Origin of the sequence: Streptomyces sp. NRRL S-646 (assembly GCF_000720765.1) — a bacterium.
GTDB lineage: Bacteria > Actinomycetota > Actinomycetes > Streptomycetales > Streptomycetaceae > Streptomyces.
On sequence record NZ_JODC01000001.1, the window covers coordinates 448,772 to 505,885 of the forward strand.

51 protein-coding genes (2 of these 51 only partly in view) are annotated in these 57,114 nt (G+C 71.5%); 22 read left to right on the forward strand and 29 right to left on the reverse strand.

Annotation, left to right across the window (positions count from 1 at the left end; all coding sequences use genetic code 11):
- The 3 genes from IH68_RS0102175 to IH68_RS0102185 all read right to left on the reverse strand — a co-directional run.
- Positions 1–743: the 5' portion of a family 2 encapsulin nanocompartment cargo protein terpene cyclase gene (locus IH68_RS0102175; protein WP_030927349.1), read on the reverse strand. 307 nt of this gene lie to the left of the window's left edge; 743 of the gene's 1,050 nt are visible here — the first part of the coding sequence; its start codon is at positions 741–743; its stop codon lies beyond the left edge, outside the window.
- 14 nt (positions 744–757) lie between these two features.
- Positions 758–2,200 (reverse strand): family 2B encapsulin nanocompartment shell protein, encoded by a 1,443-nt coding sequence (locus IH68_RS0102180; protein WP_030927351.1) that lies wholly within the window; start codon positions 2,198–2,200, stop codon positions 758–760.
- 252 nt (positions 2,201–2,452) lie between these two features.
- Complete coding sequence (locus tag IH68_RS0102185; RefSeq protein WP_030927353.1) at positions 2,453–3,457, reverse strand: zinc-binding alcohol dehydrogenase family protein; 1,005 nt, start codon at positions 3,455–3,457, stop codon at positions 2,453–2,455.
- Positions 3,458–3,619: 162 nt separating this feature from the next.
- Here IH68_RS0102185 and IH68_RS0102190 point away from each other — a divergent pair, with 162 nt between their 5' ends.
- Both IH68_RS0102190 and IH68_RS0102195 read left to right on the forward strand, forming a co-directional pair.
- A complete protein-coding gene (locus tag IH68_RS0102190) occupies positions 3,620–4,414 on the forward strand; it encodes a VOC family protein (RefSeq protein WP_037884441.1) in 795 nt (264 codons plus the stop codon).
- A 52-nt stretch (positions 4,415–4,466) separates the two neighbouring features.
- Positions 4,467–5,165 (forward strand): ribonuclease H family protein, encoded by a 699-nt coding sequence (locus tag IH68_RS0102195; protein ID WP_030927357.1) that lies wholly within the window; start codon positions 4,467–4,469, stop codon positions 5,163–5,165.
- A gap of 41 nt (positions 5,166–5,206) precedes the next feature.
- Here the strand turns inward: IH68_RS0102195 and IH68_RS0102200 are convergent, their stop codons facing one another.
- The 3 genes from IH68_RS0102200 to melC1 all read right to left on the reverse strand — a co-directional run bounded on the left by IH68_RS0102200 (position 5,207) and on the right by melC1 (position 6,975).
- Complete coding sequence (locus IH68_RS0102200) at positions 5,207–5,659, reverse strand: SRPBCC family protein (protein ID WP_030927359.1); 453 nt, start codon at positions 5,657–5,659, stop codon at positions 5,207–5,209.
- An 85-nt stretch (positions 5,660–5,744) separates the two neighbouring features.
- Positions 5,745–6,569, reverse strand: coding sequence for a tyrosinase MelC2 (gene melC2, locus IH68_RS0102205; protein WP_030927361.1), 825 nt, complete (start codon positions 6,567–6,569; stop codon positions 5,745–5,747).
- Positions 6,570–6,603: 34 nt separating this feature from the next.
- Positions 6,604–6,975: an apotyrosinase chaperone MelC1 gene (gene melC1 / locus IH68_RS0102210; RefSeq protein WP_030927363.1), complete on the reverse strand. Its 372-nt coding sequence runs from the start codon at positions 6,973–6,975 to the stop codon at positions 6,604–6,606.
- 406 nt (positions 6,976–7,381) lie between these two features.
- Between melC1 and IH68_RS0102215 the strand changes: the two genes are divergently transcribed.
- Together IH68_RS0102215 and IH68_RS0102220 are read left to right on the forward strand one after the other, a co-directional pair.
- Positions 7,382–8,863: an MFS transporter gene (locus tag IH68_RS0102215; RefSeq protein WP_030927366.1), complete on the forward strand. Its 1,482-nt coding sequence runs from the start codon at positions 7,382–7,384 to the stop codon at positions 8,861–8,863.
- A gap of 4 nt (positions 8,864–8,867) precedes the next feature.
- The gene (locus IH68_RS0102220) at positions 8,868–9,464 is read left to right on the forward strand and encodes a TetR family transcriptional regulator (protein WP_030927368.1); all 597 of its coding nucleotides are present in this window, start codon (positions 8,868–8,870) and stop codon (positions 9,462–9,464) included.
- Between the two features lie 210 nt (positions 9,465–9,674).
- Here IH68_RS0102220 and IH68_RS0102225 read toward each other — a convergent pair whose 3' ends face one another.
- Positions 9,675–11,408, reverse strand: coding sequence for a cholesterol oxidase substrate-binding domain-containing protein (locus IH68_RS0102225; RefSeq protein ID WP_078912271.1), 1,734 nt, complete (start codon positions 11,406–11,408; stop codon positions 9,675–9,677).
- Between the two features lie 136 nt (positions 11,409–11,544).
- On the opposite strand from IH68_RS0102225, the gene IH68_RS0102230 reads away from it, so the two are divergent.
- A complete protein-coding gene (locus IH68_RS0102230; protein ID WP_030927387.1) occupies positions 11,545–12,528 on the forward strand; it encodes an aldo/keto reductase in 984 nt (327 codons plus the stop codon).
- Between the two features lie 15 nt (positions 12,529–12,543).
- Here IH68_RS0102230 and IH68_RS0102235 read toward each other — a convergent pair whose 3' ends face one another.
- Positions 12,544–12,888 carry a hypothetical protein gene (locus IH68_RS0102235; protein ID WP_030927398.1) on the reverse strand — a complete coding sequence of 115 codons (345 nt, stop codon included), beginning with the start codon at positions 12,886–12,888 and terminating at the stop codon, positions 12,544–12,546.
- Positions 12,889–13,047: 159 nt separating this feature from the next.
- Between IH68_RS0102235 and IH68_RS0102240 the strand changes: the two genes are divergently transcribed.
- Positions 13,048–13,545, forward strand: coding sequence for a DUF6328 family protein (locus IH68_RS0102240; RefSeq protein WP_107057383.1), 498 nt, complete (start codon positions 13,048–13,050; stop codon positions 13,543–13,545).
- On the opposite strand, the gene IH68_RS0102245 is transcribed toward IH68_RS0102240, so the two are convergent.
- The 3 genes from IH68_RS0102245 to IH68_RS0102255 form a co-directional block, all read right to left on the reverse strand.
- The gene (locus tag IH68_RS0102245) at positions 13,469–14,176 is read right to left on the reverse strand and encodes a DUF2238 domain-containing protein (protein WP_030927405.1); all 708 of its coding nucleotides are present in this window, start codon (positions 14,174–14,176) and stop codon (positions 13,469–13,471) included. The genes IH68_RS0102240 and IH68_RS0102245 overlap by 77 nt on opposite strands.
- A 90-nt stretch (positions 14,177–14,266) precedes the next feature.
- On the reverse strand, positions 14,267–15,283 hold the full coding sequence (locus IH68_RS0102250) for a hypothetical protein (protein ID WP_030927407.1): 1,017 nt from the start codon (positions 15,281–15,283) through the stop codon (positions 14,267–14,269).
- A gap of 110 nt (positions 15,284–15,393) precedes the next feature.
- A complete protein-coding gene (locus tag IH68_RS0102255; protein WP_030927410.1) occupies positions 15,394–16,365 on the reverse strand; it encodes an LLM class F420-dependent oxidoreductase in 972 nt (323 codons plus the stop codon).
- Positions 16,366–16,440: 75 nt separating this feature from the next.
- On the opposite strand from IH68_RS0102255, the gene IH68_RS0102260 reads away from it, so the two are divergent.
- Positions 16,441–17,886, forward strand: coding sequence for a serine hydrolase domain-containing protein (locus tag IH68_RS0102260; protein ID WP_030927415.1), 1,446 nt, complete (start codon positions 16,441–16,443; stop codon positions 17,884–17,886).
- On the opposite strand, the gene IH68_RS0102265 is transcribed toward IH68_RS0102260, so the two are convergent.
- The 7 genes from IH68_RS0102265 to IH68_RS0102295 form a co-directional block, all read right to left on the reverse strand.
- Positions 17,878–19,503, reverse strand: a complete 1,626-nt coding sequence (locus IH68_RS0102265; RefSeq protein ID WP_078912280.1) for a serine/threonine protein kinase — start codon at positions 19,501–19,503, stop codon at positions 17,878–17,880. The genes IH68_RS0102260 and IH68_RS0102265 overlap by 9 nt on opposite strands.
- 180 nt (positions 19,504–19,683) lie before the next feature.
- Positions 19,684–20,643 (reverse strand): threonine/serine dehydratase, encoded by a 960-nt coding sequence (locus IH68_RS0102270; protein WP_030927419.1) that lies wholly within the window; start codon positions 20,641–20,643, stop codon positions 19,684–19,686.
- A gap of 153 nt (positions 20,644–20,796) precedes the next feature.
- The gene (locus IH68_RS0102275; protein ID WP_030927421.1) at positions 20,797–21,834 is read right to left on the reverse strand and encodes a polyprenyl synthetase family protein; all 1,038 of its coding nucleotides are present in this window, start codon (positions 21,832–21,834) and stop codon (positions 20,797–20,799) included.
- On the reverse strand, positions 21,831–22,871 hold the full coding sequence (locus IH68_RS0102280) for a tetratricopeptide repeat protein (protein WP_030927423.1): 1,041 nt from the start codon (positions 22,869–22,871) through the stop codon (positions 21,831–21,833). The genes IH68_RS0102275 and IH68_RS0102280 overlap by 4 nt, the downstream gene beginning before the upstream one ends.
- A gap of 173 nt (positions 22,872–23,044) precedes the next feature.
- The gene (locus tag IH68_RS0102285) at positions 23,045–23,722 is read right to left on the reverse strand and encodes an AIM24 family protein (RefSeq protein WP_030927425.1); all 678 of its coding nucleotides are present in this window, start codon (positions 23,720–23,722) and stop codon (positions 23,045–23,047) included.
- A gap of 64 nt (positions 23,723–23,786) precedes the next feature.
- On the reverse strand, positions 23,787–25,352 hold the full coding sequence (locus IH68_RS0102290; protein WP_030927427.1) for a CAP domain-containing protein: 1,566 nt from the start codon (positions 25,350–25,352) through the stop codon (positions 23,787–23,789).
- An 82-nt stretch (positions 25,353–25,434) separates the two neighbouring features.
- Positions 25,435–26,643: a serine hydrolase domain-containing protein gene (locus IH68_RS0102295; protein ID WP_234341149.1), complete on the reverse strand. Its 1,209-nt coding sequence runs from the start codon at positions 26,641–26,643 to the stop codon at positions 25,435–25,437.
- A 246-nt stretch (positions 26,644–26,889) separates the two neighbouring features.
- Here IH68_RS0102295 and IH68_RS0102300 point away from each other — a divergent pair, with 246 nt between their 5' ends.
- Both IH68_RS0102300 and IH68_RS0102305 read left to right on the forward strand, forming a co-directional pair.
- Positions 26,890–28,695, forward strand: a complete 1,806-nt coding sequence (locus IH68_RS0102300) for a M4 family metallopeptidase (protein WP_030927432.1) — start codon at positions 26,890–26,892, stop codon at positions 28,693–28,695.
- 294 nt (positions 28,696–28,989) lie between these two features.
- Positions 28,990–30,237: an SGNH/GDSL hydrolase family protein gene (locus IH68_RS0102305; RefSeq protein WP_030927434.1), complete on the forward strand. Its 1,248-nt coding sequence runs from the start codon at positions 28,990–28,992 to the stop codon at positions 30,235–30,237.
- A gap of 2 nt (positions 30,238–30,239) precedes the next feature.
- Here the strand turns inward: IH68_RS0102305 and IH68_RS0102310 are convergent, their stop codons facing one another.
- The 5 genes from IH68_RS0102310 to IH68_RS0102330 form a co-directional block, all read right to left on the reverse strand.
- The gene (locus IH68_RS0102310; protein WP_420718966.1) at positions 30,240–33,212 is read right to left on the reverse strand and encodes a helix-turn-helix transcriptional regulator; all 2,973 of its coding nucleotides are present in this window, start codon (positions 33,210–33,212) and stop codon (positions 30,240–30,242) included.
- A 210-nt stretch (positions 33,213–33,422) separates the two neighbouring features.
- A complete protein-coding gene (locus IH68_RS0102315) occupies positions 33,423–33,773 on the reverse strand; it encodes a UBP-type zinc finger domain-containing protein (RefSeq protein WP_030927438.1) in 351 nt (116 codons plus the stop codon).
- Entirely contained in the window at positions 33,770–35,227 is a 1,458-nt protein-coding gene (locus tag IH68_RS0102320; protein WP_030927440.1) for an ATP-binding protein, read from the reverse strand. Before IH68_RS0102320 ends, IH68_RS0102315 begins: the two co-directional genes overlap by 4 nt.
- Positions 35,224–36,900: an FAD-dependent oxidoreductase gene (locus IH68_RS0102325; protein WP_030927442.1), complete on the reverse strand. Its 1,677-nt coding sequence runs from the start codon at positions 36,898–36,900 to the stop codon at positions 35,224–35,226. The genes IH68_RS0102320 and IH68_RS0102325 overlap by 4 nt, the downstream gene beginning before the upstream one ends.
- A gap of 129 nt (positions 36,901–37,029) precedes the next feature.
- On the reverse strand, positions 37,030–37,383 hold the full coding sequence (locus IH68_RS0102330; RefSeq protein WP_030927444.1) for a VOC family protein: 354 nt from the start codon (positions 37,381–37,383) through the stop codon (positions 37,030–37,032).
- A 61-nt stretch (positions 37,384–37,444) separates the two neighbouring features.
- On the opposite strand from IH68_RS0102330, the gene IH68_RS0102335 reads away from it, so the two are divergent.
- On the forward strand, positions 37,445–38,317 hold the full coding sequence (locus IH68_RS0102335) for a universal stress protein (RefSeq protein WP_030927446.1): 873 nt from the start codon (positions 37,445–37,447) through the stop codon (positions 38,315–38,317).
- 1 nt (position 38,318) lies between these two features.
- On the opposite strand, the gene IH68_RS0102340 is transcribed toward IH68_RS0102335, so the two are convergent.
- The 3 genes from IH68_RS0102340 to IH68_RS0102355 all read right to left on the reverse strand — a co-directional run bounded on the left by IH68_RS0102340 (position 38,319) and on the right by IH68_RS0102355 (position 41,141).
- A complete protein-coding gene (locus IH68_RS0102340; RefSeq protein WP_030927450.1) occupies positions 38,319–39,554 on the reverse strand; it encodes a DUF4032 domain-containing protein in 1,236 nt (411 codons plus the stop codon).
- 41 nt (positions 39,555–39,595) lie between these two features.
- Entirely contained in the window at positions 39,596–40,342 is a 747-nt protein-coding gene (locus tag IH68_RS0102345; protein ID WP_030927452.1) for an MBL fold metallo-hydrolase, read from the reverse strand.
- Positions 40,343–40,514: 172 nt separating this feature from the next.
- Positions 40,515–41,141: an alpha-ketoglutarate-dependent dioxygenase AlkB gene (locus IH68_RS0102355; protein WP_030927454.1), complete on the reverse strand. Its 627-nt coding sequence runs from the start codon at positions 41,139–41,141 to the stop codon at positions 40,515–40,517.
- Positions 41,142–41,264: 123 nt separating this feature from the next.
- On the opposite strand from IH68_RS0102355, the gene IH68_RS0102360 reads away from it, so the two are divergent.
- The 5 genes from IH68_RS0102360 (at position 41,265) to IH68_RS0102380 (ending at position 47,697) form a co-directional block, all read left to right on the forward strand.
- A complete protein-coding gene (locus IH68_RS0102360; RefSeq protein WP_030927540.1) occupies positions 41,265–41,891 on the forward strand; it encodes a TetR/AcrR family transcriptional regulator in 627 nt (208 codons plus the stop codon).
- Between the two features lie 56 nt (positions 41,892–41,947).
- Positions 41,948–43,618, forward strand: a complete 1,671-nt coding sequence (locus tag IH68_RS0102365) for an FAD-binding dehydrogenase (protein ID WP_030927456.1) — start codon at positions 41,948–41,950, stop codon at positions 43,616–43,618.
- 160 nt (positions 43,619–43,778) lie between these two features.
- Positions 43,779–44,465, forward strand: a complete 687-nt coding sequence (locus IH68_RS0102370) for a FadR/GntR family transcriptional regulator (RefSeq protein WP_030927457.1) — start codon at positions 43,779–43,781, stop codon at positions 44,463–44,465.
- Positions 44,462–45,844, forward strand: coding sequence for a hypothetical protein (locus tag IH68_RS0102375; RefSeq protein WP_030927459.1), 1,383 nt, complete (start codon positions 44,462–44,464; stop codon positions 45,842–45,844). Before IH68_RS0102370 ends, IH68_RS0102375 begins: the two co-directional genes overlap by 4 nt.
- A complete protein-coding gene (locus IH68_RS0102380; protein ID WP_030927461.1) occupies positions 45,841–47,697 on the forward strand; it encodes a GMC family oxidoreductase in 1,857 nt (618 codons plus the stop codon). The genes IH68_RS0102375 and IH68_RS0102380 overlap by 4 nt, the downstream gene beginning before the upstream one ends.
- Here IH68_RS0102380 and IH68_RS0102385 read toward each other — a convergent pair.
- A complete protein-coding gene (locus IH68_RS0102385) occupies positions 47,652–48,011 on the reverse strand; it encodes a DUF488 domain-containing protein (RefSeq protein WP_030927463.1) in 360 nt (119 codons plus the stop codon). The two genes, IH68_RS0102380 and IH68_RS0102385, sit on opposite strands and share 46 nt — an antisense overlap.
- 149 nt (positions 48,012–48,160) lie before the next feature.
- Between IH68_RS0102385 and IH68_RS0102390 the strand changes: the two genes are divergently transcribed.
- The 4 genes from IH68_RS0102390 to IH68_RS0102405 are packed head-to-tail and all read left to right on the forward strand — an operon-like array spanning position 48,161 to position 52,929.
- Positions 48,161–49,585: a M1 family metallopeptidase gene (locus IH68_RS0102390; protein ID WP_030927465.1), complete on the forward strand. Its 1,425-nt coding sequence runs from the start codon at positions 48,161–48,163 to the stop codon at positions 49,583–49,585.
- A gap of 47 nt (positions 49,586–49,632) precedes the next feature.
- Positions 49,633–50,388: a L,D-transpeptidase family protein gene (locus tag IH68_RS0102395; protein ID WP_107057391.1), complete on the forward strand. Its 756-nt coding sequence runs from the start codon at positions 49,633–49,635 to the stop codon at positions 50,386–50,388.
- Positions 50,389–50,407: 19 nt separating this feature from the next.
- Complete coding sequence (locus tag IH68_RS0102400) at positions 50,408–51,106, forward strand: response regulator transcription factor (protein ID WP_051833083.1); 699 nt, start codon at positions 50,408–50,410, stop codon at positions 51,104–51,106.
- On the forward strand, positions 51,103–52,929 hold the full coding sequence (locus IH68_RS0102405; protein ID WP_030927471.1) for a sensor histidine kinase: 1,827 nt from the start codon (positions 51,103–51,105) through the stop codon (positions 52,927–52,929). Before IH68_RS0102400 ends, IH68_RS0102405 begins: the two co-directional genes overlap by 4 nt.
- A 12-nt stretch (positions 52,930–52,941) precedes the next feature.
- Here IH68_RS0102405 and IH68_RS0102410 read toward each other — a convergent pair whose 3' ends face one another.
- The gene (locus tag IH68_RS0102410; RefSeq protein ID WP_030927473.1) at positions 52,942–53,202 is read right to left on the reverse strand and encodes a WhiB family transcriptional regulator; all 261 of its coding nucleotides are present in this window, start codon (positions 53,200–53,202) and stop codon (positions 52,942–52,944) included.
- 110 nt (positions 53,203–53,312) lie between these two features.
- Entirely contained in the window at positions 53,313–54,527 is a 1,215-nt protein-coding gene (locus IH68_RS0102415; protein WP_030927475.1) for a saccharopine dehydrogenase family protein, read from the reverse strand.
- A 109-nt stretch (positions 54,528–54,636) separates the two neighbouring features.
- Here IH68_RS0102415 and IH68_RS0102420 point away from each other — a divergent pair, with 109 nt between their 5' ends.
- The 3 genes from IH68_RS0102420 to IH68_RS0102430 form a co-directional block, all read left to right on the forward strand.
- Positions 54,637–55,344: a TetR/AcrR family transcriptional regulator gene (locus IH68_RS0102420; RefSeq protein WP_030927477.1), complete on the forward strand. Its 708-nt coding sequence runs from the start codon at positions 54,637–54,639 to the stop codon at positions 55,342–55,344.
- 98 nt (positions 55,345–55,442) lie between these two features.
- Positions 55,443–56,858: a DHA2 family efflux MFS transporter permease subunit gene (locus tag IH68_RS0102425; protein WP_030927479.1), complete on the forward strand. Its 1,416-nt coding sequence runs from the start codon at positions 55,443–55,445 to the stop codon at positions 56,856–56,858.
- Positions 56,859–56,874: 16 nt separating this feature from the next.
- Positions 56,875–57,114, forward strand: partial view of an MBL fold metallo-hydrolase gene (locus IH68_RS0102430; RefSeq protein ID WP_030927480.1) — the 5' portion only. 1,440 nt of this gene lie beyond the right edge of the window; 240 of the gene's 1,680 nt are visible here — the first part of the coding sequence; the start codon lies at positions 56,875–56,877; the stop codon falls past the right edge of the window.

A 57,114-nucleotide genomic window follows, 5' to 3' on the forward strand; every position in this document is an offset into this window, starting at 1 on the left:
GCGAGTGCGGTGATGCGCTGGATCTCCGGACGGGCGTAGACCGCCTCGGGCAGCTCGTAGCCGTCCACGGCGTCGACGATCGAAAGGCAGGGGCGGAAGTTGTTGAACTGCCGCATCACCAGGTACTCCCACACCTGCGGCACATACCGGACCTCCGCCCACGCGGCCTCGCCGAGATAGCCGAGGTGCAGCCGCGCCATGTCGTGCAGGAGCCGGTCGGTCTGGCTGGGGGTGGCGACGGCGGCGTAGTGCTTCATCGCCCAGTGGTACGAGCGCAGCGGTCCGTCGGCCTGCACTCCGTGCGCCCACTGGTCCTGCAGCGCGGGTGTGGTGTGGAAGGGGTCGAGCGCCGACTGGGCCAGGACCAGGCGGCCGCCGAGGCCGCGGCGGGCGCCGCCCCTGCCCTCGTCCTCCTCGCAGTAGCAGTTGTCGAGGAGGTTCTCCGCCAGGAGGAACTTGCCGGCTGCGGTGAGGCGTTCGAAGTCGGCCGCCGCCGGATGCTGGAGCACCACGGCCCGGCCGAACTGGAACCCCGAGAAGTCGCCCGACCACGCCTTCGGGAACAGGTCGAGGCGGTGGGCCCAGGCCTCCAGCCTGCGGTCGACCTCCTCGACCTTCGCCGGGTCGGCGGGGGCGACCTGCCGGTACCTGAGCCCGGGGATCGCGCCGCCGCGCCGGGTGCGCACGGTGCGGACCAGGTTGGGCGGCCCGGGCAGTGAGGACGAGGAAGCGGGCGTGCTCATTCCGTGTTCCACCCTCATTCGGCCGTCCGGCCGATCTGGACGTTCTCCAGGATCCCGGCCGCGTCCGGCACCAGGATGGCCAGCGAGTAGTAGGCCGTCACCAGGTAGCGGATGATCGCGGCCGTGTCGATGCCCATGAACCGCACGTTCAGGCCCGGCTGGAACTCGTCGGGGATGCCGGTCTGGTAGAGCCCGATCACCCCCTGGTCGGACTCTCCGGTGCGCAGCGCGATGATGCTGCTGGTGTGGTCGTTGCTGACCGGGATCTTGTTGCAGGGGAAGATCGGGACCCCGCGCCAGGCAGGAATCTCGTGTCCCTCGACGGTCGCCGTGCCCGGCACCAGGCCGCGCCGGTTGCACTGCCGGAAGAAGGCCGCGATCGCCTTCGGATGGGCGAGGAACACCTTGGTCCTGCGGCGCATGGCCAGCAGTTCGTCCATGTCGTCCGGGGTCGGCGGGCCGGTGAAGGTGCTGACGCGCTGGCCGTAGTCGACGTTGTGCAGCAGTCCGAACTCCCGGTTGTTGACCAGCTCCCACTCCTGGCGCTCGCGGATCTCCTCGACCGTCAGGCGCAGTTGCTGCTCGGTCTGGTCCATCGGGTGGTTGTAGAGGTCGGCGACCCGGGTATGGACCCGCAGCACGGTCTGGGTGAGCGACAACTCGTACTCGCGCGGGGCGAGGTCGTAGTTCACGAAGCCGCCGCTCAGCGTCGGCTCGCCGACATGGCCGGCGTGTACAGGGACGTCCGCCTCGCCCTTGCGGTTCATGGGCAGTTTCTGCCGGGCTGCGAACGCCTCCAGGTGTGCGGCGAGGGACGGCACCCGGCCGGTGAACTCCGTGACGACGTCCCAGGGCAGCACCAGCAGCACGCCGGCCGTCTCCGCCCGCACCGAGCTCAGCCAGATCGGGCTGGACTGCCCGATGGCCTCGTCGCCCATCTGGTCGCCGTCGGCGACGACCCCGGTTATCTCCTCCTCGCCGTACTTGCCCGCGGTGTACCGGGTGAACTTGCCGTGCACCACGAGATAGGCCTCCGTGACCGGCTGCCCGGCCTCGAACAGCACCTGTCCCGCCCGCACCTCCCGGACCCGGAAACGGGTGGCGACCTCCTTGAGGACACCGATGTCGGGGTAGCCACGCAGCACGGGCAGTTCGGTCAGCGTCTCGGGGATGACCTTGATGTCGTCGGCGCCGTTCTGCTCGAACTGCACCCGTCCGCGCCCGATCCTCAGTTGCAGACGCCGGTTGACCCGGTAGGTGCCGCCCTTGATGTCCACCCACGGCAGCGTCCGCAGCAGCCAGCGCGAGCTGATGGCCTGCATCTGCGGTTCGGACTTGGTGGTCGTGGCGAGCTGGCGAGCCGCCTTGGTGCTGAGACTGGTCAGCCGGCCCTCGCTGTCGGGATCGATGGCGGGTTCGTCGGTGGCGGGTGAGGAGGTGCTTTCGGGGGCGGACACATTCCCTCCCTGGGGACGTACACGGCGATGTACAGGAGTGAGCGGAGTGGTCGCGGATGAAGGCGACGTCGAGGCGGACGGCAGCCGCGCGCCGCCTGTACAAGGCAAACAGTCCCGCAGATGCCCCGGTACGGCGCGAAGGGGGCGGTTTCACCTCCTGGTAACGGAAACCTCGCGGACGAGACAGTGCGCCTGCACCTTCGCGCTCCCACGCCGGTCGCCCGACCCCGTACCCCGCCGTCGCACGCCTCGCTACAGGTCGTTCACCAGCACTGCCGCCCCGTCGAAGCGTCCGGCCTTGAGGTCCCGCAGTGCCTCGTCGGCCCGCGTCAGGGGATAGGTGTGGGTGGTGGCGTGGACGCCGTGCCGGGCGGCCAGAGCCAGGAACTCGCGGGCGTCCTCGTGGGTGTTGGAGGTGACGCTGCGTATCTGTTTCTCGTAGAACAGGTCGGTCTCGTAGTGCAGGGGCGGTGTGTCGCTGAGGTGGATGCCGGCGATCGAAAGGGTGCCGCCGCGGTCGAGGGCGCGCAGCGCGACCGGGACCAGATCGCCGACCGGGGCGAACAGGATCGCGCTGTCCAGGGGCTCGGGCGGCAAGGCGTACGCGTCCTGCGCGGAGGCGGCGCCCAGGCCGAGCGCGAGCTGCCGCGCCGCCGCCCCGCGGGTGAGCACGTGCACGGTGGCGCCCTCGGCCAGCGCCAGCTGCGCACACAGGTGGGCGCTGCCCCCGAACCCGTACAGACCCAGCCGCCCGCCCGGCGGCAGCGCCGCACGCCGCAGCGCCCGGTAGCCGATGATCCCGGCGCACAGCAGCGGCGCAAGCGCCACGTCGTCGACGGCATCCGGCAGGCGGTGGGCGAACGCGGCAGGCACGGTCGTGTACTCGGCGTAACCGCCGTCCGCGTCCCAGCCGGTGTACCGCGAGGACGGGCACAGGTTCTCGGCCCCGCGCGAGCAGTAGCCGCAGGTGCCGTCCGTGCGCCGCAGCCATGCCACCCCCACCCGGTCCCCGGTCGCGAAGCCTGCGACCCCCGCCCCGGACCCGGCCACCACGCCCACGACCTCGTGCCCTGGCGTCACCCCCGCCCGGTGCACCGGCAGATCCCCCTCGCTGACATGCAGATCGGTGCGGCACACCCCGCAGGCGCGCACCTGCACGAGGAGCTCGTCGTCGCCGGGCACCGGTACCGGTTTCTCCACGAGCTGCAGACCGTTCTCCTCGACCGGTCCCGGTGTCACCACCGACCACGCCCGCATCGTCCCGTCCGCCATTCCGCACCCCGTCCGCAGCGTCGAAAGTGTGCCGAGGCCCTTCCCGTCCAGTCTGAAACGGACCCGGGCGTTCGGCGCGCGCTTCGCCCGACGCATGACTAGCGTGAGGAAACGGACCATCCGCCGATTCGGGAGAGGGCCGCAGCCATGGCCGTACAACCTGAGGGAACCCCCTGTTGGGCCGACGCGATGTTCGGCGACGTCGAGGGAGCGAAGAGCTTCTACGGTGACGTCCTCGGCTGGACTTTCGGCGAGGCGTCGTCGGAGTACGGCAACTACACCCAGGCCTACTCGGACGGCAAGGCGGTCGCCGCCGTCGTACCGCCGATGCCGGGCCAGGAGGCCCCGTCGCAGTGGTGCCTCTACTTCGCCTCACCGGACGCCGCCGCCACCGCCGCCAGGATCCGTGAGAACGGCGGAGAGGTGCTGATGGAGCCCATGCAGGTCGGCGAGTTCGGCACCATGTGCATCGCCCGCGAGCCCAGCGGCGCCGTCTTCGGCGTGTGGCAGGGTGGCACCCACGAGGGCTTCGAGGCGACCGCCGAGCCGGGCGCCTACGGCTGGGCCGAGGTCTTCACCCGCGAACCCGAGAAGGCCGACGCGTTCTTCAGTGCCGTCTTCCCGTACACGGCCCAGCAGATCGTCGACGACAATGTCGACTTCCGCATGTTCAACCTCGGCGACACCACGGTCCTCGGCCGGATGAAGATGGGCGAGGAGTTCCCGCCCGAGGTGCCGTCCTACATCAATCTCTACTTCGTCGTCCCCGACTGCGACGACGCGGTCGCCAAGGCCACCAAGCTCGGCGGCGTCCTGCGCTTCGGGCCGATGGACAGCCCCTACGGCCGCTTCGCGGCGATCAGCGACCCGCAGGGCGCGAGCTTCTCGGTGATCGACATCACGAGGACCGAGGGAGAGCTGCCCAAGACGAAGGACGTCTAGGACCTGCGAGGCGTCTCCCGGACGATGGTCGAGGTCCCCGCCCGCCCGTGGCATGATCGAGGCCATGCGTGAACGTGTGGTGGCCGCGTGCGACGGGGCTTCGAAGGGAAATCCGGGACCGGCGGGCTGGGCATGGGTCGTCTCCGACGACTCCGCGACCCCGGCCCGCTGGGAGGCGGGGCCGCTCGGCACGGCAACCAACAACGTCGCCGAACTCACCGCTCTGGAACGCCTGTTGGCAGCGACCGACCCGGACGTCCCGCTCGAGGTCCGCATGGACTCCCAGTACGCCATGAAGGCCGTCACCACCTGGCTGCCCGGCTGGAAGCGCAACGGCTGGAAGACCTCCGGCGGCAAGCCGGTCGCCAACCAGGAGCTGGTCGTACGCATCGACGAACTGCTCGACGGCCGCTCCGTCGACTTCCGCTACGTGCCCGCCCACCAGGTCGACGGCGACCCGCTCAACGACTTCGCCGACCGCGCCGCAAGCCAGGCCGCCAAGGTCCAGGAGCCCGCAGGCAGCGACCTCGGTTCACCGGTGCCGCCGCCCTCCCCGGACACCCCGGCCTCGGGCGCCCCGCGCCGCAAGCAGGCCGCGTCCCGGCAGCGTGCGGGCTCGTCGTCCCGCACCATCAAGGCGAAGTTCCCGGGCCGCTGCCTGTGCGGCCGTTCCTACGGGGCCGGCGAGCCCATCGCCAAGAACGGACAGGGCTGGGGGCACCCGGAGTGCCGTACGGCGGAGGTCGGTTAGGGCCGCGGCCGTACGGCACACCGTTCAGGACCGGGTGCAGGTCAGGTGACCACGCCGCGCCACTCCCCGGTCTCCTGGCCGCGCGCCTCGATGAACTTCTTGAAGCGCTCCAGGTCGCCCTTGGTCTGCCGCTTCACAAAGCCGAGCTTGTCGCCGACCTGTTCGGTGACGCTGTCGGGATGGAAGTCCATCTGCAGCATGACCTTGGTGTGGTTGTCGTCGAGGCGGTGGAAGGTCACCGCCCCGGCCTGCCGGGCCTGACCCGCGACGGTCGTCCAGGCGACCCGCTCGTCCGGGATCTGCTCGGTGATCTCCGCATCGAACTCCCGGTGCACGCCGTTGACGCTGGTCACCCAGTGCGTGAGCGTGTCGGTGCGCTGTTCGATGCGGTCCACGCCGTTCATGAACTCGGGGAACGTCTCGAACTGAGTCCACTGGTTGTAGGCGGTGTGCACCGGGACGCCGACCTCGATGGATTCCTCGACCTGCGACACGGGTGAACCCCTCCTTCGCTCTCACATCGGTTGCGTCCGGCGCGGGTACCCCTGACCTGCGGAGCAAACCGCCTCGTCCCGGCCGTCAGTCGGTGTCGAAGGTGTAGTGGGCGGTGTGGTCCAGGAGATCGGCGGGCCGTACGTCGTTCCACGGCTTCATCGTCTCGTCGAGGTCGACCACGTCCGGTGTGCCGGCGGTCGGCAGATAGCCGGAGCCGGGGTGGCGCCGCTGCCACTGGGCCCACAGCTTGTCGATGTAGGCGTGGTGGAGCCAGAACACGGGGTCGTTGGGGGAGACGCCGGTGGCCATCTGTCCGCCGACCCACACATGGACCCGGTTGTGCAGGTTCACGCCGCGCCAGCCCTCCAGATGGTTGCGGAAGCCGTCCGAGGCGCTGTTCCACGGTGGCATGTCATATATCACTGTGGAAAGCACCGACTCGACCTCGGCCCGCGTCGGCAACTCCCGTACGTTCGCGCCCAGTTGGCGCCGCAGGAACGTACGCCCGTCCACCCGCACGTTGATCGGCCAGTTGCCCGCGGACGCGGCGAACGGGCCGTCCATCACCTGGCCGTCACGGCTGCGCCCGGTGCCGCCGAGGAAGTCCGGGGCCCACAGCGAGGAACGGGGTGAGCGGTCGGTGCTCCAGTCCCAGTAGGGCAGCGCGACCGATGCGTCCACCGACTGCAGGGCGCTCTCGAACTCCAGCAGGAATCTTCGGTGCCAGGGCAGGAAGGACGGTGAACGGTGGCCGGTGCGTTCGCCGTTGTCGGTGTCGCCGAGGATGAAGGCGTTGTGGGTGGTGACGAAGGCGTCGTAGCGGCCGCTGCGCTTGAGTTCGACGACGGCGGCGACGAAGCGCCGCTTCTCGTCGGCGGTCAGGCTCGCCTGGTTCTTGCGGACGGTCATGGTGCGGTTGCTCCCAAGGTGCTTTCGCGAAAGGTCAGTTGGCGGGGAAAGGGACGAGCCGGGCGCCCTGCAGCTCGTCGACGGCGGCGCGTGCGGCCGCGTGCGGCGTGGGCACCGGGGCGTAGTGGCTGACGACGCTGATCCAGGTGCCGTCGGCGTTCTGCATGACGTGCAGCTCGACCCCGTCGACGAGGACGGCATAACCGGAGCCGTGGTGGTGGCCGCCCCCGGAGGCCATCCGGCCCTGTATCCGGCGGCCCTTGTAGACCTCGTCGAACGGCTCGGGGGAGCCGGGATGCTGATGGTCGGCGGCGGTCGCGGCAGGGGCGGCGGCGGTGTGGGCGGCGGCGGCCGCGGTGAGGGCGGCCGCCGCGGTGAGCGCGCGGCGTCGGGTCAAGGTCGGCACGGGTGATCTCCAGGGTTCGTTCGGTTGACGACCCGGAATGCCTATCGGCCCCGCCGAGACCAGGAGAAATCCGTCGGGAGCGGTTGGCTGCGATCAGGACAATTGCCGACATGTTGTACAAGGCTGAACGAAGGTGATCTTGCCGTGCCGGGTGCCCCGCGACACCCGGAAGGGGAAATTCCTTCTCGCCGCCCCTGCGTTCCGGGTGGTCCTTGGCGGGTGACTGCGCCTTCCGTGGCCTGCCTCACCTCGGGAAACTGACGTGATCCCGCTGCTCGACGTCCGCACCCGCATCAAGGGCACATCCGGCGTCGCGGCAGCCCGCCCTCTTTAGTGAATGGCAATTCACCGGCTAAGGTGAATGAGTATTCACCCGTACTTTCGCCGCACCGTCGCTGGAGTGCCGATGGACCAGCCAGGCCCGATATCCCGCACCTCCGGAACAGGAGCCCTGCGTGACCGGCTCACGATTCCGGTGCTGGCGTTCGGCGGCATTCTCATGGCCGTCATGCAGACCGTCGTCGTACCGCTCCTGCCCGATCTGCCGCGGCTGACGGGCGCCTCTGCCGGCACGGTCTCCTGGATGGTCACGGCGACGCTGCTGTCCGGCGCCGTGCTCACCCCGGTGCTCGGCCGGGCCGGCGACATGTACGGCAAACGCAGGGTGCTGACGTCGGCCCTCGTCCTGATGACCGTCGGCTCGGTGATGTGCGCCCTGTCGTCCGACATCGCCGTCCTCATCGCGGCCCGCGCCCTGCAGGGCGCCGCCGCCTCCGTGGTGCCGTTGTCGATCAGCATCCTGCGCGACGAGCTGCCGCCCGAGCGCCGGGGCTCCGCGGTGGCGCTGATGAGCTCCACTGTCGGCATCGGCGCCGCCCTGGGCCTGCCGCTGGCCGCGCTGGTCGTGCAGTACGCCGACTGGCACACCATGTTCTGGCTGACCAGTGCCCTCGGCGCGCTCGGCGTGACGGCGGTGTGGTGGGCGGTGAAGGAGTCGCCCGTGCGGCAGCCCGGTCGCTTCGACGTGCCGGGCGCGCTGGGTCTGGCCGCAGGGCTGGTGTGCCTGCTGCTGGGCGTCTCGCAGGGCGGGCAGTGGGGGTGGGGGAGCACGCGTGTCCTCGGCCTCTTCCTCGGCGCCGTCGTCGTACTGGCACTGTGGTGGTGGCAGCAGCTGCGCACCGAACTCCCGCTGGTCGACCTGCGGCTGGTGTCCAGGCCGCGCGTGGGCCTGTCGCACGTGGCGGCCCTGCTCACCGGATTCGCCTTCTACGCCAACTCCCTGGTGACCGCCCAGCTCGTGCAGGCGCCCAAGGCCACCGGGTACGGGCTCGGGCTGTCGATCGTGCAGACAGGCCTGTGTCTGCTGCCCGGCGGCGTCACCATGCTGCTCTTCTCACCCGTCTCGGCCCGCATCTCCGCGGCCCGCGGCCCGCGCATCACCCTCGCCCTCGGGGCCGCGGTCATCGCCTGCGGTTACGCGGTGCGCATCGCCGACAGCCGCGACCTCTGGATGATCATCCTGGGGGCGACGGTGGTGTCCACCGGCACGACACTCGCCTACTCGGCCCTGCCCACGCTGATCCTGCGCGCCGTCCCCGCCGAGCAGACCGCCTCCGCCAACGGCGTCAACGTCCTGATGCGCACCATCGGCCAGGCCGTCTCCAGCGCCGCCGTCGCCGCCGTGCTGGTCCACCACACCAGCCTGGTCGGCGGGGCCCCCGTGCCCACCCTGCACGGCTATCTGCTCGCCTTCGGCCTCGCCGGCGCGGTCGCCCTGGCGGCCAGTGCCGCGGCCCTGACCATCCCCGGCGACGCGGCGACGGGCAGGACACCCCGAACCCGCGGGCGGACCCGGGATCCCCGCGACGAGGCGCTGGAGGGAGCATGAGTCCGTGAGCACTCCCCCCACCACGTCCGCGCCCGCCCGCCGGGACGCCGAGGCGACCAAGGCGGCCATCCTCAAGGCTGCCCGCCACCTCCTGGCCCGCCACGCCCACGCCGACATCACACTCAAGGCCGTCGCCGAACGAGCGGGTGTCAGCCCCCCGTTGATCCTGAAGTACTTCGGCAACAAGGACACCCTCTTCGCCCGCGTCATGTCCTTCGAGACCGACGCCGACGCCCTGCTCGACGCACCGCTGGACGAGCTCGGCCGGCACATGGTCCGACATGTGCTGGTCAGCCAGTCGCAGCAGGGCGCCGACCCGCTCCTGCGGATCGTGTTCGCGCCCCTGCACGGCGCACAGGGCGACATCCTGCGCGCCAACTTCCGCACCCAGGTCACCGAACGCCTCACCGAACGCCTCGACGGCCCCGAAGCGGGCCTGCGCGCCGAGCTGGCCGTCGCGAACCTGCTGGGCCTCGGGGTGATGTACGGCATCGCACGCGGCGCCCATGTGCGGGGCGCCGCACTGGAGGAGACGGTGGCCCGCTACGCGCCCGCGGTGCAGACACACCTCACACCGGGCGAAGGAATGCCGCGGCCGTAGCCACGAACGGGCGGCGGCCACGGCAGCGGTCTCCTGGTTCCTCTGCCGGGCACCGCCGGAGTGGTGAGATCGATCCGCCTCGTCCCGACGGCCATACAGGAAAGGCGCGACGGCGTCACAGCTCCGATGCGGGGCCTTGCCGGTGGCGAGGGCTCGCAGGGCCTGCTTTGGCACCCGAGCTCGCCCAGACCCTTGCGGCAACGGCAGCGCTCAATGCAGCAACCGGTCGAGGAAGCCGTTGCCGAAGACGCGGTGCGGGTCGAGTCGGTCCAGGGTTCCGGCCGCCTGCCCCCACGCCGCCTCGCCCAGCGACGCAGGCACCGCCGTGCCCAGCACCTCCTCGTCACTCCAGGCCGCCTCTTCCGTGTAGGCCCAGCCCTTGGACCACTCGACCCGCGTGAGCGCGTGCTCCCCGTCGAACGTGCGCAGCAGGAACTGTTCGAGCTCGCGCAGAAAGGCCTCCGCATACGGTGTGCCCGGCAGCGTCAGGACGTCCAGCCACACCGCCGTGTCCCACTCCGGATGCGTGTCGCTCTGCCGCAGCGCCGACAGCAACGGGGCGCGCGCACCGTCCAGCTCGGCATCGGCCGGGTCGTCGAGCCCGGTCACCCGGATCTCCACCGAACCGTTCACCGGGAAGCGGCCCAGCGCCGCGTAAGCGGCGAGCCGCTCCCGGTAGAAGGACGTGAACTCGGCGACCACCTGCTGCACTTGGGCCCGCGTGGTGAGCACGGCGTAGCCGTTCGCGGCCACCCGCAGGGTCGTCGGCTTGATATAGAGCAGGGTGTTCTTCGACGGTCCCCAGATGTCGGCGGACAGCGTCGCCACCAGCCCGAGTGCCGCCACGTCGTACTGCGCGTTGCCCAGCACCGGAGCCAGATACCAGGCCGCGTCCGAGGTCATTCGCCCCACCAGATCCGCCACCACGGTCGGCACGTTGTCGGAGAACGGGTAGTTGTACGGCGATGTCACATGCCGCGAGGTGAGCGGCCGCGTCGGCGCCACGCTCCACACCTTGAGCCACGGGCGCTCGGTGAAGGCGAACCAAATGGCCTCCACGCGGCCCGACGCGTCGAGGCAACTCGCCAGCGTGCGCCCGCCGGAGCCCGGCGCCGCAAAGAGTTCGGCCGCCGGGATGTCCGTACGGCTCACACACCGCAGATTGACGTTCGCGCCCACCCGCAGCACGACCTCCGTCACCAGCGCACGGCCGAGGTGGGTCAGCAGCGCGGCACAGTCCGCCTCGTCGCGGTCGTACGTCCGCAGCACATACGCGCCCGCGCTCTCGTCCCACACGACCGCCGTCAGCGACAGCACCAGATTGCTGAGCGAACCGTACGTGTGCCCCGGCACCCGCTGCTCGCCCTGCGCCGGTACGGCGGTGCCGTGCGCGTCGATGGCGAGCGCGCCGCCCAGGGTGAGATCACCGGGAGCGGGTGCGGCGGTGACCCCCAGCCCGTGCCCCTCCAGATAGGCGAGCAGGGCCTCCATCGTGACACCGGTGCCGGCCCGCACCGCGCTCGCCGAGTCCAGCGACAGGCCGGTGAGATGACGCGCGGTGTCCACGAGGAGAACGGAGGCGTCCGACGCGGTGCCCTCGGTGATCGTCAGCGGCGACCAGCCGTGCGCGGAACCCCGGGCGCGCACCCTCCAGCCGTGCCGCCAGGCCCAGTTGACGACCTCGGCCACCTGATACGCGGCGGCCGGAGCGCAGGCCCACAGCCCGTCCGCGGTGATCTCGCCGACCCAGTTGCGGTATGCCGAGCGGTACAGGGAGACATCCGCCGGGAAGTCCGGCAGCTCCTGCGCGGCGACCGCCGGATCGGCCGCGATCAGCACGGGGCCGGCGGCCAGCGCGGCCGCGCCGACCAGGAAGCCGCGGCGGCTCAACGACGTGTTCTCCGACGGCCCGGACGAGAAGTTGCTCGCTGAACAATCAGTCACGGGTTCACGCTAGGGGACCGTTGACACGTGCAGGATTCCTGTCCAATACCATCACTCGTCCGAGTGAGAAATTCACAGATGGCGCTCCGGACCCGCCGGTTCCGTGCGCAGGCGTGACGGATGACAGACTGCCCCCATGGACGAGCGCACATTCGGTAGGTCGGGTCAGCATGCATCCGTCGTCGGTCTTGGCACATGGCAGCTGGGCGCCGACTGGGGAGACGTCGACGACAAGGAAGCCCTGGCGGTGCTGGAGGCGGCGGCCGAGTCGGGGGTGACCTTCTTCGACACCGCCGACGTGTACGGCGACGGGCGCAGCGAGCAGACCATCGCCGCATTCCTCAGCGGCAGGCCGGACCTGCATGTGCTGGTCGCCACGAAGATGGGCCGCCGCGTCGAGCAGATCCCCGAGAACTACGTCCTCGACAACTTCCGTGCCTGGAACGACCGTTCGCGGCGCAACCTCGGCGTCGACCGCATCGACCTCGTACAACTGCACTGCCCGCCGACGCCCGTGTACTCCACGGACGAGGTGTTCGACGCCCTGGACACCCTGGTCGAGGAGGAACGCATCGCGGCCTACGGCGTCAGCGTGGAGACCTGCGCGGAGGCGCTGACCGCGATCGCCCGGCCGAACGTGGCGAGCGTGCAGATCATCCTCAACGCCTTCCGTATGAAGCCGCTGCGCGAGGTCCTCCCGGCAGCGCAGGAGGCCGGCGTCGGCATCATCGCCCGTGTCCCGCTCGCCTCCGGCCTGCTGTCGGGCAAGTACACCAAGGACACCGTCTTCCCGCAGAACGACCACCGCACCTACAACCGGCACGGCGAGTCCTTCGACGTGGGCGAGACCTTCTCCGGCGTCGACTACACGACCGGCGTCGAGGCCGCCGCCGAGTTCTCCGCGCTCGCGCCGGAGGGCTACACGCCTGCCCAGCTCGCGCTGCGCTGGATCGTGCAGCAGGCCGGCGTGACCACCGTGATCCCCGGCGCCCGCTCACCCGAGCAGGCCCGCGCCAACGCGGCCGCCGCCAGGCTCCCGCAGCTCACGGACGAGACACTCACCGCGATCCGCGACCTCTACGACCGCCGGATCAAGGACCAGGTGGAAGCCCGCTGGTAGACCGCGGCGACCGGCTCACGGCTCCAGGAGCAGCTGCCACTCCTGCTCCTGGTCGCCGGAGACCGAACCCTGGTCCTGGGCCGTGAAGGCGTGGGTGAGCGTCTCGCGCGCCTGCGCCACCGCCACGGGCGAGCCCTGCACGGTCAACGTCACCGCCCCGGACAGATGGCCGGCGGGGCCGGCCTCGGACGGCTGCCCGGCCGGCTCGTGCTCGAACCTCGCCGTGTGGACGGTGACCTCGTCGTCGGCGGGAAGCTCCTCCTTCGCCATACCGAAGGCGGGCTCCAGGACCCGCACGACTGCGCGTGCGTCCGCGGCGGTGCCGCCGCTGACAGTGACTGTGAGCTCGGTGCCGGACATGGTCGTCGGACTCCTCGGGTGGTCGTCGTACGCCATGCGCTCCGTGTAACCGCCCGGTGATCGCCCAAACCGGGCCGATTGCGCTCGGCCCGGTCAATCCTGCGCGAAGAGGGAACCCGGGTCAGGTAGACATCCGGGGCGATCGAGCCGGGAGGAACCTTGCCGGCCACAAACAGCAGAGCCGAACTGAACGAGTGGGGGCGGCACGAGACCGAGGAGGAGAGAGCCGACCGGAAGTGGGGTGAGCTGATCCAGGAGGTCAGGGTCGCCCAGACCGGGGTGCAGATCCTGTTCGGCTTCCTGCTCACCGTTGTCTTTCAGCAGAAGTACGCCTCACTGGGATCCACCGACAAGACCATCTACATCGTGACCGTGGTGCTGGGCGCCGCCGCGACCGGCGCGCTGATCGGGCCCGTCTCCCTGCACCGCCTGGTGGCCGGGCGCCGGGTCAAGCCGCAGGCCGTGGAGTGGGCCTCGCGGATGACCTTCGTCGGTCTGGCGCTCCTGCTCGCCACCATGACCTCCTCGCTGCTGCTGATCCTCCGGGTCGCCACCCACAACGGGGCCGTGCCCTGGATCGTCACGGGTGTGGTCGCGTGGTACGCGCTGTGCTGGTACGGGGTGCCGCTGTGGACCCGTCACCGCCATACGGAGTGACACCCAGGGCGTCGAGCTGCCGGTCGTGCAGGCGGGAGAGGACCAGCACGGAGACCGTGGCGCCGATCAACGCGCAGAACATGTCCCACTGCGTGTCCCACACGTCGCCCTGCGTGGCCAGGAAGGCGTCCGCGGAATGCCCGCCGGTCACCGCGGCCAGCCACTCCAGCATCTCGAAGACAGCACTGAAGGCGAGACACGCGCACACGGTCAGCGGTGCCAGCCAGCGGCTGCCGCGCAGCGGCGAGGTACGGCTGAGCAACTCCCGTACCAGAATCGCCGGTACGAAGCCCTGCATGAGATGGCCGAAACGGTCGTACGGGTTGCGGGCCAGGCCGAAGGTGTCCCGCACCCAGTCGCCCAGCGGCACCTGCGCGTAGGTGTAGTGGCCGCCCACTGCCAGGACCAGCGCATGGACGGCCAGCAGGCAGCACAGCAGGTTCGTCAGCGGGAAGCGGCGCCAGGTCAGCACCACCAGCGGCAGCCCGACCAGCACCCACACCGTCTCCAGGAACCAGGTGGTGCGATCGCGCGCTCCCCAGACCGAGGCGGCCAGCCCCAGTGCCACGACGACGGCCGGCAGGGCGGGCAGCCGCCGACGCGGGACGGCGGAGTGCAGGACAGCAGTCATGGGGCTCCTCCTCGTGGAAGCCCCCATGCTGGCCGAGCGGCTGGACGACGGCATGAGTACGGCTACTCAGCCCCGCCCCCGGCCGGATCCTCAGCCCTTGTCGCCGCGCAGCGCGCTCAGGCACATGACGATGGCCTGCTGGAGCTCCTCCAGGCGCTGGACCATGTCGTCCTCGACGAAGTCCTGCACGTCGTCGAAGGTCAGCTCCTCGAACGCCTTCGTCGCCTTCTGCAGGCTGCTGTAGAACTTCGTCCGCCGCTCCTGGACGCGCAGTTCGGGATCGGCCTCCACGGCCTCGGCGACGAGGGACTTCATGGTGTCGTAGGCCTCGCTGGCCCACTCGCCGCTGTCCTCGTCCTCCTCGAGCTCGTCGATGAGCGACAGGTGCCGCTCGGCCTCCTGGCGCAGGTCGACCGGCGCGTCGATGGTCTGCCCCGCGGGCGTCTTGACCTGCCCCGACTCGGCGATCTGGCGCACGTAGCCGATCCGGTCGGCGGCCCGGCTCTCGGTGGCGACGGCCTTCTTCAGGTCGTCGGTACGGACGACGTCCCGCGCCAACTCGGCCTGCAGCTCCGGGTCTTCACGGACGCGGTCGAGCAGCGCCTGGCGTGCCGCCCGGGCGGTGGAGGGGTCGGCGAGGATCGCCGCGCGCAGGGCGGTGGGGTTCTCGGCGACCTCCAGCGCCTTCGTCGGCCGGATGCCCTCCGCCTCGGCGGCCTCCGCGATGGCGGTGCCGCGCTCGGAGGTCGCGCTGTTGCGGGACACGTAGTAGCTCAGCCACACGTCAGCGTCCGGCAGCTCCACCTCCTGGCCCGGCGCGAGCGCCTCGAAGTGCGGGACCATGCCGTCGTCGGCGGCCCGGTCCCAGGCCTTGTAGTAACGCATCACGCGCTCGGGGGAGCACCCGGCCAGCTCCGCGAACTCCTTCGCGGACACCTTCGGCGTCTCCTCCGCGCCCTGGCCACCGGGCCGTACGCTGCGCGCCACCATCAGGCCGAAGGCCCATCCTCCGGTCCGCGCGTAGACCCCGAACTCGCGCGCATCCCGCACCACGAGGTCGGACAGCGGGACGGGGGACGACTCGGACGGGACGATCGCTAGGGTCACGGATGACTCTCCTGTGCAAAGCTGGTCGGACTGCAGATCTGCAGACCGGCAGCCTATAAGGCCCCATTGGCGATGCTTTGAACAGGGCGCCGTGCGGGAGGGCTCCCAGGTCAGTCCAAGCTGTCGCGCAGGGCCGGCAGCAGCGTTTTCTCCGCCCAGTCGAGATACGCCGGCTGCGACTCGCCGCCGATCTGCACGAGGGCGATCTCGCCGAATCCGGCGTCGGCGTAGGGGCGTACGGCTTCGACGAAGTCGTCGGGGTTGTCGCCGCAGGGGATCGATGCGGCGACGTCGTCGGGGGTGACGTACTGGGTCGCCGACTCGAAGGAATCGGGGTGCGGCAGCTCGGAGTTGACCTTCCAGCCGCCGCCGAACCAGCGGAACTGCGCGTGCGCGCGCTTCACCGCCGTGTCCCGGTCGGGGGCGTAGCAGACGGGCAGCTGGCCCACGCGCGGCTTGCCCTCTCCGCCGTGCCGGTCGAACGCCGTCAGCAGCCCCGCCTCGGGCTCGGTGGCGATGACCAGGTCGGCGAGCCGGCCCGCGAGGGCGCAGGACTGCTCGCCGGAGACGGCGATGCCGATGGGCGGCGGCTGGTCCGGCAGGTCCCACAGCCGGGCCGACTCGACGTCGAAGTGCGTGCCGCGATGGTTGACATGGCCGCCCTTGAAGAGCGCCCGGATGATCTCCACCGCCTCCTCCAGCATCTCGTGCCGCACATCGACGGACGGCCAACCGCCGCCCACCACATGCTCGTTGAGGTTCTCGCCGGAGCCCAGTCCCAGCCGGAAGCGGCCCTCGGACAGCAACTGCATCGTGGCCGCCTTCTGCGCCACCACCGCCGGGTGGTAGCGGACGGTCGGACACGTCACATAGGTCATCAGCGGAATGCTCGAGGTCGCCTGGGCCGCAGCGCCCAGCACGCTCCACGCATACGGCGAGTGACCCTGCGAGCGCAGCCAGGGAAAGTAGTGGTCCGAGGTCACGGAGAAGTCGTAACCGGCGCCCTCGGCCCGCACCAGATGGTCGACGAGGTCACGGGGGCCGGCCTGCTCGGTCATCATCGTGTATCCGATTTGCACCATAAACGTCGAGTCCCCTGGACCGGCGGCGGAAAACAGCCCCTCGATCGACCAGGGTTCACCAGGCAGGATGCCTTCATGAGTGCTCGCCCGCTGCCCGCCGGCAGCCCCGCCGCCCAAGGTGTCGACGCCACCGGCGTCCACGCCTTCCTCGACGCCCTCGAAGCGGCGCCGGACATCGAACCGCACAGCCTGATGATCATGCGACACGGTCACCTCGTGGCCTCCGGCTGGTGGGCGCCGTACACCTTCGATCGACCGCACCTGCTGTACTCCCTCAGCAAGAGCTTCACGGCGACGGCCGCCGGGATCGCCGCCGGCGAGGGGCTGCTGCGCTTCGACGACCCGGTGATCTCGTACTTTCCCGAGTTCGACGCCGACATCACCGACCCACGCAGTCGCGCGATGCTGGTGCGGCACGTGGCGTCGATGGCCAGCGGGCACGAGGCGGAGACCCTCGACCGGGCGCTCGCCACCGACCGAGCGGACCTGGTGCGCGGCTTCCTGCTGCTCCCGCCCGAGCGGGAGCCGGGGACCGTCTTCGCCTACAACCAGCCCACGACCTACACCCTTGCCGCGATCGTGCAGCGTGTCACGGGTCAGCCGCTGACCGAGTACCTGCGCCCGCGGCTGCTGGACCCCCTCGGGATGGGCGAGGCGGCCTGGCTGCGCGACCGGGCCGGCCGCGAACTGGGCTTCAGCGGGCTGCACGCCACCACCGACGCCATCGCCCGGCTCGGCCAGCTGTATCTGCAGGACGGGGTGTGGGAGGGTCGGCGCCTGCTGCCCGAGGGGTGGGTGGCCGAGGCGACGCGCCCGCACATCGGCAACGGCGACGGCACGGCTGCGGGTGCGCTGTCGGACTGGCAGCAGGGCTACGGCTTGCAGTTCTGGACCTCCCGGCACGGCTACCGCGGCGACGGCGCGTACGGGCAGTTCTGCCTGGTGCTGCCCGGGCATGACGCCGTGATCGCGACGACGGCGGCGACCGAGCGGATGCAGCAGGTGCTCGACCTTGCCTGGCAGCACCTGCTGCCGGCCTTCGGCCCCGAACCGCTGCTGGACCGCGAACAGGAGGACACGGCCCTGCGGGAACGGCTGACGCGACTCGCGCTGCCCCCAGCGGCAGGAAAGCCCGCACCGCCGGAGCGGGCGCAGGAGTGGTCCGGCGCCGGGTTCACGCCGTACGGCGGCGTCTGCGTGGAGCAGCCGAAGCTGACCGGGGCCGGGGTGATCAGAGGCACGGACGGCTGGGCCCTGCATCTCACCGAGGACGGGCACGAATTCGCCCTGCAGGTCGGGGCGGGCGGCTGGACCGTCACCGATGAGCCGCTGCCCACCGCGGTGAGTGGCGGATGGGCCGACGATGACACCCTCGCCGTGGACGTCCTGTTCCTGGAGACACCGCACCGGCTGACCGTGACGTGCTCGCTGCCGGACCGCACCTTCACAGCGCGGTGGCACACCACTCCGCTGCACAGCCCCCCGCTGCGCGCGCTGCGCGCACCCAGGGCCTCAGCCTGAGGACACCCGGAAGGTCCGCAGGAAGGTGTCCAGCGCCAGCCGGTTCGCGGAGTCGTTCCAGTCGGTGGCCGGAGTCGTCCAGCGCAGCGAGAAGCCACGGCCGCCGCCGAGCAGGAAACCGCGCCCGAAGGTCCGCACCCGCGTGCCGTCGGCCTCGGAGAGCCACTCCATGTCGGCTGCCTTGTGGCCCTGGTACGTCGTGGCCTTGATCTCGCCGATCCGCTGGAAGCCGTCGTCCTTCTCCAGCTGGGGCTGGACGTCGTCGCGCCAGACGGCGACCGGGTCGGAGCCCACGACGGTGCTGTAGGTGACCGCGAGGGTGCGGGGATCGCCGTCCGCGCCGAAGGTCACGCGGGTCGAAAGGTCACCGACGCGCGAGGTGTGCACCCGTTTCCAGCCCTTGGGGAGGGCCACGGAGAAGCCCTCGGGTGCGGTGTAGCGGTGGAAGCCCGGCGGCAGCGCGCCGGCCGACGGGGAGGACGAGGGCGACGGCGCGGATGTCGTCCGCGATGCGGTCGGCGTGGGTGACGCGGACGGGCCGGCGTTCCTGCCGTCGGTGCGGCTGTCCGGCGGCGTGGCTGACGCGGTGGCGGACACCGACGGCTGGGGCGCGGCGTCGGTCGCGGAGGTGCCGGTGCCCGGCAGTTGATCGGTGGCGGCCAGCACGGCGGCCGCCACGGTCACGACGGCCAGCGCGGTGCCGATGGCCATGGTGCGTCTGCTCCAGCCAGGGCCGGCATGGCAGGCGGCGGTGTAGACACCGCGCAGCCGGGGCCGCGCCACGGTGCCCGAGAGCGTGTCGGGGTCCTCGGTCAGGACGCGGGTGAGGGCCTCGCGCACCACTGGGCGGGTCAGCCGCTCCCTGGAGTTCTTGCGGAGCAGCCCCTGCACGGTGGTGGTGAGGGGCCCGGCGTGCACCGGGGTGCGCAGCGGGAGCCGGTCCACGCCCTTCAAAGTGGCCTCGGGCCGGTCCCGGTCCCGGAACGGAGGGCGTCCCTCGACCATGGTGTAGAGGATCGCGCCCAGCGCCCACAGGTCGGCTGCCGGCCCGATGCGCTCGTCGCGGGCCTGCTCGGGGGAGGCGTACGACGGCGCGGACAGCCTCGGTGCCAGGGTCGCACCGGCCAGGCCGAAGCCGGTGACCACGATCCCGCCCCGGTCCTGCACATAGACCTGACCGGGGCTGAGTTCGCCGTGGGTGATGCCCTCGCCGTGCGCCGCTTCCAGCACATCGAGCAGCTCCAGCCCGATGCGTGCCGCCCGCACATAGTTGAACGTGCCCTGCTGGGCGACGAGTTCGCCCAAGGGCGTGCCGTCGATCCATTCGGTCACGGTCCACAGCATGCCGTCCTGCTCCACGGCGTCGACGACCGTCGCGACCGCGCCGGGGCACATCAGCCCCATGGTCTCGGACATGCGGATGATACGGGCGGTCGCCCGGGGCGCGGTCTCGGTGTCCGGGTCGTCAGGGAGGGCGATCTGGGTGAGGAGATAGGCCCGTCCGACGTTGACGTCCTTGCCGTACCAGCAGATGCGGTTCGTCTCCTGGTGGACGACATCGACGAGCCGGTACCTTCCGGCGACCAACTCGTGCGTGAAGACATGCGCCTTGACCATGGTCATCCCTCGTCGAAACCCTCGGTCTCACCTTTCACAAGAGGTACGGGGGCTGCGACGGGATGCGTTCAATGAATCCGCAACTGACTGGCCGGTAAAGTCATTTGTTCATGTGCTGTTGGGTGAATTCCCCGAAGCCACGGAGAGCTGACGGGAATTCAGAAAGGTGGCGACGGAAACTCAGCGCAGTCCGAAGCGGTGCGCCCACCCCATGACGTCGCCGGTCGTCGCGTTGCCCCCGCACACGACCAGTCCGAGCCGTGCGCCCTCACCTACCCGTTCCAGGACCTGCCGGGCTGCGGGCAGCAGACAGCCGGCCGCGGGTTCGGCCCACACCTTGGCATGGTCGGCGAGGTCGAGCGTGCCCTGCACCGCCTCCCGATCCGGCACCAAGAGCACCTCGTGGACCAGCGCGGACACATGGTCGTAGGTCAGCTGCGAAACGGACGGTGCGCTGAGCGTGCTCACGATGGACGACAGGGCGACCGGCGCCGGCCCGCCCGCCGCCAGTGCCTGTGACATGGCCTGCGCGCCCTCGGTCTCCACACCCCAGATCCGCACCTGTGGCCGCCGGTCCCGCAGCGCCGCCGCGACACCCGAGATCAGTCCTCCGCCTCCGATGCTGACGAGCACATCGGTGACCTCACCCGCGTCGGCGGCGAACTCGAGCCCGACGGTGCCCTGTCCGGCGACGACCACCGGATCGTCGAAGGGATGGACCAGCGTCAGCCCCTCCTCCTGCAGCCTCTCCATCAGCGCGAACGCCTCGCCCATGTCGTCCGTCAGCCGCACCGACGCTCCCGCGGCTTCGGCGATCTCGACCGCGCGGGCGGGTGCCGAGCGCGGCATGACCACCGTGGCCTTCACATCGAGGGCGGCGGCCATGACCGCGAGGGCGATCCCGTGGTTGCCACCGCTGACCGCCACGACTCCGGCGGCCCGCTCACCGGCACTCAGCGACAGCAGCTTCGCCGTCGCGCCGCGCGCCTTGAACGAACCCGTGCGCTGCAGCAGCTCCAGCTTGACGGTGACCGGGGCTCCGAGCAGCGCGGCCAGTCCCGGGCTCGGCAGCGTCGGCGTGCGCAGGACGTGCCCGGCGATGCGTTCGGCCGTGGCTTCGACCTCGGATATCCCGATCAAGACAGTCACCCTTCCCCGGCACGAGGGAGACGAGGGCCCGCACCACTTCGCACCCTGACGCCGGAGACGGCGTAGGTCAAACGGTTCGGCGTTTCGCGGCGGGCGAGGGGCGGCGGTGCCCGCCGCCGAGCGCGAGCAGGCCCGACCACCCCCTCAGAGATCCCGCCGTACCAGATATTCCAGCAAGGACCGCAGCTCCTCCACCGGCCGTGCCTGCAGGGTCGCGTCGGCGAGAGCCGCCTCCACCGCGGCGATGTGCGCGCGCGCCTCGGTCAGCGCCTCTGTCCGGCCGCCCAGCGTCTCGATCAGCGCGGCCGCCTCCGCGGGGTCACCGTCCGCATCCAGAAGTGCGGCAAGTCGGCGGGACGCGGGGGCGCCGGAGTCGAGTGCGGCCAGTACCGGGAACGTCTTCTTTCGTTCCCGCAGATCGCCGTACACGGCTTTTCCGGTGACGGTGGGGTCGCCCCAGATGCCCAGAACGTCGTCGACGACCTGGAAGGCGATCCCGAGGTGCCGCCCGGCACGGTCGAAAGCGTCGATCACCGAAGGCGCAGCGCCGCCGAGCAGGGCGCCCAGCGCCGCGGCGCCGCCGAGCAGCGCGCCGGTCTTGTGCTCGGCCATCGCCCGGTACTCCTCCAGCCGCACCCGCTGCGGCCCCGTCCACGGGCGCGTGGCGAACAACAGGTCGTCCGCCTGGCCGCGCACCAGGTCACCCAGCGCCACCGACAGCACCCGCACGGCCTGCGGCCCGCCCGGTGCCGTGGCGAGGGTCTCGACGGCCAGCGCGAACAGCGCATCGCCCGCGAGGACTGCGGGCCCGGTGCCGTACGCCTTCCAGACGGTGGGGCGGCGGCGCCGGGCCGCGTCACCGTCCATGATGTCGTCGTGCAGCAGGGAGAAGGTGTGCACCAGCTCCACCGCGACCGCCGCGGGCACCCCGGCCCGCCCGGGTGCGCCCGCGGCCTCGGCTGCGAGCACGGCCAGCGCCTGCCGCACGCCCTTCCCGCCCGACGCGCCGGTCGGTGCACCGCCCACCTCGCACCAGCCGAAGGAGTACGCGGCCATCTCACCCACCCAGGGATGCATGCGCCCCACGGCCTCCACCAGCGCAGGCCGTACCAACTCGCGGCAGCGGCCTAGGAGGTGGGGAGCCTCGGCGGGTGTCCGCAGCATCGAAGGAAGCGCCGTCACCGTACGACCTCCGCAGCCACGCCGAACTCCTGCTGCGCCCGCGCCACCATCTCCCGCGCATGCCGCAGTCCGATCCGCTCCAACTCGCCTGCCAGGTCGGCGAGTTCGGCTGCCGTCTCGGCGCGGTCGCGGCCCAGTCGGGCCAGGGACTTGGCGAGCCCCAGCCGCGCCAGCGCCTGCCCGCGTGGTTCGCTCATCGCACGGAACTCCGTGAGAGCCTGCTCGTACAGGTCCCGGGCCTCGGCCCAACGCCCCGCCCGGTACAGGACGTTGCCGCGCATCTTGTGGTTGTACGCCAGTGCGCTGGACAGCCTCATCGCCCGGCAGGCCGTCTCCGCCTCGGACAGCAGCGTCAGCGCCCGCTCGACGTCCCCGTCCCGCACGGACACGATGTCGGCGAGCCCGCGCAGCGCCCAGGCGTGCCCGCGCCGGTCGTCGGCGCGCCCGGCTATCTCGGCCGCCTCCTCGAACAACGCGTACGCGGTGTCGAACTCACCCGTGTTGCGGTGGATCTGCGCGATGCCCTCCAGTGCCCACACCGTGTGCCGCGCCTCGCCGCGCCGCCGGGCCTCCGCGAGCAGCTGCTCGTGCAGCCTGCGGACGGCCTCGTAGTCGCCCTGGATGCGGCCGGTCTCGGCGAGTCCCGCAAGCGAGTAGCCGCGTACGACGACGTCACCGCCGCGTTCGCCGAGTTCGGCCGCGAGCCCCAGCAGCCGCCAGGCCAGCGGGAAGGCGCCGCGCTGCCGGGCCAGGGTGCCGCCGCTCCACAGCGCCCATGCCATCGCGGCCGTGTCCCCGGCCGCACGGGCCGCACGGTAGCTCGCCTTCCACGCCCGGTCGGCGTCCCCGACCTGCCCGAGCCGGCGGTGCGCCTCGGCCACCGCGAGGCCGGACCGGGCCACCTCCCCGTGCTGCCCGGCCCGCTCGGCTGCTCTCAACTCCCGTGTGCCGACGGCCAGTACGTCGGTCAGCGAGGAGTTCACGGAGAGGGTGTTCAGGGCGCCCTGGTATTCCGGGGCGTATGCCTTGCCGTACATGGATCCCTTTCGGTGGCCTGTATACACCCGATCTATACATTCTGTGTATACATGGTGTGTATAGCGCGTCGAAAATAGGCCCTGGCCCATGGGCCAGGGCGTCACCTGTTGGTGATCAAGACGTCGTCGGCGCCGCAGAGGTTGCTCCTGAGGCGCAGATCACTCCGTGGGACTCAGTGCTGCTGGGCCTTCTGCGGCGTCGCCTCGCTCGGCCGTACGACCACGTAACCCTCGCCCTGCAGCATCAGCTGCACGGCCTCCCCGCTGCCGCCGCGCAGCATCGATCCGATGGACTGCGAACGGTGCAGCGAGGTCTGCAGACCGGCCGTCCAGCCCACCACCGCGTCCGTGTCGACATACACCGGGAACTGCGCCGAGACCGGGATGACCAGCGGATTGCCCTCGCACACCAGACCCAGCCGGCCCTGTCCGGTGAAGACACTGTTGAACAGACCGCCGCCGGCGATGCCCGCACCCTTCACCGTCGCGATCCGGTACGACAACGAGGCGTCGAAACACAGGACGTTGCGGCCGTTGACGGTGAACTCGTCACCGGGGTCGACCTCGACGATGAAACAGTTCTGCGCCTCGTGCGCGAACCAGGCCTCGCCCTGCCCGCGCACCGCCATCAGCGGCAGCCCCTCCCCGGTGACCGCGCGCTTGAGCATGCCGCCCACGCCCTGGCCCTTGCGCTCGAACTGGAGGTTGCCGCGGTAGGCGACCATCGCGCCCTGGCGGGCGAGCATCTCGCCGTTCACCGCGTATTTGACGCACTTGGCGTTCTCTATCGTCATGCCGGGCGCGGTGGCCGGCTGGACCATGTGCTCGCTGGAAAAGAGGGAACCCTTCATACGGGCATCCTGTCCCGGAAGATTCCGTTCCGCCAAGATCGCGGGGAGGGTCGGTTTCCGGTGGTCAGGCGCCGAACAGCTGGGTCCAGTACATGCCTGCCGGGCCGCCGCCCGCGAAGCCGATCCCGATGTGGGTGAAGTCGGGCTTGAGAATGTTGGCGCGATGGCCGGGGCTTTTCATCCAGCCGTCCACTACCTCGGCGGGGGAGCGCTGACCGCAGGCTATGTTCTCGCCGATCGAGTGCCGTCGTGAACCCGCGGCCGCGGCCCGGTCCCAGGGCCGGCTTCCGTCCGGTGATGTGTGCGAGTAGAAGGCGCGGGCCACCATGTCCGCGCTGTGCGCCTGCGCCGCGGTGGTGAGCAGGGGGTCGGTGGCCAGGGGCGGCAGACCCGCGCCGGCGCGCTCCCGGTTGGTGAGGTCGACGACCTCGGCCGCCGTCCGCGCCAGGTCGCCCGGGGTGAGCGGCCTGGCCCACAGCGCGGTCCAGTACATGTCGCCCGACCGGCCGTCGCGGGCGTACGCCAGGCCGGCATGCAGGAAGGCCGGGTCGCACAGGGTGCGGCCGGACTGCTCCTCGCTCAGGCAATAGCGGACGAACTCGGCGGGCGTACGCGGACCGGAGACCAGGTGCTCGCCGACGGTGAGATACGTGTATCCGGCGGCTGTGACGCGCTGGTGGACGGAGAGTCCGTCCCGGCCCTCGACGCCCAGGCAGCCTGCCGAGGCCATGGCCTCGGCGTGGGCGCGGGCCGCCGATGTCAGACGGGCATCAAGGGCCACGGGCGGGGAACCGGCTTCGGCACGGGCGGAGTTGACCAGGCTGAGAAAGCCGTCCGGGTCGGGGGAGTTCCGTGCAGTGGTGGCGGCCGGGGCGGGGGAGTGGGAGCCGGTCCTGGGGATCAGTGGCGTCGAGGACGTCGGCCGGGTTCCGGCGCGCGGTGGTGTGGGCCGGGACGGTGCAGATGGCGGTGTCGAGGGAGTGAGACGGGTCGGTGCTGTCGGTGTTGTGGGGAGGAACGGCCAGTTCGGTCGCGTCGGGGCTGTGGGCGGGGGCGGTGGCGCCGAGGACGTGCCCCCGTCACCGGGTGCCTGTCGCGTCACAGAGCCGGTCTGCACCCCGGGTGCCGTGGCCGGCGCCGCCGCGGTCCCGTCGTCGAGCACGTCCACGCCGAAGTCCCGTGCAAGCCCGGCGAGTCCGTCGGCGTAGCCCTGCCCCAGGGCCCGCAGCTTCCAGCCGCCGCCCCGCCGGTAGATCTCCGCGAGCAGCAGCACCGTCTCCTGGCCCGGGCGTGGCGGGGCGAAGCGGGCGAGTGGGCGGCCGGATGCAGCCGAGACGTGGAGCGTGGGCGCGGGCAGGCGGGCCAGGGGAGTGCCGGGCTCGGCCGGGCTGACGACCACCGTGACCCTGGTGGCTCCCGGGCGCAGCCTCGGCGGGTCGACGGTGAGGGTGTCGCCGCCGAGTCTGGCGCCCGGGGCGGAGGGCTGGTTGTAGAACACGAAGTCACCGTCGCCGCGGACCCTGCCCCCGTCGTCCGTGATCAGCGCGGACACGTCGAAGGGGCCGGGCACCCGGACGGTCACGGCACCGTCCGGAAGGGGCATGTTGCCCCCGGGCACCAATTCGCTCATCCCGCCGCCCCGGTGTCGTCGCTCACCCCTCGATGGGCTCCACCGGACAACGTCCACCGGGGCGGCCGGGTTCCCCGTCGGCTCAGTTCCGGGCAATCCCGGGAGCGATGTCCTCGTAGCGCTCGACGGGCGGTGCGGCGCGCCGTACCTTCGGCTGCTTGCCGCAGAACGCGGACTCCATCGTGCCCTGCATCGTGTTGAGCACGGCAACGTTGTTGGACGTGGTGGCCACAGCCGTGAAGCTGCGCCGGCCGTCCTTGGTGGCGAACGCGTACGTGTAGTAGCCCTGGACGACGCCCGTGTGCCCGTACACCGAGACCCCGCAGGGCAGGTCGCGGCGCCCCAGCCCCAGCCCGTACCCCTGGGTGCTGCTCACCGGCACCATGCGCTCCATCTGCCGCAGCTGCGCGGGCGAGGTCAGCCGGCCGCCGAGCAGGGCGGACAGGAAGGTGTTCAGGTCCCGCGTGGTGGAGATGACCGCGCCCGCGCTCTGCGCCCAGGACATCGTCTGCTCGGTCGCGTCGATCAGGGGCGCGTCCTTCTCGTCCGGGGTGAGATAGCCCCTGGCGTGGCGGCCGGGAATCTGCGCGCCGGGGTGGACGTAGAAGGTGTCGCGCAGTTTCAGCGGCTTGATGATGCGGTTCTCGTACTCCGTCCGTACGGAGTGGCCGGTCAGCTTCTCGATGAGCATGCCGGCGACGAGGAAGTTGGTGTTGGAGTACGAGAACGAGCCCGGGGCGCTGGTGCGCGGGTGCCACAACGAGCGCTTGACGAGTTCACGGTAGGTGAAGACCTTGCTGCGGACCTCCTGGAAGCCGGGCACCGTCTTCGCGAACATCGTGTTCGTGTAGTCGTACAGGCCGCTTCGGTGGCCCAGAATCTCGCGCACTGTGATCGTCCGGTCCGGGAGCAGCCCCGGCAGATATCGGTCGACCGGGGCGTCGAGTCTCAGCTTGCCCTCGTCGGCCAGTTGCAACAGCACGACGGCCGTGAAGGTCTTGGTGACGCTGCCGATACGGAACCGGTCGGCGTTGCTGATCGCCCGTCTGCTCCTGCGGTCCGCGATGCCCATGGCGGCCCATTCGACTCTGCCGTGGTCGTCGATCCGGGCGATCGCGCCCGGTGCGCCCTGTTTCAGCGCGGTGACAAGGCGGCCTTGAAGGCCCATCAGGTCGGGCCTGGGCAGCGGCACGGTGGGGGTGGCATGCGAGGGGACCGCGAGCAGGGAGAGCACGACCGTTCCCAGGACCGTGCCCTTGGATGCGAGATGAGTCACATTCACGTGAGGCAACTTTCTTCCGTGTCGTCACATCTCCACAGTCGACGCACAGTTGGTCACCCACTGATCACTGAGCGATGTGGATTTGCAAAGTATTGCCATATATCGCACGGAAAGCGATATTTTAGTCTTTACATGGACATGACTCGTCCGAAAGGGTTTCTTGCCGGGGCCCGACCAGCCCCCATGGCGCTCAACGGCGCCATGCATCAAGGCGGTTGGTGATCCCGGCCGCCTTGCAAGGAAGGACCCTCATCAGTGCGTAGACCGCACATACGCAGCGTGGCGGTTGCCGTCGCCGTGACGACGGCCGCCACGGGCCTGGCCGGCACCGCCTTCGGCACCACCACGGGGACGGGTCGCACCGCTGCCACTGCCGGCACCTCGGCCGCGTCCGTGGTGTCCGCCGCCCGCGCAGCCGCCTTCGCCCACTCGTCCGCGACCGGCGTCTCCCAGGGCGACGAACTGCAGGCCGTGGACGTCATGATCGACCCGGAGGGTGCCCGGCACGTCCGGTTCACCCGGGCGCACCAGGGCATGCAGGTGCTCGGCGGCGACCTCGTCGTCCACCTCACCAGGCAGCTGGCGTACGCGGGTGTCACGCGGGCTGCCGGACAAACCGTCAAGCCGGCTGCCGCCACCGCCGCCAAGCTGTCGGCCGCCGAGGCCCAGCAGAAGGCGGCCACGGCCGCCAAGGGTGACGCCGGTGCCGCCGAGCTCGTCGTGGACGCCCGCGACGGCGCGTCCGCCCTCGCCTACCAGGTGCGGGTCAGCGACAGCGGCACCGCCGAGGGCACCGGCTCCCGGACGGTCGTCGTCGACGCCGTCACCGGCAAGGTGCGCAGCAACACGCCCGACAGCGACGAGTTCCTCTCACCCGGGCTGCTCGACACCCTGCGCGAGCGCGGCGAGAAGCTCGACCCCGCCACCGGCGCCGGTGCACAGACCGCTGGACTCACCGCCGCGTCGGCTTCGTCCGCGGCCGGCGCCACCCGCTATCCGTCGACGGCCCACGGCACCGGCAAGTCCATCTTCGTCGGCACGGTGCCGCTGACCACCACCCGCACGGCCCGCACCACCTACCTCCTCAAGGACCCGACCCGCTGGGGCACCGAGACCCGGGACGCCAAGGGCCAGGAGCTGGAGAGCTTCGCCCGCGGCAAGAAGATCACCACCAGCAACGACGTCTTCGGCAACGGCAGGGTCACCAGCCGCAACAGCGCCGCCGCCGACGCCCAGTACGGCGTCACCGAGACCCTGGACTTCTACAAGAAGACCTTCGGTCGCAAGGGCATCGAGAACAACGGCAAGGGCGCCCACGCCATGGTCCACTTCGGCAACAAGGTGGCCAACGCGTTCTGGGACTCGACGTGTGACTGCATGCTCTACGGCGACGGCGACGGCGACATGTTCAAGAAGCCGCTGGTCGCCCTGGACGTCACCGGCCACGAGCTGACCCACGGCGTCGTGGACGCCACCGCCAAGCTGGAGCCCACCCGTGTCGATGCGCAGGGCAACCAGTACGGCGAGCCGGGCGCGCTGAACGAGTCGCTCGCCGACATCTTCGGCTCCAACGTCGAGTTCTTCACGAACAATGCGTCGGACAAGCCGGACTACCTCATCGGCGAGAAGATGGGCCTGGCCCAGAAGTTCCTGCGCCGCCTCGACCACCCGTCGCTCGACCGGCTCGAGGGCACCATCGACTACTGGTCGCCCGAGGCGTACGACGCCGAGGTGCACGCCGGCTCCGGCGTCTCCTCGCACGCGTACTACCTGCTCGCCGAGGGCAGCGGCCAGAAGACGATCGGCGGCGTCAGGTACGACTCGCCGACCTATGACGGCTCGACGGTCAAGGGCATCGGCCGCACCAAGGCCACGGCCATCTTCTACCGGGCCCTGACCCGCTACATGGTCTCCACGACCGACTTCCACGACGCGCGCGACGCGACGCTGAAGGCGGCCAAGGACCTGTACGGGGCGAACAGCACGGAGTACAAGACGGTGGACCTGGCCTGGGCCGCCGTCAACGTCAACTCGGCCAACACCCCGGCCGCACACCGCTGATTGCGAAACCATGACACCGGTCCGGGTGCCCCTGTCAGGTGGGCACCCGGATCTGGCAGATCTACCCTCTTCTGAAGGGCGCCCGGTCACTACTGCCCTGCGGCGGCCGAACTCAAGTGCGACAATGCATACGCGGCCACCGTTGCCGGTCCCCGCACACAGCTGTATCTCCCGCAGGTGAGCACGAAGCCCGTCCGGCTGGAGGAGTGGATGTCCCCCGACAACCTCGGCGAAACCACCGGTGCGGGGCGTCGGGGCCCGCGGTGGCTCCGGCACGCCGAAGGACCTCGCCCGGTGAGGGCCCGCTCCGCCCGGGCCGGCCGCCTGGGGGCCCTCCTGTTGCTGGCCGGCGCCATCCAGGCGACCCCGGTGCACGCAACCGATGATCAGACCCCGTTCACCGTGGTGGGAGCGCCCGCGGACCGCCGGGGGGTCGTCACCTGGGGTGCGAGCGCCGATCGCATGGACGACGCGGCCGCCGACCGCGGCTACCGCCTCGTCGTCCACACCAGCACGGCCGGCAGCGACCTGCGGATCCGCCTCTCCAACGCCTTCGGGGACCGGCCGGTGACCTTCGACAGCGTCTACGCCGGCCTCCGGCAGGAGGGCGCGCGACTCGTCCCCGGCAGCAACCGCCGGATGACCTTCGGCGGCGCCCGCTCCGTCACCGTCCCCGCGGGCGCCGCCGCTCTCAGCGACCCCCTGCCAGGCCAACTGCCCGCTGCGACCGACCTCGTGGTCAGCATCCACTCACCGGACGCCGCCGGACCCGCGACCGGCCACTGGATGGCCATGCAGACGTCCTACACGACCGAGGGCGACCACACCGCCGAGGAGAGCGCCGCCAACTGGACGCAGACGACCGGCTCCTGGTTCTACCTGGACGCCGTCTCCGTACGCCCGACCGCCGGCACCGCAGCGGTCGTGGCCCTCGGCGACTCCATCACCGACGGCTGGCAGTCCACCACCGACCTCGACCGCCGCTGGCCCGACTACCTCGCCCGCCGGCTGCGGTCCTTCGGCGGCCACGTCAAGGGCGTCGCGAACGAAGGGATCTCCGGCAACCAGGTCCTCGCGGACGGCGGCGGCCAGAGCGCCCTGAAGCGGCTGCAGCGCGACGTCCTCTCCCAGCCCGGCGTCCGCACCGTGTTCCTCTTCGAAGGCGTCAACGACATCAAGGCCCATACCGGAGTCACCGCCCAGGACCTGATCGCCGGCTACCGCGAGATCGTCGAGCGCGCGCACGCGGCCGGCAAGTGCGTCGTCGGCGCGACCGTGGCCCCGTACAAGGGCTGGCCGGAATGGGATCCGGCCGGCGAGAAGGTACGCGGGGCAGTGAACCAATTCATCCGCGGCAGCGGCGAGTTCGACGGCGTGACCGACTTCGATCATGTCCTTCGCAGCCCCTACGACCCCGAGCGCATCCGTCCCGTCTTCGACGGCGGCGACCATCTGCACCCCAACGACAAGGGCATGCAGGCCATGGCCGACGCCGTCGATCTGACGAGCCTCGACTGCGCCGCCCGGCACCCCGGCGGCTGAGGTCAGCCCGAAGCCGTCGGCTCCGGTGCGATCAGCCCCTGCCGGTAGGCGATCGCCACCGCCTCCGTACGGCTCGAAGCACCCAGCTTGGCCAGGATGTTGGAGACGTGGACGCTCGCCGTCTTGCCGGTGATGAACAACTCCTCGCCGATCTGCCGGTTGCTGCGGCCGCGCGCAAGGAGCCGCAGCACGTCCTGCTCCCGGGCGGTCAGCGGCGAGGGGCGCTCCCCGTGCGACGGGGCGGTGCCGAGACGGCCGCGGCGTATCAGACCGTCGATCCGCTCCAGCAGGGGCGCCGCGCCGAGCCGCTCGGCCACCGCTCTCGCCTCGCGGGCCTGCACGGCCGCGTCCTCGCGCCGCTCTGCGGCCAACAGGGCCTCGGCGAACCGCACTTGGCAGCGGACGCGCTCGTACACGTCCCCGAAGCCGAACGCGGTCACTGCCTTCTCCCAGGCGCCCGCGTCAGGCCCGGACACCGCCCGCAGCCATTCCGCCTCGGCGCGAGCCAGCCAGGCGATCCCCTCGGGCCCCTGCGGGGTGCCGTCCTCGTCGTGCAGGGCTGTCTGCCGGGCGAGCTCGACCAGTTCGTCCGCGGTGTCCTTCCAGCGGTGCCACTCGCCACCGGACGATCGCAGTTCCATGGCCGCGTCGGCCACCGCCGACAGGGCGAGCGCCGCGAACCGCACCGTGGCGCTGGGTCGGCGGCCCGCGTCGTCGGTCAGCGCGCCGACCGTCGCCCGGGTCCGCTCCACCGCCGCCTCCGGCTCGCCACGCAGCAGGGCCGCCTCGGTCAGCGCGATGCCCGCAACCAGCGTGGCCATCCAGTCGAAGGGCCCCTCCAGCAGGACCCGTGCCCGCTCGACGGCACCCAGGTCCCCACGGGCCAGCGCCACATACAGGGCGGGTCCCATCGCATACCCGCCCGCCGAGGGCAGCACGTCCGCGTCCGCCGCCGCGGCCTGTACACACTCGTCCCAGCGGCCCAGCGTGTACAGCACCAGCAGATGCAGGTAACGCATCTCCAGCGGATACAGCGACGACAGCAGCCCGGCCCGGCGGGCGCGCTCCAGACCCTCGGTGACCCACGGCAGACAGCCCTCCAGGTCACCCGCCTCGAAGCAGCCGACGGCGAGGTTGAACAGGGCGCGCATCTCCACGGGCGCGTTCCCCGCCCGCCGGGCCAGCTCCCGGGCCTCCTTCAGCCGCTCACGGCCCTCGACGGTGCGCCGGCCGCCGCCCTCCAGGATCGCCAGCGAGATGAGCAGGTCGGCCTGCGCGTCCGCGACACCCAGCTGTTCGGCGATCCGCAGGGCTTCGTGAGCGACCCGCACCGCCGTCTCGTCATCTCCGATGTGGCGGGCCGCCATGACATGCGTGGCCGCCGCCCACACCCAGGTCCGGGTCGGCGGCTCGGCGGGGATCATGGCGAGTGCCTCGCTGCTGTAGGCGAACGCGGCCGTCAGACTGTCGACGCTCATCAGATTGCCGGCCAGCGTGTACCGGACCCGGGCGGCGAGTTCGGAGTCCGTGTCCTGGCCGATGCCGGCGAGCGCGGCCCGGGTGAGGGACACCGCCCGGTGCGACTCACCGGCGTGCGCGGCCGCCGCCGAGGCGCGCAGTGTGAGCGTCACCCGGTCGATGCCGTCGCCCGAGGGCCGGGCCGCCGGGTCCACCGACGCCCACAGGTCGAGGGCGGTCTCCAGATGCCGCAGTTCCTCGGCGGGCGCGCCCACCCGGTCGGCGTGCCCGGCCGCCTCCAGGGATGCGGCGAGCGCCTCGGCCAGGTCATGGCTCTCGCGGTAGTGATGGGCGCGCTCGGCGGCGCTCTCGGCGGGGTGCCCGCGTCCCGCGAGCAGCCGGGCGAACGCGCCGTGCAGCCGGGCCCGTTCGCCGGGCAGCAGATCCGCGTAGACCGCCTCCCGGGCCAGGGCGTGCCGGAAGGCGTAGGTGTCGGCGTCGCCGGGGACCAGGAGCTGGTGGCCGATGGCCTCGCGCAGGGCCGCCTCCAGCTCGTCCTCGGGCAGCCCGACCGCCTCGCGCAGCAGGTCGTGCTCCACGCGCCGCCCGGCGACGGCGGCGGTGCGCAGCACCTGCTGGGCGGTGTCGGACAGCTGCTCGATGCGGATGAGGAGGACGTCGGCCAGGCCGCTGGGGACGCCGCCCGCCTCCGTGCCCGTGGCCGCGAGCAGCTCCTCCGCGTAGAAGGCGTTGCCCTCGGCGCGCTCGACGATCCCGCGGACCGTGGCCTCCGGCAGCGGGCGCTCCTGCAGCGCGCGCACCAGCCGGGTCACCTCGGCATCCGCCATGGGCCGCAGCTCCAGCCGCTCCACGGCCGGCAGCCGTACCAGCTCGGCCAGGAGCGGGCGCAGGGGATGCCGGCGGTGCAGGTCGTCCGCCCGGTAGGAGGCGAACACCGCCAGCCGGTGCGTGGGCGCACCTCCGGCCGGTCGCTGCAGAATGCCGCGGCTGAGCAGGAAGCGCAGCAGGTCCCGGGAGGACTGGTCGGCCCAGTGCAGGTCCTCCAGGACCAGCAGCAGCGGAGCGATCCCCGACAGGTCGGCCAGCAGTCCCGCCATGCCCTCGAACAGCCGCAGCCGCCCTCCGCCACTGTCCGAACGTGTGGCGGGACCCCCCTCGTCCCGCGCCGCGTCCGTGCCCGCACCCCGCAGCCGGTCCACCACCGGATGCGCGGCCAGCACATCCGCGAACCGCTCGTCGGCCGCCAGCGCGCCCAGGACCTCGGTGAACGGCAGATACGGCAGCCCGACGTCACCGAGGTCGACGCAGTGACCGGTGAGGACCGTCATCCCGGCCCGGGCGGCCCGCCCCGCGACCTCGTCCAGCACCCGCGTCTTGCCCACCCCGGCGTCCCCGGCGAGCAGCAGGGCCCGGGCCTCTCCGCCCCGGGCACGCTCCAGCATCCCGGCGAGCCGGGCGATCTCCTCGTCCCGGCCGATCAGCGGCGTGGTCAACATGGTCTGCGGCACGGATCCATCCTGGCACGCGGCACTGACAGTGCGGCCTGCGAACAGGAGCGGTCAGGGCCCAGGTGGCCTTGGCGAAGTCCGCCGCGGGCGGTCCGCGCCCCAAAGGGGCGCGGGGCTGCATTGACATGCGGCTCCACCGCGTGGGCGCGACCAGCCACAAGCGCCCGCAGACAGCTCACCGCCCATCCGGCGAAGCGCTCAGCGAAGCGTCTCCGCCCAGTTCGCCGGCACCCGCCCGGCAGGCCCCGGCGCCGGCTGGTCCGCGGGATGGCTCACCGGGGGAGCGAGGTCGGGCCCGGACTCGTACAGCTCGTTGGTGTCGAAGTCCCAGAACCAGCCCTCACCGGGCTCGAAACTGCGGATCACCGGGTGGCCGGTGTCCCGGTAGTGGGCGCTGGCGTGCTTGGCGGGCGAGTCGTCGCAACAGCCGATGTGCCCGCACTGCGCGCAGCGTCGCAGGTGGAACCACCAGCCGCCGGCCGCGTCGCACTCGACGCACCCGTTGCCGCTCGGGGGGACGGCGGGGTCGATTCCGTTGGCGCTGGTCATGCGGGCTCCTCCGGTGTGTCGTCGTCCGTCGCGGTCAGGGGCAGCAGGACCTGGAAGCGGGTGTCCCCGGGTTCGGACTCCACCTGGAGGGTGCCGTGGTGCTTGTTGACGACGATCCGCCAGGAGATGTCCAGACCCAGCCCGGTGCCCTCGCCCACCGGCTTGGTGGTGAAGAACGGGTCGAAGATACGGCCGCGGATGTCCTGCGGCACGCCGGGCCCGGTGTCGCGGAACTCCACCAGCAGCCGGTCGTGATCGAGAGCCGTCCGCACCGTCAACGTGCCTTCCCCGCCGACGCTGTTGATGGCGTGGACCGCGTTGTCGATCAGGTTGGTCCACACCTGATTCAGCTCCGCCGGGTAGGCCGGGATCTTCGGCAGGGTGCGGTCGTAGTCCTTGACGACCTCGATCCGCGAGCCGATCTTGCCCGACAGCATCAGCAGCGTGCTGTCGAGGAGTTCGTGGACGTCGGCGTTCTGGTACGGGGCCCGGTCGAGCTGCGAGTACTGCTTGGCCGCGTCGACCAGGTGCGAGATACGCGTCGTGGAGTCCTCGATCTCGTCCATCAACAGCTCGGTCTCGACCGTGTAGTTGAGCCAGCCGATCGCCCCGGGCAGGATCTCCGGGTCCACCTCCGCCGCCACCTGGTCCAGCCAGTCGACGTCGAGACCGGCCTGCACGAACGTGGGCGCGAGCCGCCAGCCGTCCGGGATGCCGTGGTCGTCGAGCCAGTCGGTGAGGGCGTCCTCCCGGTCCGAGGCCTCCAGCGGGCTCAACGTCGGTGCCTTGGCGACCAGTTCGGCGGTGCGCTCCTGGACCTCGATGAGGTTCGCCAGGGCCTCGCGCGGATACGGGCCTGCGGAGATCACGCCCAGTTTGTGCCGCATCTTCGCGACCCGCTCGCGCAGCGTCGCGGTGGCCCGCACGGCCGCCGCCGCCGGGTTGTTGAGCTCATGGGTGAGCCCGGCGGACAACGAGCCCAGCGCCAGCAGCCGTTCCCGCTGCCCGATGGCCCGCTGGGTGCTCTTCGTACCGAAGAACAGCCCCTCCAGCAGATGCACCGCCATCGGGAACCACTCCTGCATGATGGCAGCGAACGTGTCGGCGGGCAGCACGAAGAACCGCGTCGGCTCCGTGACGCGCATCGAGTTGTTGTAGCCCTGCCGGACCCGGTCGCCGAGATACGCCTGCATGGCCCCCGAGTACACGCCGGGCTGCGAGGTGCGCGTCACCTCGACATCGTCACCGCCGACCCGGCGGGACAGCACGACCGTACCCTCGATCATCACGAAGAAGCAGGTGGCGGGCTCGCCCTCGGTGTACACGGGCCCTGCCTCGAACCGCTCCACCCGCCCCTCGCTGCACAGCCGCCCCAACTGCTCCGGGGTGAGCTTCTCGAACAGGAACAGCGAACCGATCTCCTGCGGACTGCAGGGCATGACCTGCCCGCTCACGACTGCTCCAGATACCGGTGGACGAGCATCACGGCCATGGCTCCCTCTCCGACGGCGGACGCGACCCGTTTCGCGGATTCGGCGCGGGCGTCGCCCGCCACGAACACGCCGGGAATGTTGGTCTCCAGGTGGTATGGCGGCCGGTCCAGCTCCCAGTCCGCCGGCGGCCGCCCGTCCGGGGTCAGGTCGGGCCCGGCCAGGATGAACCCGTGCTCGTCACGCAGCACCGTCCCGTCGAGCCAGTCGGTCAGCGGTGCCGCGCCGATGAACACGAACATCCACTGGGCGTCGACGAGTTCGGTCTCCCCGGTCTCCGTGTCACGCAGGGTGAGCTGCTCAAGCCGGCCGGAGCCGTGCGCGGACTCGACGACCGTGCGGGCGCGCACCGAGATGTTCGGCGCCTCGTTGATCTGCTGGATCAGGTAGTACGACATCGACGCGGACAGGTCCGCCCCGCGCACCAGCAGCGTGACCGACTTGGCGCCCCGGGCCAGGTACATGGCCGCCTGCCCGGCCGAGTTGGCGCCGCCGACGATGTACACGTCATGGCCCTGGCAGGAGGCCGCCTCGGTCAGCGCCGAGCCGTAGAACACCCCGCAGCCGGTCAGGTCGTTGCAGCCCGGCGCGTTCAGCTGCCGGTACGACACACCGGTCGCCAGGATCACGCTGTGCGCGGCGACCGCCGAGCCGTCGGAGAACCGCACGGTCCGTGCGGCCCCGTTGACCTCCAGTCCCGTCACCTGGCGGGCGGTGAGGATCTCGGCGCCGAACTTCGCCGCCTGCCGCCGCGCCCGGTCGGTGAGCTGCGCCCCGGACACGCCGTCCGGGAAGCCCAGGTAGTTCTCGATCCGCGAGCTCTGACCCGCCTGCCCGCCGGTCGCCGACCGCTCCACGAGCACGGTCCGCAGCCCCTCCGAGGCCCCGTACACCGCGGCCCCGAGCCCGGCGGGCCCGCCGCCGATGACGACGAGGTCGTAGAAGTCCGCGGCCGGCGTGGTCGCCAGCCCCACCCGCGCGGCCAGCTCGGGCGCCTCCGGCTCGACGAGGGGCGTCCCGTCCGGGGTGATCACGAGCGGCAGCCGCTGGCCGTCCTGCCCGGCCGCCGCCAGCAGCCGCTTACCCTCGGGTTCGTCCGCCGAGTACCAGCGGTAGGGCACCTGGTTGCGGGCCAGGAACTCCCGTACGTCCGAGGAACGCGCCGACCAGCGGTGCCCGACCACCTTGGTGCTGGGCACCGGGCGGAAGTCGCTGCAGCGCCACGCCTCCAGCAGGTCGTCCAGGACGGGGTAGAGCTTCTCCTCCGGCGGGTCCCAGGGCTTGAGCAGATAGTGGTCCAGGTCGACGACGTTGATCGCGTCGATGGCCGCGCTGGTGTCCGCGTACGCGGTCAGCAGCACCCGCCGGGCGCCCGGGTACACATCCAGGGCCTGTTCCAGGAACTCGATGCCGTTCATCTGCGGCATGCGGTAGTCGGCCAGGATCACGGCGACCAGGTCGCCGCGCAGCTTCAGCTCCCGCAGCGCCTCCAGCGCGGACTCGCCGGACTCCGCGCGCACGATCCGGTACGACTCGCCGTAGCGCCGCCGCAGATCACGGGCGACGGCCCGGGAGACTCCCGGATCGTCGTCGACGGTCATGATGACGGTCCGCGCTGCGTCGGACGCCTGTGCCATACGTCTCCCACCCCGAGTGGTCGGACTGACGGCCGGCGAGCCCTGTCGCAAAGGCAGTCACCACGCCGGCTCCCGCCCATCGTATGTTCGATCGTCCTGCTTCGCTCCGGTATACGGCACGGCCACCGCTCAGCGGCGCCTCGCTGAGAGCACGCAGAACTCGTTCCCCTCGGGGTCGGCGAGCACCACCCACGGCTGCTCCCCCTGTCCGACGTCCGCGTGCCGCGCGCCCAGTGCCAGCAGCCGGGCCACCTCGGCGTCCTGGTCGTCGGGGCGGAAGTCGAGGTGAAGGCGGTTCTTGACGGTCTTGCCCTCCGGCACGGCGACGAAGAGCAGTCCCGGCAGCCGGTCCTTCTCCGGCCGGATCTCGTACTCGTCGGCCGCGTCGTTCACCACGACCCAGCCGAGCGCTTCGGCCCACCACCGACCCAGCGCGAGGGGGCCGGCCGCGTCGACAACCACTTGCTCCCATTCCAAGGTCATGTCGTGAGCGTAGTGAAGACTGGACTCGAGGGGACTTGCCACGACACCGGAAGGCAGCCGTATGACGCGCCCGATCACCGCAGGGGTCGACGGTACCGAGGAGAGCCTCGCCGCACTGCACTGGGCGGCCCGGGAGGCGGTCCGCCGGGGGCTGGCGCTGCGCGTGGTGCAGGCCTGGCGCTTCCAGCCGTACGAGGCGATCGACGCGGCGGACCCGGACACACAGGCCGGATGGGTCCGGGACGCGCTGGCCGAGGCCGTCCGGAGTGTCACCGCGCTCCATCGGGACCTCGACGTCACCACGGACGTCGTGGCGGGGGAGACGGTCGACACGCTGCTCGACGCGGCCGCTCAGGCCGAGCTGCTGGTGCTCGGCTCACGCGGGCACGGGCCCGTCGTCGGCTTCCTGCTCGGATCCGTCGGCCAGCAGGTGATCGCCGAAGCGACGCGGCCCGTGGTGCTCGTGCGCGCGGGCGATCAGCCGACGGCCGAGGCCGCCGGACGTGAGGTGGTCGTCGGCCAGCAGGGCCAACCGGACGACAGCGCCGACACGCTGCGGTTCGCCTTCGAGACGGCGGCCGCCCGCGGCGCCACCGTCCGTGCGGTGCGGGCGTGGACGCTGCCGCCGGTGTTCGCGTACAGCCCTGGTTCGATGCACCTCCTCGACGAGGCCGGCGGCCTCGAGCCGTTCGAGACGAAGGCACTGGCCGCCGCGCTGCAGCCCTGGCGGGAACGCTTCCCCGACGTGCCCGTGATCGAGCACCTGGAGATGGGCAGCGCGGGTCAGGTGCTGCTGTCGGTGGCCGGGCGGGCCCAGCTGATGGTCGTCGGCCGGCGCGCCCACCGCACGGCCGTCGGCGCGCGCATCGGCTCGGTGGCGCACGGCGTCCTGCACCACGCCAACTGCCCGGTGGCCGTCGTCCCGCACGCCTGAGTCAGTCGGGGGTGACCGGCTCCAGGGTTTCGCGCGCCTTGGGCAGCACGTTCTCGATGTAGTCCTCGACCGCCGTGTCCAGCCCTATGTCGTGCTGCGCCTGCTCGGACAGGTACCAGCGGTGTTCGAGCAGCTCGTGGTAGATCTCCGCGGGGTCCATCGCGCCGCGCAGTTCGAGGGGCACGGCGCGCACGGTGGGCCGGAAGACGTCTCGTACCCACCGGTGGGCCAGTACCTCGGGGCGGGCCGCGAGGGGGTCGCCGGGCACGTAGTCGTCCTGGGTGGCCATCCAGCTCTCCAGGTCGTTGAGCAGCCGCCGTGCCTGGTTCTCCTCTGCGTCCAGGCCCGTCAGACGCAGCAGCTGGCGCTGGTGGTGGCCGGCGTCGACGACCTTGGGCACGAAAGTGACGGTGTCGCCGTTGGTGGAGTGCTGGATCTGCATCTCGGCCACGTCGAAACCGAGGTCGTTGAGGCGGCGGATGCGGCGCTCGATGTAGTGGTACTTGCCGGCCGGGTACACGGACGTGCGGGTCAGCTCCTGCCACAGGTCTCCGTAGCGGGCGCAGATCTCCATGCCGAACTCGACCGGGTCCACCGACGGGTGCAGCGCCCCGGAGGCCTCCAGGTCGAGGAGTTCACCGCTGATGTTCACGCGGGCGAGGTCCAGGTCGTAGTCGCGCTGCCCGCTGCTGAGCCGGGGGTGCAGGTCGCCGGTCTCGGCGTCCACCAGGTAGGCGGCGTAGGCGCCCGCGTCGCGCCGGAAGAGAGTGTTGGACAGTGAACAGTCGCCCCACGCGAACCCGGCGAGGTGCAGGCGCACCAGCAGTACGGCCAGGGCGTCCATGAGGCGGTGCATGGTGGCCGGGCGCATCGTCGTCTCGAACATCGAGCGATACGGCTGTGAGCCGCGCAGATGCCGGGTGATCAGCACCGGCTCCAGCGGGTCGCCCTGCTGGTCGGCGCGTCCGGTGACCACGGCCAGCGGGTCCACCGCGGGGATGCCGAGCCGGTCCAGGTCGCGCAGCAGCTCGTACTCGCGCAGGGCGGGCCGTTCGGCGAGTTCCTTGACGGCGATCACCTCGTCGCCGGCGCGGGCGTAGCGCACGACGTGCCGGGATATGCCGCGCGGCAGCGGGACGAGGTATTCGTCGGGCCACTCCTCCAGGGGCAGGTGCCAGGGCAGGGCCAGCAGGAGCGCGGGGTGCTCCGGGTTCGTCGCGCTGATCTGCAGTGCCATGGCTCGCGTGTCCTTGCCTCGCGGGTGATCGTCACCTCACCTTAGAGGGCGCGCTCCTTGGCCTGAAGTGCCGCTTCACGTACTGGACCTCGGTACAACGGGCCGTGCCCGGGCAGCAGCAGCTCACCCTCCAGCGCGGCCAGGACGTCCAGCGAGGCCACGGCACGGGCCCGCTCGTGGTGGAACATGTCGGGCAGCAGCTGCGGCCCCTGGATCCGTGAGGTGGGGTGGCCGCTGGCCAGGGCGTCGCCCGAGATCAGCACCCCGGCCTGAGGCAGGTGGAAGGCCGCGTGCCCGTCGGTGTGGCCGGGCGTGTGCACCGGCACGGGCCGGCCCGGCAGGTCCAGCGCGCCCGCTGCCGGGAACGGCTCAGGATCGGCGACCGGCACATGGGCCGTGCCGCCGGAGCGAAGGGCGTGCACCGACCAGGGCAGGACACCGGGCCGCCAGCTGTTCTTCACGACCTGCCCCATGGTGACCTGCTGCAGGAACTCCCGGCGTGCGTGCGGCACTTCGGCCTCGTGGAGATACACGGGTGTGCCGTAGGTGCAGCGCAGATACTCGGCGGAGCCCAGGTGGTCGTTGTGCGCGTGGGTGATCAGTACGGCCGCGACCGCCTCCGGTGCGCCGCCCACCGCCGCCAGCGAGGCGAGCAACTGCTCCCGGTCTCCGAGGTAGCCGGTGTCCACGAGGGTCATCTCGTCGCCCTCGGTGAGGATCACCCAGTTGGTGTTGCTGCCGTGTACCAGGTGAATGCCTTCGGCGACTTGCCGCACGTCTGCCTGCATGATTGCCCCGCGTGGTGAGATCCCTGCCCGACAGCACAAGCAAAGCAGACCCGGCCCGCACCGGAAGCGGCAGGTCCGCGCCAATCTGCGGGCTCGGAGAGTGAGGGCTGCCTCCGGCACCGTCCGCCGGAGGCAGCCCCCTGCGCGCAGCCGAAGCGGCCGCCTCTCCGCCTCACTGCACGCCGTGCGGGCGGAACTGGATGCTGATGCGCGGTCCCGCCGCGCGTGTGGTCTTCGGGACGGAGTGCTCCCAGGTCCGCTGGCAGGAGCCGCCCATCACGATGAGATCGCCGTGCCCCAGCGGGCGCCGCACGCTCTCGCCGCCCCGCATCGGACGCAGCAGCAGATCGCGCGGCGCGCCCACGGAGAGGATGGCGACCATGGTGTCCTCGCGGGCGCCCCGCCCGATCCGGTCGCCGTGCCAGGCGACACTGTCCCGCCCGTCGCGGTAGTAGCAGAGCCCGGCCGTGGTGAACGGCTCGCCCAACTCGGCGGCATAGTGCGCGGACAGGGCTTTGCGCGCCTCGTCGAGCACCGGGTGCGGGAGGGCGTCGTCCGCTCCGTAGAAGGAGAGCAGCCGGGGTACGTCCACGACCTGGTCGTACATCTTGCGTCGCTCCGCGCGCCAGGGCACCTCGGCGGCCAGCTGTTCGAACAGGCTGTCCGAGCCGCCGAGCCATCCGGGCAGGACGTCGATCCAGGCGCCGAGGCCGAGATGCGTCCGGCGGATCCCGCGGAGGGAGCCGAGACGCAACTCGTCGGTCTGGTCGAAGAGCGAGCCCTGGAGGTGCGTGGTCACAGATTCAGCGTACCCCTAGATTCGAAAATCTGTTCCTATCGCGCTCGATCGGAATGGCGCCGGGTCCCACCTTCCGATACATCGATGTATCGGATACATTCCTGTATCGAACGGAGGTCGGAGATGACGACGGAGGAAACGGCCCCCCGCGTGACCAGGCGCCGGGTCCGCACACGCGCCAACCTCCTCGATGCCGCCTTCGCCGTGTTCGCCGCCAAGGGCTTCGGGCGGGTCTCCATCGAGGAGGTCTGTGAGGCCGCCGGCTACAGCAGGGGGGCCTTCTACTCCAACTTCGACAGCCTGGACGAGCTGTTCTTCGCCCTCTACCGGCAGCGCGCCGACCTCATCGCGGACCAGGTCTCCGGTGCCCTCGCCCTGGACGGGCCCGACCTGGACGTGCCCGCCGCCGTCGACCGCGTCACCGAAGTACTGCTCCTCGACCTGGACTGGCTCCTGGTGAAGACGGACTTCCTGGTGCACGCCGCCCGCGATCCGCAGGTCGCCGAGACCCTGCTGGAACACCGGGCGCGGCTGCGGCGGGCGGTCGCCGACCGGCTCGCCCGTGCGCAAGGCCTCGCCCAACTGCCCGCCGTGCTCGGCGACATCGACGGCGCCGCGCACGCCGTGGTCGCCGCGTACGACGGCGTGACCACCCAACTGCTGCTGGACAAGGACGTCGACAGCGCCCGCGGCTGGCTCAAGCAACTGCTCACCGCGCTGCTGACCGACGGCAGCGGCACCTCCCGATGAGATCTCCGAACGAGACCCCTCAACCAGACCCCCCAACGAGAAAAGGAACCCTCGCCATGGATGCGGACGTCATCGTCGTCGGAGCGGGCCTCGCGGGCCTGGTCGCCGCGCACGAGCTCACCAGCCGGGGCCGCAGGGTCGCGCTGGTCGACCAGGAGAACGCCGCCAACCTCGGCGGCCAGGCGTTCTGGTCCTTCGGCGGGCTGTTCCTCGTCGACTCCCCGGAGCAGCGCCGCCTGGGCATCAAGGACTCCTTCGACCTGGCCTGGAACGACTGGCAGGGCAGCGCACAGTTCGACCGCGTCGACGACGAGGACTCCTGGGCGGTGCGCTGGGCGCGCGCCTATGTCGAGTGGGCGGCCGGGGAGAAGCGGTCCTGGCTGGACGGCCACGGCATCAAACTGCTGCCGACGGTCGGCTGGGCCGAGCGAGGTGACCTGCGGGCGGACGGGCACGGCAACTCGGTGCCCCGCTTCCATGTCACCTGGGGCACCGGCACCGGCGTGGTGGAGCCGTTCGTCGACCGCGCAAAGCAGGCCGCACGCGACGGACTGCTCACCTTCCACCACCGCCACCGTGTCGACGAGCTGGTGATCGAGGAAGGCGCCGCCCGCGGAGTGCGCGGCACCGTACTCGCCGAAGACCGCTCGCCCCGGGGCGTGGCCTCCAACCGCGACGGCATCGGCGACTTCGAACTCACCGCCCAGGCCGTCGTCGTCACCACCGGCGGCATCGGTGCCAACCACGACATCGTCCGCCGCTACTGGCCCGAGCGCCTGGGCACCCCGCCCACGGACATGGTGACCGGCGTACCCGCGTACGTCGACGGCCGCATGCTCGACATCAGCGCCGAGGCGGGCGTCCGCCTGGTCAACCGCGACCGCATGTGGCACTACACCGAGGGCCTGCAGAACTGGGACCCGATCTGGCCCGGCCACGGCATCCGCATCCTGCCCGGCCCGTCCTCCCTCTGGTTCGACGCCCTCGGCCGCCGCCTGCCCGACCCCTGCCTGCCGGGCTACGACACCCTCGGCACCCTCAAGTACCTGCGCACCACCGCGGACATCGCGGACCACGACCACTCCTGGTTCATCCTGACCCAGAAGATCATCGAGAAGGAGTTCGCACTGTCGGGCTCCGAGCAGAACCCCGACATCACCGCCAAGGACAAGGGCGCGGTCCTGAAGAACCGCCTGGGCAAGGGCGCCCCGGCCCCGGTCGAGGCGTTCCTGCGCAACGGCGCCGACTTCGTGACCGCACCCAACCTGGAGCAACTCGTCACAAAGATGAACGAGTTGACGGACAAGCCGCTGCTCGACGCGGACGTCCTGCGCCGCCAGATCGAGGCCCGCGACCGGCAGATCGCCAACCCCTACAGCAAGGACTCCCAGATCCAGGGCATCCGCAACGCCCGCCGCTACATCGGCGACCGCCTCGGCCGCGTCGCCACCCCGCACCGCATCCTCGACCCGGCGGCCGGCCCGCTGATCGGCGTCAAACTCCACGTCCTCACCCGCAAGACCCTCGGCGGCATCCAGACCGACCTCGACTCCCGCGCCCTGGGCGCCGACGGCACCCCGATCGACGGGCTCTACGCGGCCGGCGAGGTCGCCGGCTTCGGCGGCGGCGGCGTCCACGGCTACAACGCCCTGGAGGGCACCTTCCTCGGAGGCTGCCTCTTCTCCGGGCGAGCAGCCGGACGGGCGGCGGCGAAGCAGACAGCCTGAGCCACGGACGCGCGGCAGGGGCGGTCGGGGAACGAACCCGACCGCCCCTGCCGCGTCCTTGCCTGAACAGCCCGCTACTGAAAGGGGATTGACCGACGGATACATTCACTGCTTCAGTGGCTGAGCCACTCATCCACTGCTTCACTGCGAGGAGGCATCCGTGGAGGCACTACCCCGCGAGACGATCGTGGACGTTCTCGAGGCCCGGCTGCGCGAGGACATCCTGGCCGGACGCCATCCGGCGGGCAGCTACCTGCCCCCGGAGCGCCGGCTGGCCGACGGCTACGGCGTCACCCGCACCACCCTCAAACACGCCTTCGGCCGCCTCGTCCAGGCCGGTCTCCTGGAAACCCGGCACGGCGTCGGCACCAAGGTCCGCGACTACGCCCGGCTCGGCGGCGCGGACCTCCTGCCGATGCTCCTGCGGCACGACGCGAAATGGATCCGCGAAATCTTCGAAGTACGGAGGTCCGTGGGCGCGCTGATCGCCGAGCGGGCCGCGGCCCGGGCCACCAGGGCGCACCACGCCGAACTGCGCCGCCTCCTTGAGGCCGTACGGGACGCGGACGGCGCGGACGCCGTGCAGCTGGCCGACGTCGAGGTGCACCGCGCCCTCGCCCGCGCGACCGGCAACCGGGTCTATGTCCTGCTGACCAACACCCTCTTCAACGCCTACCTACCCGTCCGCGCCGCCCTGCGCGGGCCGTTCGCCGACGCCGGAACCGCCCACGGACGCCTCGCCCCGGTGGTGGAGGCCGTGACGTCCGGCGACAGCCGTCAGGCCCACAGCGCCGCCGACGCCTATCTGCGCGACACCGAGCGCATCATGCTGGAGGGGCCGGCGTGAGGGGCACCTCGTTCACGGAGACCATGCTCGGCACGGTACGGCTCGACGGCCGGAACACGGTTCGCCGCATCCGCCTCGACCTGAGGGCCCGGGCCGACGAGGTCCTGCGCCCGCACCGCACCACCCGGGCCCGGCTCAGCGGCCGTATACGCATCAGCGGACTGGCCGACGACCCGGACGCCACAGGCGAGTTGGAGATCTCGCCCCTCGCCCGCCGCCGCATCCGCTACCGGCTGACCTTCACCGCCGACGGCCGCCTGTTCACCCTGGACGGCTGGAAGTCGGTGACCCCGCGTCATCCGGTGAAGTCGATGACCGTGCTGCCGTTCACGCTGTACGAGGACAGCGCACGGGTCGGCCAGGGCACCCTCCGTTTCCCCGTCGCCACCGGGCTGGCCCCCTTCCTCCTGAGCTTCCGCTTTCCCCGGCGGGAGGACCCCGCCCCGTACCTCGCACCGCGCTGGGACGGCAGTCCCGGCCGCACCGAGGTCTGGTACACCACCCTGACCGACCCCACCACCGGCACCGGCATCTGGCTCCACCACGAACTGGTCTCGCCCGCCGACGGATCCGCACCCCACGCCCACGGCTGGGCCGCCGCCTTCCCGTCCGACGGAGAGGTCCGCCACGTCCGCTTCGGGCCCACCCCCTGGAACAACCCCGTGCACGGATTCACAGCCGACGGCGTCTGCGCCGCCCCGGGGCAACTGGCCGGAAGTGTCGGCGACTTCCACTGGGATCTTGCCGAACAGCCCCTGGCCGAGCCCCTGTTCACCTTTCCCCGCTGGTCCTGGTGGCACCCCCTGCTCCCCGCCGCCCATATGCTTCCGGCGGCCCGCGCCACGTACGACGGAACCTTCAGCGACGGACAGCAGACGCTGACCCTGCGCGGCGCCCCCGGCGCCTCCGCGCGCATCCACGGCCACGGCAACGCCCGCCGCTGGGCTTGGCTCCACGCGGAACTGGGCGACGGCGATGTACTCGAGGTGATCGCCGCGGTGTCGACGCGGCCCGTACTGCGACGGCTGCCACCGCTTGTCTTCCTGCGCCTGAGGCACCGCGACCGCACCTGGCCGCGCCGGGCCGAGCGCTCCGCGGTGGGCCTGTTCGGCATCGGACGGTTCCGCGCCCGCATCGGACTGCCCGAGTGGACGGTGGCCGGCCGCGCGCTGCTGCGCCGCATCCGCGTCGAGGTCAGCCAGCCGGCCGAGCGCACCCTCACCCTGGACTACCGCGATCCCGACGGCGCCCCGGCGGTCTGCCGCAACAGCGAGAGCGCCGACGCGAAGATCCTCCTGGAGCGCTGGTGGGGCCACTGGCGCACCGAAGCCACGTGGACGCTGCAGGGCACCGCACACGCCGAGGTGGGGGACCGGTGACCGGGCGCGGGATGGTCGCCGCCCTGCTTGCCGACACCGGGGACGAGGAGTGGCTCGCGCGGGTGCCCGGCAGGCTCGACACGTTCCTGTCCGCACTGCCCGGTCCCGTACGGGCCGCAGTGCAGGCCGCCACGACTGCCGTCGACGCGTACGCCGTCCTGCACAGCGGGCGTCGCCTGGCCGCCCTCACTCCCCGCGAGCGCGAGACGGTGCTCGGCTCCCTTGCCGCGCGCCCCCGACTCGTACCGGCGCTGGACCTCCTCAAGGTGCCCGTGCTGCTCGCCGCAGCCACCGAGCGAACACCCGCCCCACGGGCGCCAGTTGCGCCAGAGGACCCGCCCCTGGACTGCACCCCGGCCGAGGAGTGGCCCGCGCGTGCCACCGCTGACGCCGTCGTCGTGGGATCGGGCGCCGGAGGAGCCGTCGCCGCGCGCACCCTCGCGCGGGCGGGACTCGCCGTCGTCGTACTGGAGGAGGGCGAGCACCACACCACGGCCTCCTTCGGCCGCCGCGCACCGCTGGACCGCTTCACCGAGCTGTACCGGGACGGCGGAGCGACCGCAGCCCTGGGCGATCCGCCGCTCCTGCTGCCGGTCGGACGGGCCGTCGGCGGCACCACCGTCGTCAACTCCGGCACCTGCTACCGCACTCCGGACCATGTCCTCGACCGCTGGAGCAGCCGCCACGGCTTCCACCTCGCCGACGGGTTTCCGGCACGGCTGGACGAGATCGAACGCACCCTGCGCGTCGCCACCCAGCCCCTCGACGTCCTCGGCACCAACGGTCTGCTCGCCCTGGCCGGCGCCGGCCGACTCGGCTGGCGGGCCGGTCCGCTGCGCCGCAACGCACCGGGCTGCAAGGGCTCCTGCCAGTGCGTGGTGGGCTGTCCCACCGGCGCCAAACAGAGCGTGCAGCTGTCCGTCCTGCCCGACGCGTGCGCCCACGGAGCGCGCATCGTCACCGGCGCACGCGTGCTGCGGATCCTGCTCGACCACGACCGCCCGGGCCCGCCACGGGCGGCCGGCATCCGGGCCCGCCGGGCGGACGGCAGCGAGCTGGAGATCCTCAGCCCCCTGGTCGTCACGGCCGCGGGCGCCCTGCAGACTCCGCCGCTGCTGCGCCGCAGCGGCCTGGGTGGTCATTCCCGGACGGGCCGCAACCTCAGCGTGCACCCGGCCACCAGCGTCGCCGGGCGCTTCACGCAACCGGTCACCTCCTGGGAAGGCGTCCTGCAGAGCACCGGCGTCGAGGAGTTGCACGACCGCGGGATCCTGATCGAGGCGACCGCGAGCCCGCCCGGCATGAGCAGCTTCGTCCTGCCCGGCCTCGGTCGTGCCCTGCGCCGTGAACTGGAAGGGGCGGACCGGCTGGCGATCCTCGGCGCCATGATCGCCGACCGGCCCGGGGGCCGGGTCCTGGGCCGCGACCGCACCGTCGTCCGCTACCGCCTGCACCCCCTCGACGGCGCCCGGCTGATGACGGCCGTACGAGCCATGGGTCGCATCCTCTTCGCCGCGGGGGCGCTGGAGGTGCTCACCGGCATCCCACGGGCGCCGCGCGCCCGCACCCTCCCGGAACTCGACGCGCTGCTCACCGGGATCACCCCGCGCGATCTGCACCTGTCGGCCTTCCACCCGGCCGGCACGGTCGCCGCGGGCAGCGACCCCGAGCGGGCACCGGCCGATGCCGAGGGCCGGCTGCGAGGAGTCGAAGGCGTCCTCGTCACCGACGCCTCCGTCCTGCCGTCCTGCCCGGAGGTGAACCCGCAACTGAGCATCATGGCGGCCGCCCTGGCCGTCACCGAGACCTACCTGGAAGGCGAACCCAGCAGCCGCACCAGCACCTCTGCATGACTCTGCTCGGGCTCCTTGGACGCGGTCAGCAGCGTCACGGGCCCCTTGGCCGCCAACTCCCGGACGTGGCTGAGGAGTTCGGTCGCCTCCAGGGTGTCCAGCTCCGCCTCGTAACGGCCGGCGAACTCCTCGTAGGACCCCTCACCCGCGTGATACCAGCGGCGCAGTTCGGTCGACGGGGTGAGCGCCTTGGGCCACTCGTCAACGAGCGCTGCGTCCTTGGACAGGCCGCGCGGCCACAGGCGGTCGACCAGGACGCGTACACCGTCGTCCGGCTCGGGCGGTTCGTAGACGCGACGCACGCGAACGCTCACGATCAAGCCTTTCTGGGTGCCGGGTGACGTCGAGCGTAGTGCGGAGGCGTCGGATGACGACGTATCACTTGACCCAATTGGGGAGGAAACCGAGCCGGGCTGCCCATAACCTGGATTTGTATGATCATCAGCCACCCCCAGGAGTGCATGTGAGGCAGTCCAGCCGACAGTCCGTCAGACCCACCGCCGTCCTCCGCCGGGAGGCCCTGACCGTGACCGTCCCCGTCGCCCTCGCGGCACTGCTCGCCGCCGCCGGACCCGCGACCGCCGGTACGGGCGGCGCAGCCGGCGTCGGCGACCCGTACTTCCCGCTCGCCGGCAACGGCGGCTACCACGTCGACCACTACGACCTGACCCTCCGTTACGACCCGACGAGCCGTCACCTCGACGGCGCCGCCGTCCTCACCGCCCGCGCCACCCAGGACCTGACGCGTTTCGACCTCGACTTCAAGGGGCTGAAGGTCACCGGCCTGACCGTCGACCACGGCCGCGCGGAGTTCCGCCGCGACGGCCAGGAACTCGTCGTCACCCCGCGCCGCCCCCTGCACAAGGGCGAGGAGTTCCGCGTCAGCGTCACCTACAGCGGCATCCCCAAGCAGGTGACCGACCCCGACGGCTCGGCGGACGGCTGGATACCAACCGACGACGGAGCGTTCGTCGCCGGGGAGCCGCAGGGCGCCATGACCTGGTTCCCGGCGAACAACCACCCCAAGGACAAGTCCTCGTACGACATCACGGTCACCGTCCCCGAGGGCCGCACCGCGGTCGCCAACGGCGTGCTGGTCGGGCAGCGGACCGCGCACGGCCACACCACCTTCCACTGGCGCCAGATCGAACCCATGGCCGCCTACCTCGCCACCGCGACGGTCGGGAAGTTCAAGGTCGAGCAGTACACCACCCGCGACGGCATCCGCGTCTACAACGCGGTCGACCCGCGCGAGGCGTCCGAGGCGGCGCCCGTCCTGAAGAAACTGCCCTCCGTCCTGGAATGGGAGAGCAAGCTCTTCGGCCCCTACCCCTTCCGCAACGCCGGGTCGATCGTGGACCACGCGCCGGACGTCGGATACGCACTGGAGACCCAGTCGCGCCCCCTGTACGACTCGGCGCCGGACCTGAGCACCCTCGTCCACGAGAACGCCCACCAGTGGTTCGGCGACTCCGTGTCGCTCACCACCTGGAAGGACATCTGGCTCAACGAGGGTTTCGCGACCTACGCAGAGTGGCTCTACAGCGAGCAGCACGGCGGCGACAGCGCCCAGGAGACCTTCGACGACCTCTACGCCCGCCCGGCGAGCGACCATCTGTGGTCGTTCCCGCCCGGCGACCCAGGCAGCGGCAAGAACATCTTCGACACCCCCGTCTACGAGCGCGGCGCGATGGCGCTGCACGAACTGCGCACCGCCGTCGGCGACCGCACGTTCATCGGCATCCTGCGGGCCTGGGCGGCCGAACACCACGACAGGAACGGGACGACCGCGCAGTTCGTACGCCTCGCGGAGCGGAAGTCGGGCAAGGACCTCAGCCACCTGTTCACCTCGTGGCTGTACAGTCCCGGGAAGCCGAACGAAGCCTAATACCTGACGAGTTCCTCACATGTGTCGGTCACAGTCGATCCGTGATCATGAATAGACCCTGTGTCGCCCTGCTCGCCGCATCCCTGTTCCTCACGGGATGCGGCGGCGGGGCAGTGGCGTCGCCGGGCCACCCGTCCGGCCCCACGGCCAGGACGAGCACACCGAACGTCTCCACCCTCGCCCCGCCCTCGCCGCAGATGTCCGTCCAGGCCGCCCCGCTGCACCTGCCGGGCCTGGGGCCGAAGACCCTGGCCGCGATCCCCGCCGACGCCCGCCAGGCAGTCGTCGTCACCGGACGGGGCAGGAACTCCCCGCGGTCCACGGTCGTGCTCTACGAGCGCACCGCGGCCGGCTGGCGGGCCGGCGCGAGCTGGCCCGCTCACAACGCGCTCAAGGGCTGGTCCGACCACCACACGGGAGGCGACCTGCGCTCGCCCGTCGGCGTGTACGGTCTCACCGACGCCGGCGGGCTGCTCGGCGATCCCGGCACCCGGCTGCCGTACCACCGCTCCGGCGCGTTCACCTCACCCGGCACCGGCTTCGAAGGCGAGCCCCTCGCGGGCTCCTTCGACTACGTGATCGCCATCAACTACAACCGCGAGCCCGGCACTTCGCCCCTCGACTGGACCCGCCCCCTAGGCGCGGGCCGCGGCGGCGGCATCTGGTTCCACGTCGACCACGGCGGCCCCACCCACGGCTGCGTCAGCGTCTCCGAGCAGCACATGAAGGACCTGCTGCGCGCGCTCGACCCCGGCCTCCACCCTGTCGTCGTCATGGGCGACGCGAAGTCCCTCGCCCTCTGAAGCGCCCAGGATCCGCCGAGTGTGCGCACATGTGCTGGTCGCCGAGGACGACGAGATGCAGGCCGAACTCATACGCCGTTCCCTGCTGGCGGAGGGCCACACGGCCACGGTGGTCCATGACGGCGGGGCCGCCCTGGCCGCCGCCCGCCGGCTCAGACCCGACCTCGTGGTCCTCGACCTGATGCTGCCCGTGGTCGACGGCTTCGGCGTGTGCCGGGTGCTGCGTGGGAGCGAGGAGGACATACCGGTGCTCATGCTGACCGCACGGTCCGAGGAGGACGACGTCCTGCTCGGCCTGGAACTGGGCGCCGACGACTACATGACCAAGCCGTACAGCCCGCGCGAGCTGATGGCCCGCATCCGTACCGTGCTGCGGCGCAGCGGCCGGACGGCCGGCGTGCGGGAGGATCCCGTCGTCCGCACGGCCGGGCTCGCCGTCGATCCGGAACGGCACGAGGTGCGCTGCGACGGCGTACCCGTGGAGTGCACACCGGCCGAGTTCCAGATCCTGCTCGCCATGGCGGCGGAGCCCGAACGGGTCTTCACCCGGCGGCAGTTGCTGCAGTGCACCCGCGGTTTCGACCGGGCCTCCACCGAGCGGGCCGTCGACGTCCACATCATGAACCTGCGCAAGAAGATCGAGGCCGACCCACGCCGGCCGGTGCGGCTGCTGACCGTGTTCGGGGTCGGCTACAAGCTCAGCGGCGGCCGTCCGTGAAGCGCCGCATCCCGCTGCGCAAGCGGCTGTTGGTGCGGCTGCTGATCGCGTCGGTGCTGATCGCGGTGTGCTCCGTGGCGGCGACGGCCTGGCTGGCGGTGGAGACCACCACGCGTGCCCTGCGCGAGGAACAGGGCCAGGACCTCGCCGACGACATGCGGATCCTTGCGGAGCTCAGCGGCTACGCGGCAACCCACCCCGAGTGGAAGGGCGTCGGGGCCACCGTCCGGTCCCTGGCCGCCACCATGGGCCGGCGCATCGCCCTGACCACCGCCGACCGTACCCTCATCGCCGACTCGGCGCGGAAGGGAACCTCCCTTCCCCTCGGTGCGGCCGCCACCGTCGACCCGCTGCACACCGACACCTACACCGAGACCGGTGCACAGCTGAGCGGGATCGATCCCCGTGCCGTGGGCCCCTACCGGCTCAGCGCAAAGGAGCGCGCCCAGCTGGAGGCGATCGCCGAGAAACAGCGGACGTGCTACCGCCGGTTCGGCGTCGAGACCAAGATCGAGCAGAGCCCGAGCGGCCGCCCCATGATCGTCAGCTCCGACGGCGGCCCGGCCCCCGACTACCCGACCGTGGACTGCGGCTACGGACTGCTCAGCGACCCCACAGGAACTGAGAAGAAGGCACTCGACGACCTGACCGAAGGCGCTCGCACCTGTTTGCAGCAGCACGGTCTGGGCCTCCGCAGCCCGCTCTACCTGATGCTCAACCCCACCGGCAAGACCCCCGTGAGCCGGTACGCCATCGCCAAGTTCGCCAAGGAGGGCGACGCGAAGGCGATGAAGACGGCGCAGACCTGCAGCGACGAAGCCCTGCGCGCCCAACTCGACCCGTATGTCGCCCCCGTGGCCGAGCTGTACCTCGGGGGCGACGACACCACCCCGCCCCGTTTCGACATGTCCCCGGCCAACAAGGCCAAGATCGTCGGTGCGGCCGGTCTCGTCCTCGCAGTCACCCTCGCCGTCACGGCCGTCGTCGCCACCCGGCTCGTACGGCCCCTGCGGGCGCTGACCGAAGCGGCGCAGCAGCCGCCGGACATGCATGTGCGAGTCCCGGTGACCACGCGTGACGAGACCGGCATCCTCGCCGAGGCGTTCAACGATCTGACCGAGCGGCGCGCACGTCTGGAGGCCCAGCGCAAGGCCATGGTCAGCGACATCGCGCACGAACTGCGCAGCCCGCTGACCAACATCCGCGGCTGGCTGGAGGTCACCCGGGACGGCGTCGTCGATCCGGATCCCGCGCTGCTCGGCTCCCTGCACGAGGAGGCGCTGGTACTGCAGCGCATCATCGACGACCTCCAGGACCTCGCGGCCGCCGACGCGGGCACCCTGCGGCTGCACCGCGAACCGGTCCGCGCCGACGAACTGCTGGACCAGGTCGCCGCCGCCCACCGCGTCGCCGCCGACGCGGCCGGCGTCACCGTACACACAGAGGACGACGGCAGTCCGTGGCTCGACGCGGATCCGGTGCGCATGCGGCAGGCGCTGGGCAACCTGGTCTCCAACGCGCTGCGGCACACGCCCGCCGACGGCACCGTCACGCTGGGCGCCCGCCGCGACGGCGACGAGGTCGTCTTCACCGTGACCGACACCGGCACGGGCATCGCCCCGGAGGACCTGCCGCATGTCTTCGACCGGTTCTGGCGGGCCGAGAAGTCCCGCAGCCGCCGTACCGGCGGCAGCGGTCTCGGCCTGCCGATCGTCCGTCACCTGGTCGCCGCGCACGGCGGAACGGTGGTCGCCGAGTGCGAACCGGGCGGCGGTGCCGTGTTCACCCTGCGGGTGCCGGGCGCCCCGGCCCCGGAGAGCTGAGCCGTCCCGCGGCTAGCCGTTGCGCGTCGCGGCGGCGCGCCGACGTCGCCTGCGCTGCATGGCGTGCCGTTCCGATTCGCCGGTGCCGCCCCACACGCCCAGGATCTCCCCGTGGCCCAGCGCCCATTCGAGGCACTGCTCCCGTACCGGGCAGCGGGCGCACACCGCCTTCGCCTTCTCGGTCTGCAACAACGCGGGGCCTGAGGTGCCGATCGGGAAGAACAGCTCGGGGTCCTCGTTACGGCACGCGGCCTGGTCTCGCCAGTCGTCCATGAAATGTCACCTGCGATCGAAGTCGTACGTGCCCTCGCGAATGGCTTACTCGGTTTCGAGTCACCTGTCGATGCACGAGTGAAACGACGGAAATCACGCAGATGCGGTGTTCATTGCTCGCGCATGCCCCACGGGGAGCCGTACGCGGTCAGCAGATCCAGGAACGGGCGGGCCGGAAACGCCTCCGGGCCGAGCACGCCCGAGCCCGACCAGGCGCCGGTGGCGAGGAGTTCGAGCGCGAGGACCGGATTGACGGCGGTCTGCCACACCACCGCCTGGCTGCCGTACTCCGCCATGGACCACTGGTTGTCGACCACGTGGTACAGGTACACCTCGCGCGGCGCACCGTCCTTGAGGCCCCGGACCCAGGTACCCGCACAGGTCTTGCCGTGCATCCGCCCGCCCAGCGTCGCCGGGTCGGGCAGGCACGCGGCGACGACGTCCCGGGGCGAGACGGCGACCGGTCCGGCGGCGCTCGGCACGGTGACCGGCTCGGTGCGGTCCAGGCCCAGCAGGTGCAGCGTCTTCAGCGTCTCGATGAACTCCCGGCCCAGGCCGTACTTGAAGGTGACCCGGCGGGCATCCACCCAACGCGGGACGAGCAGCACCTCCTCGTGCTCCACGTTCACGCACTCCACGGGACCGATGCCCTCGGGGAAGTCGAACACCTCCGGCTCGCTGAACGGCTCGGTGGTGAACCAGCCGCGGTCGGCCTCGTAGACGACCGGCGGGTTGAGGCACTCCTCGATGGTGGTCCAGATGCTGAAGGAGGGGGCGAAGTCGTAGCCGTCGACGGTGAGGTTCGCACCGTCGCGGATCCCGATCTCCTCGATCTCGTCGAAGAGTTCGTCGGCGGCGTACCGGGCGAAGACGTCCGACAGTCCGGGCTCCACACCCATACCCACCAGGGCCAGTGCGCCCGCCTTCTCCCACTCCTCGGCCTGCGCGAACTGGTCGTCGCCGAGCTTGACCCCACACTCGGCGTACGGCCGTTCGGCGTGCGGGTGCGACAGCGACATCGCCATGTCGAGGTAGGTGGCGTCGGCGGCGCGGGCCGCCCGGAACAGCGGCATCACGAAGCGCGGGTCGGTGGCGTTGAGGAGCACGTCGCAGCGGTGCCGGCGCAGCAGCCCCGTCACTGCCGACTCGTCGCTCGCGTCGACCCGCTCGGCGCTGAACCGGCCGTCGTCCACGGCCGCGACCGCCGCCTCGGCCCGCGCCGGGTCGAAGTCGGCCACCACCATCGCCTCGAAGAACGAACGCCGGGCGGCGATACGGGTGATGGCGGTGCCGACACCACCGGCGCCCACGAGAAGTACACGCATGACAGATCTCCCTGTCCGGAGGGTTGCTGACGAGGGGCCCCGCCGGAGATACAACGCCGCCGGTTCACGTAAGGTCAATGGCGTTGGCATAAGGCAACGGGAGGTTGTCATGCCCAAACCGGTGGTGCCCGAGGAGAAACGGCGCAGGCGCCGGCCCACCAAGAGCGGCACGGTGCTGTCGGAGCGGCTGATCGTCGAGACGGCGCTGCGGATGCTGCGCGAACACGGCAGCGCGGGCCTCACCGCCCGCCGCCTGGGCCTCGCCCTGGACGCCGACCCGAGCACCCTCTACCGCTACTTCCGCGGCATGGACGAGCTCACCCTCGCCATCGGCGACGCGCTCATCGGCCAGGCCCTCGAGGGCTGGTGCCCGACGGGACAGTGGCGGGCGGATCTGCGCTCCGTCGGCCTGCGCATCCACGCCGTCTACCTCGCCCACCCGCAGGCCGCGGTGCTGACCACGAGCCGGGTCACCGGCCGGGCCAACGAGCTGGCCGCCGACGAGGCCGTGCTGGACGTCCTGCGCACCGCCGGATTCCCGCTCCCGGACACGGTGCGCATCTACCACGCCTTCATCGACCAGACCCTGGCCTTCGCCGCCCTCGACGCCGCCTCCCTCGCCCTGCCCAGCGCCGCCCTCCGCGCCGACGAGGACATGTGGCGCTCGACGTACGCCCGGCTGCCCCGCACCACCCACCCGCGGATCGCCGAGGCGGCGCCCCTGCTGGCGGCCCGCATGGTCGACAGCGCGTACCCGACGGCCCTGGAGATGCTGCTGGACAGCGCCGCGGCGCAGCTGGCGGCACTGGGTTCCTGACGGATCCGCCCAGTCGATTGCTTGATGCAAGTCACGTCTCTATAGTCGGTCGAGTCGATTGCATCAAACAATCGACCGCTCGGTGACGGAGGCGGAACATGGAGCGTCGCTGGAAGGTCCTTGTCGTCACCTCGGCCGTGGTGTTCATGGCCCTGCTGGACGTCACCATCGTGAACATCGCGTTCACCGACCTCGGGCGGTCGTTCCCGCACGACTCCCTTGCCGACCTGTCCTGGGTGCTGAACGGATACAGCGTGGTGTTCGCCGCCGCCCTCGTACCCGCAGGCCGCCTGGCCGACCGCTACGGACGCCGACGGCTCTTCCTCGGCGGCCTGCTGCTGTTCCTGGCCGCGTCCGTGGCCAGCGGCCTGGCCGCGTCGGTGCCGGTGCTCGTCGCGGCACGCGTCGTACAGGCGCTGGGCGCCGCGACCGTGCTGCCGACCTCGCTGAGCCTGACCCTGCCGGAGTTCCCGCCCGAGCGGCGCGGCACCGCGATCGCCCTGTCGACGGCTGCGGGCGCGGTCGCCGCCGGTGTCGGACCCTCGCTCGGCGGACTGCTGGTGGACTGGCAGGGCTGGCGTGCGGTGTTCTTCGTCAACCTCGTCATCGGCCTGCCCGCGCTCGTGGCGGCCGCACGGCTGCTGCGCGAGAGCCACGAAGAGCGGACAAAAGGCGTTCCCGACGCCCTCGGCGCGCTGCTGCTGGTCGGCGCCGTGGGCGGCCTCGCACTGGGCATCGTCAAGGGCGCGGACTGGGGCTGGAGTTCGGGCGGAGTGCTCGCCGCCTTCGGGACCGCCGCCGTACTGCTGCCGCTGTTCGTCCTGCGGTCCCTCGCGCACACCACGCCCGTGGCCGACCTCGACCTGTTCCGCCTTCGCTCCTTCACCGTGGCCACCATCGGCACGTTCGTCTTCGGCGCCGGGTTCTTCGCCTCGCTGCTGTGCAACGTGCTGTTCCTGACCACCGTGTGGCACTGGCCGGTCCTGCGTGCCGGAGCCGCGGTCACACCGGGACCCGTGATGGCCGCCCTCATGGCTCCGCTGGCGGGCCGGCTCACGGACCGGTACGGACCGCGCGTGGCCGCCGTGCCGGGCACCCTCCTCTTCGGCACCGGCCCGCTCCTCCTGGCCCTGACCGCCACGGCCGAACCGCACTACTGGACGGTGCTGTTCCCGGCGGCGACGATCACCGGCGTCGGCGTCGGCCTGTCCCTGCCCGCGCTCGGCGGCGCCGCCGTCCTGGAACTGCCGCCGCCGAGCCTGGCCACCGGCATCGGCATGACGTCCGCCCTGCGACAACTGGGCGCCGTAGTAGGCGTCGCGGCCCTGGTCGCCCTCCTCGGCACGCCCGGACCCCAGGCCCTCGGCGGCTTCCGTCACGCCTGGCTCATGATCACCGGCGCCGGCTGGCTCGCCGCCGTCGTCTCGCTCGCCCTGGGACGCGTCCGCGCACCGCGGCCGGAACCCGAGACGCCTGCCCGAGAGCGGACAGCGCCCCTGAACGAAGCACCATGACGTCGATGGAGAGGCCATGAAGGAGACCGACGCCCTGCGCCGTGCCGCGCGCTGGCCCGGCATACCAGACCGGGTGATCGCCGTGCTCGCCCAGCAGATGCTCGCGGCCCGCCAATTCCGCGAAGGCCACGACTACTTCACCGCCCTCAGCGCCGAACGCCCCGAATCGGCCCTGGCCGAAAGCCTGGCGGGAGTCTTCCAGGCCCGCCTCGACGGGCCGGACGAGAAGGCGATCGCCCGGCTCGACGCGGCCGCG

Excerpts from the sequence above, each read along its gene's own strand:
- IH68_RS0102340 (WP_030927450.1), bottom strand. The coding sequence starts at position 39,554 with ATGGCACTGCAGATCAGCGCGACGAACCCGGAGCACCCCGCGCTCCTG.
- IH68_RS0102190 (WP_037884441.1), top strand. The coding sequence starts at position 3,620 with ATGGCCGTACAACCTGAGGGAACCCCCTGTTGGGCCGACGCGATGTTC.
- IH68_RS0102230 (WP_030927387.1), top strand. The coding sequence starts at position 11,545 with ATGGACGAGCGCACATTCGGTAGGTCGGGTCAGCATGCATCCGTCGTC.
- IH68_RS0102325 (WP_030927442.1), bottom strand. The coding sequence starts at position 36,900 with ATGGCACAGGCGTCCGACGCAGCGCGGACCGTCATCATGACCGTCGAC.
- IH68_RS0102195 (WP_030927357.1), top strand. The coding sequence starts at position 4,467 with ATGATCGAGGCCATGCGTGAACGTGTGGTGGCCGCGTGCGACGGGGCT.
- IH68_RS0102265 (WP_078912280.1), bottom strand. The coding sequence starts at position 19,503 with ATGGTCAAGGCGCATGTCTTCACGCACGAGTTGGTCGCCGGAAGGTAC.
- IH68_RS0102290 (WP_030927427.1), bottom strand. The coding sequence starts at position 25,352 with ATGAGCGAATTGGTGCCCGGGGGCAACATGCCCCTTCCGGACGGTGCC.
- IH68_RS0102215 (WP_030927366.1), top strand. The coding sequence starts at position 7,382 with ATGGACCAGCCAGGCCCGATATCCCGCACCTCCGGAACAGGAGCCCTG.
- IH68_RS0102395 (WP_107057391.1), top strand. The coding sequence starts at position 49,633 with ATGAATAGACCCTGTGTCGCCCTGCTCGCCGCATCCCTGTTCCTCACG.
- IH68_RS0102360 (WP_030927540.1), top strand. The coding sequence starts at position 41,265 with ATGACGACGGAGGAAACGGCCCCCCGCGTGACCAGGCGCCGGGTCCGC.
- IH68_RS0102255 (WP_030927410.1), bottom strand. The coding sequence starts at position 16,365 with ATGGTGCAAATCGGATACACGATGATGACCGAGCAGGCCGGCCCCCGT.
- IH68_RS0102365 (WP_030927456.1), top strand. The coding sequence starts at position 41,948 with ATGGATGCGGACGTCATCGTCGTCGGAGCGGGCCTCGCGGGCCTGGTC.
- IH68_RS0102185 (WP_030927353.1), bottom strand. The coding sequence starts at position 3,457 with ATGCGGGCGTGGTCGGTGGTGACACCGGGACCGGTCGAGGAGAACGGT.
- IH68_RS0102285 (WP_030927425.1), bottom strand. The coding sequence starts at position 23,722 with ATGAAGGGTTCCCTCTTTTCCAGCGAGCACATGGTCCAGCCGGCCACC.
- IH68_RS0102260 (WP_030927415.1), top strand. The coding sequence starts at position 16,441 with ATGAGTGCTCGCCCGCTGCCCGCCGGCAGCCCCGCCGCCCAAGGTGTC.
- IH68_RS0102415 (WP_030927475.1), bottom strand. The coding sequence starts at position 54,527 with ATGCGTGTACTTCTCGTGGGCGCCGGTGGTGTCGGCACCGCCATCACC.
- IH68_RS0102335 (WP_030927446.1), top strand. The coding sequence starts at position 37,445 with ATGACGCGCCCGATCACCGCAGGGGTCGACGGTACCGAGGAGAGCCTC.
- IH68_RS0102235 (WP_030927398.1), bottom strand. The coding sequence starts at position 12,888 with ATGTCCGGCACCGAGCTCACAGTCACTGTCAGCGGCGGCACCGCCGCG.
- IH68_RS0102330 (WP_030927444.1), bottom strand. The coding sequence starts at position 37,383 with ATGACCTTGGAATGGGAGCAAGTGGTTGTCGACGCGGCCGGCCCCCTC.
- IH68_RS0102280 (WP_030927423.1), bottom strand. The coding sequence starts at position 22,871 with ATGTACGGCAAGGCATACGCCCCGGAATACCAGGGCGCCCTGAACACC.
- IH68_RS0102425 (WP_030927479.1), top strand. The coding sequence starts at position 55,443 with ATGGAGCGTCGCTGGAAGGTCCTTGTCGTCACCTCGGCCGTGGTGTTC.
- melC2 (WP_030927361.1), bottom strand. The coding sequence starts at position 6,569 with ATGACCGTCCGCAAGAACCAGGCGAGCCTGACCGCCGACGAGAAGCGG.
- IH68_RS0102345 (WP_030927452.1), bottom strand. The coding sequence starts at position 40,342 with ATGCAGGCAGACGTGCGGCAAGTCGCCGAAGGCATTCACCTGGTACAC.
- IH68_RS0102245 (WP_030927405.1), bottom strand. The coding sequence starts at position 14,176 with ATGACTGCTGTCCTGCACTCCGCCGTCCCGCGTCGGCGGCTGCCCGCC.
- IH68_RS0102315 (WP_030927438.1), bottom strand. The coding sequence starts at position 33,773 with ATGACCAGCGCCAACGGAATCGACCCCGCCGTCCCCCCGAGCGGCAAC.
- IH68_RS0102410 (WP_030927473.1), bottom strand. The coding sequence starts at position 53,202 with ATGGACGACTGGCGAGACCAGGCCGCGTGCCGTAACGAGGACCCCGAG.
- IH68_RS0102420 (WP_030927477.1), top strand. The coding sequence starts at position 54,637 with ATGCCCAAACCGGTGGTGCCCGAGGAGAAACGGCGCAGGCGCCGGCCC.
- IH68_RS0102310 (WP_420718966.1), bottom strand. The coding sequence starts at position 33,212 with ATGTTGACCACGCCGCTGATCGGCCGGGACGAGGAGATCGCCCGGCTC.